At 40.4% G+C, this 57,671-nt stretch carries 47 protein-coding genes and 1 other RNA gene (2 of these 48 cut by a window edge); 19 read left to right on the top strand and 29 right to left on the bottom strand.

Annotation, left to right across the window (positions count from 1 at the left end):
• The 6 genes from I5349_RS10415 to tsf form a co-directional block, all read left to right on the top strand.
• Positions 1 to 1,037, top strand: partial view of a sensor histidine kinase gene (locus tag I5349_RS10415; RefSeq protein WP_226390698.1) — the 3' portion only. The gene continues 52 nt to the left of window position 1, outside the view; only the last 1,037 of its 1,089 coding nucleotides appear in the window; its start codon lies off the left edge, out of view; its stop codon occupies positions 1,035 to 1,037.
• A gap of 56 nt (positions 1,038 to 1,093) precedes the next feature.
• On the top strand, positions 1,094 to 1,804 hold the full coding sequence (locus I5349_RS10420) for an RluA family pseudouridine synthase (RefSeq protein ID WP_226390699.1): 711 nt from the start codon (positions 1,094 to 1,096) through the stop codon (positions 1,802 to 1,804).
• A gap of 409 nt (positions 1,805 to 2,213) precedes the next feature.
• Positions 2,214 to 2,657: a 50S ribosomal protein L13 gene (gene rplM / locus I5349_RS10425; protein ID WP_226390700.1), complete on the top strand. Its 444-nt coding sequence runs from the start codon at positions 2,214 to 2,216 to the stop codon at positions 2,655 to 2,657.
• Between the two features lie 13 nt (positions 2,658 to 2,670).
• On the top strand, positions 2,671 to 3,057 hold the full coding sequence (gene rpsI / locus I5349_RS10430) for a 30S ribosomal protein S9 (RefSeq protein ID WP_226390701.1): 387 nt from the start codon (positions 2,671 to 2,673) through the stop codon (positions 3,055 to 3,057).
• Between the two features lie 36 nt (positions 3,058 to 3,093).
• Positions 3,094 to 3,861: a 30S ribosomal protein S2 gene (rpsB, locus tag I5349_RS10435; protein ID WP_226390702.1), complete on the top strand. Its 768-nt coding sequence runs from the start codon at positions 3,094 to 3,096 to the stop codon at positions 3,859 to 3,861.
• A gap of 105 nt (positions 3,862 to 3,966) precedes the next feature.
• A complete protein-coding gene (gene tsf / locus I5349_RS10440) occupies positions 3,967 to 4,797 on the top strand; it encodes a translation elongation factor Ts (RefSeq protein WP_226390703.1) in 831 nt (276 codons plus the stop codon).
• Between the two features lie 55 nt (positions 4,798 to 4,852).
• On the opposite strand, the gene I5349_RS10445 is transcribed toward tsf, so the two are convergent.
• From I5349_RS10445 to I5349_RS10455, 3 genes are read right to left on the bottom strand one after another with little or no spacing between them, the layout of a single operon-like run.
• Entirely contained in the window at positions 4,853 to 6,142 is a 1,290-nt protein-coding gene (locus I5349_RS10445; RefSeq protein ID WP_226390704.1) for an aminopeptidase P family protein, read from the bottom strand.
• A 21-nt stretch (positions 6,143 to 6,163) separates the two neighbouring features.
• Positions 6,164 to 6,847 (bottom strand): class I SAM-dependent methyltransferase, encoded by a 684-nt coding sequence (locus I5349_RS10450; RefSeq protein ID WP_226390705.1) that lies wholly within the window; start codon positions 6,845 to 6,847, stop codon positions 6,164 to 6,166.
• A gap of 4 nt (positions 6,848 to 6,851) precedes the next feature.
• Complete coding sequence (locus I5349_RS10455; RefSeq protein ID WP_226390706.1) at positions 6,852 to 7,679, bottom strand: glycosyltransferase family 2 protein; 828 nt, start codon at positions 7,677 to 7,679, stop codon at positions 6,852 to 6,854.
• 179 nt (positions 7,680 to 7,858) lie between these two features.
• On the opposite strand from I5349_RS10455, the gene I5349_RS10460 reads away from it, so the two are divergent.
• The 4 genes from I5349_RS10460 to I5349_RS10475 all read left to right on the top strand — a co-directional run bounded on the left by I5349_RS10460 (position 7,859) and on the right by I5349_RS10475 (position 12,793).
• On the top strand, positions 7,859 to 9,094 hold the full coding sequence (locus I5349_RS10460) for a M16 family metallopeptidase (protein ID WP_226390707.1): 1,236 nt from the start codon (positions 7,859 to 7,861) through the stop codon (positions 9,092 to 9,094).
• A gap of 1 nt (position 9,095) precedes the next feature.
• Positions 9,096 to 9,740: an O-methyltransferase gene (locus tag I5349_RS10465; protein ID WP_226390708.1), complete on the top strand. Its 645-nt coding sequence runs from the start codon at positions 9,096 to 9,098 to the stop codon at positions 9,738 to 9,740.
• Positions 9,741 to 9,773: 33 nt separating this feature from the next.
• Complete coding sequence (locus I5349_RS10470) at positions 9,774 to 11,657, top strand: LysM peptidoglycan-binding domain-containing protein (RefSeq protein ID WP_226390709.1); 1,884 nt, start codon at positions 9,774 to 9,776, stop codon at positions 11,655 to 11,657.
• A gap of 80 nt (positions 11,658 to 11,737) precedes the next feature.
• The gene (locus tag I5349_RS10475; protein ID WP_226390710.1) at positions 11,738 to 12,793 is read left to right on the top strand and encodes a DUF3078 domain-containing protein; all 1,056 of its coding nucleotides are present in this window, start codon (positions 11,738 to 11,740) and stop codon (positions 12,791 to 12,793) included.
• 4 nt (positions 12,794 to 12,797) lie between these two features.
• On the opposite strand, the gene I5349_RS10480 is transcribed toward I5349_RS10475, so the two are convergent.
• Positions 12,798 to 13,289: a hypothetical protein gene (locus I5349_RS10480; protein WP_226390711.1), complete on the bottom strand. Its 492-nt coding sequence runs from the start codon at positions 13,287 to 13,289 to the stop codon at positions 12,798 to 12,800.
• A gap of 95 nt (positions 13,290 to 13,384) precedes the next feature.
• A complete protein-coding gene (locus I5349_RS10485) occupies positions 13,385 to 14,524 on the bottom strand; it encodes a DNA polymerase III subunit gamma/tau (protein ID WP_226390712.1) in 1,140 nt (379 codons plus the stop codon).
• A gap of 128 nt (positions 14,525 to 14,652) precedes the next feature.
• On the opposite strand from I5349_RS10485, the gene ssrA reads away from it, so the two are divergent.
• Positions 14,653 to 15,052, top strand: a transfer-messenger RNA (tmRNA) gene (gene ssrA, locus I5349_RS10490).
• 386 nt (positions 15,053 to 15,438) lie between these two features.
• Here ssrA and I5349_RS10495 read toward each other — a convergent pair.
• From I5349_RS10495 to I5349_RS10520, 6 genes are all read right to left on the bottom strand, one after another.
• On the bottom strand, positions 15,439 to 17,067 hold the full coding sequence (locus I5349_RS10495) for an ArnT family glycosyltransferase (RefSeq protein ID WP_226390713.1): 1,629 nt from the start codon (positions 17,065 to 17,067) through the stop codon (positions 15,439 to 15,441).
• A gap of 214 nt (positions 17,068 to 17,281) precedes the next feature.
• Positions 17,282 to 18,406 carry a DNA polymerase III subunit beta gene (dnaN, locus tag I5349_RS10500; protein ID WP_226390714.1) on the bottom strand — a complete coding sequence of 375 codons (1,125 nt, stop codon included), beginning with the start codon at positions 18,404 to 18,406 and terminating at the stop codon, positions 17,282 to 17,284.
• A 126-nt stretch (positions 18,407 to 18,532) separates the two neighbouring features.
• A complete protein-coding gene (gene gldG / locus I5349_RS10505; protein ID WP_226390715.1) occupies positions 18,533 to 20,203 on the bottom strand; it encodes a gliding motility-associated ABC transporter substrate-binding protein GldG in 1,671 nt (556 codons plus the stop codon).
• Positions 20,200 to 20,928: a gliding motility-associated ABC transporter permease subunit GldF gene (gene gldF, locus I5349_RS10510; protein WP_226390716.1), complete on the bottom strand. Its 729-nt coding sequence runs from the start codon at positions 20,926 to 20,928 to the stop codon at positions 20,200 to 20,202. The genes gldG and gldF overlap by 4 nt, the downstream gene beginning before the upstream one ends.
• 1 nt (position 20,929) lies before the next feature.
• Positions 20,930 to 21,841 (bottom strand): gliding motility-associated ABC transporter ATP-binding subunit GldA, encoded by a 912-nt coding sequence (gene gldA, locus I5349_RS10515; protein WP_226390717.1) that lies wholly within the window; start codon positions 21,839 to 21,841, stop codon positions 20,930 to 20,932.
• Between the two features lies 1 nt (position 21,842).
• Complete coding sequence (locus tag I5349_RS10520; RefSeq protein WP_226390718.1) at positions 21,843 to 22,544, bottom strand: SDR family oxidoreductase; 702 nt, start codon at positions 22,542 to 22,544, stop codon at positions 21,843 to 21,845.
• A gap of 140 nt (positions 22,545 to 22,684) precedes the next feature.
• Here I5349_RS10520 and I5349_RS14315 point away from each other — a divergent pair, with 140 nt between their 5' ends.
• Positions 22,685 to 22,987 (top strand): DUF6660 family protein, encoded by a 303-nt coding sequence (locus tag I5349_RS14315; RefSeq protein ID WP_369075570.1) that lies wholly within the window; start codon positions 22,685 to 22,687, stop codon positions 22,985 to 22,987.
• 38 nt (positions 22,988 to 23,025) lie between these two features.
• Positions 23,026 to 25,200, top strand: a complete 2,175-nt coding sequence (locus I5349_RS10525; RefSeq protein WP_226390719.1) for a TonB-dependent receptor — start codon at positions 23,026 to 23,028, stop codon at positions 25,198 to 25,200.
• 46 nt (positions 25,201 to 25,246) lie between these two features.
• On the opposite strand, the gene I5349_RS10530 is transcribed toward I5349_RS10525, so the two are convergent.
• The 14 genes from I5349_RS10530 to mraZ form a co-directional block, all read right to left on the bottom strand.
• Entirely contained in the window at positions 25,247 to 26,071 is an 825-nt protein-coding gene (locus I5349_RS10530; RefSeq protein ID WP_226390720.1) for a purine-nucleoside phosphorylase, read from the bottom strand.
• Between the two features lie 234 nt (positions 26,072 to 26,305).
• Positions 26,306 to 27,805, bottom strand: a complete 1,500-nt coding sequence (gene ftsZ / locus I5349_RS10535; RefSeq protein WP_226390721.1) for a cell division protein FtsZ — start codon at positions 27,803 to 27,805, stop codon at positions 26,306 to 26,308.
• Positions 27,806 to 27,829: 24 nt separating this feature from the next.
• Positions 27,830 to 29,137, bottom strand: a complete 1,308-nt coding sequence (gene ftsA / locus I5349_RS10540) for a cell division protein FtsA (RefSeq protein ID WP_226390722.1) — start codon at positions 29,135 to 29,137, stop codon at positions 27,830 to 27,832.
• A 7-nt stretch (positions 29,138 to 29,144) separates the two neighbouring features.
• Positions 29,145 to 29,909: a cell division protein FtsQ/DivIB gene (locus tag I5349_RS10545; RefSeq protein WP_226390723.1), complete on the bottom strand. Its 765-nt coding sequence runs from the start codon at positions 29,907 to 29,909 to the stop codon at positions 29,145 to 29,147.
• Entirely contained in the window at positions 29,909 to 31,300 is a 1,392-nt protein-coding gene (gene murC / locus I5349_RS10550) for a UDP-N-acetylmuramate--L-alanine ligase (RefSeq protein WP_226390724.1), read from the bottom strand. Before murC ends, I5349_RS10545 begins: the two co-directional genes overlap by 1 nt.
• Positions 31,297 to 32,403, bottom strand: coding sequence for an undecaprenyldiphospho-muramoylpentapeptide beta-N-acetylglucosaminyltransferase (murG, locus tag I5349_RS10555; RefSeq protein ID WP_226390725.1), 1,107 nt, complete (start codon positions 32,401 to 32,403; stop codon positions 31,297 to 31,299). The genes murC and murG overlap by 4 nt, the downstream gene beginning before the upstream one ends.
• A gap of 4 nt (positions 32,404 to 32,407) precedes the next feature.
• Positions 32,408 to 33,568, bottom strand: a complete 1,161-nt coding sequence (locus tag I5349_RS10560) for an FtsW/RodA/SpoVE family cell cycle protein (RefSeq protein WP_226390726.1) — start codon at positions 33,566 to 33,568, stop codon at positions 32,408 to 32,410.
• 3 nt (positions 33,569 to 33,571) lie between these two features.
• On the bottom strand, positions 33,572 to 34,924 hold the full coding sequence (gene murD / locus I5349_RS10565) for a UDP-N-acetylmuramoyl-L-alanine--D-glutamate ligase (protein ID WP_226390727.1): 1,353 nt from the start codon (positions 34,922 to 34,924) through the stop codon (positions 33,572 to 33,574).
• A 6-nt stretch (positions 34,925 to 34,930) separates the two neighbouring features.
• On the bottom strand, positions 34,931 to 36,142 hold the full coding sequence (gene mraY / locus I5349_RS10570) for a phospho-N-acetylmuramoyl-pentapeptide-transferase (protein WP_226390728.1): 1,212 nt from the start codon (positions 36,140 to 36,142) through the stop codon (positions 34,931 to 34,933).
• 29 nt (positions 36,143 to 36,171) lie between these two features.
• Complete coding sequence (locus tag I5349_RS10575; protein WP_226390729.1) at positions 36,172 to 37,635, bottom strand: UDP-N-acetylmuramoyl-L-alanyl-D-glutamate--2,6-diaminopimelate ligase; 1,464 nt, start codon at positions 37,633 to 37,635, stop codon at positions 36,172 to 36,174.
• A complete protein-coding gene (locus I5349_RS10580) occupies positions 37,635 to 39,740 on the bottom strand; it encodes a PASTA domain-containing penicillin-binding protein (protein WP_226390730.1) in 2,106 nt (701 codons plus the stop codon). Before I5349_RS10580 ends, I5349_RS10575 begins: the two co-directional genes overlap by 1 nt.
• Positions 39,741 to 40,115: an FtsL-like putative cell division protein gene (locus I5349_RS10585; RefSeq protein WP_226390731.1), complete on the bottom strand. Its 375-nt coding sequence runs from the start codon at positions 40,113 to 40,115 to the stop codon at positions 39,741 to 39,743.
• Positions 40,105 to 41,025, bottom strand: coding sequence for a 16S rRNA (cytosine(1402)-N(4))-methyltransferase RsmH (gene rsmH, locus I5349_RS10590; protein WP_226390732.1), 921 nt, complete (start codon positions 41,023 to 41,025; stop codon positions 40,105 to 40,107). The genes I5349_RS10585 and rsmH overlap by 11 nt, the downstream gene beginning before the upstream one ends.
• Entirely contained in the window at positions 41,022 to 41,468 is a 447-nt protein-coding gene (gene mraZ / locus I5349_RS10595) for a division/cell wall cluster transcriptional repressor MraZ (protein WP_226390733.1), read from the bottom strand. Before mraZ ends, rsmH begins: the two co-directional genes overlap by 4 nt.
• Before the next feature lie 400 nt (positions 41,469 to 41,868).
• Between mraZ and I5349_RS10600 the strand changes: the two genes are divergently transcribed.
• Positions 41,869 to 43,122 (top strand): peroxiredoxin family protein, encoded by a 1,254-nt coding sequence (locus tag I5349_RS10600; RefSeq protein ID WP_226390734.1) that lies wholly within the window; start codon positions 41,869 to 41,871, stop codon positions 43,120 to 43,122.
• A 52-nt stretch (positions 43,123 to 43,174) separates the two neighbouring features.
• Here I5349_RS10600 and I5349_RS10605 read toward each other — a convergent pair whose 3' ends face one another.
• The 3 genes from I5349_RS10605 to I5349_RS10615 all read right to left on the bottom strand — a co-directional run bounded on the left by I5349_RS10605 (position 43,175) and on the right by I5349_RS10615 (position 46,024).
• Complete coding sequence (locus tag I5349_RS10605) at positions 43,175 to 43,945, bottom strand: lipopolysaccharide kinase InaA family protein (RefSeq protein ID WP_226390735.1); 771 nt, start codon at positions 43,943 to 43,945, stop codon at positions 43,175 to 43,177.
• A gap of 56 nt (positions 43,946 to 44,001) precedes the next feature.
• On the bottom strand, positions 44,002 to 44,976 hold the full coding sequence (locus I5349_RS10610; protein WP_226390736.1) for a polyprenyl synthetase family protein: 975 nt from the start codon (positions 44,974 to 44,976) through the stop codon (positions 44,002 to 44,004).
• A 115-nt stretch (positions 44,977 to 45,091) separates the two neighbouring features.
• Entirely contained in the window at positions 45,092 to 46,024 is a 933-nt protein-coding gene (locus tag I5349_RS10615) for a lipid A-modifier LpxR family protein (protein WP_226390737.1), read from the bottom strand.
• 168 nt (positions 46,025 to 46,192) lie between these two features.
• Here I5349_RS10615 and I5349_RS10620 point away from each other — a divergent pair, with 168 nt between their 5' ends.
• The 3 genes from I5349_RS10620 (at position 46,193) to I5349_RS10630 (ending at position 50,969) form a co-directional block, all read left to right on the top strand.
• Positions 46,193 to 47,881, top strand: coding sequence for a 1-acyl-sn-glycerol-3-phosphate acyltransferase (locus I5349_RS10620; protein ID WP_226390738.1), 1,689 nt, complete (start codon positions 46,193 to 46,195; stop codon positions 47,879 to 47,881).
• Positions 47,859 to 48,911: an NAD(P)H-dependent glycerol-3-phosphate dehydrogenase gene (locus I5349_RS10625; protein WP_226390739.1), complete on the top strand. Its 1,053-nt coding sequence runs from the start codon at positions 47,859 to 47,861 to the stop codon at positions 48,909 to 48,911. Before I5349_RS10620 ends, I5349_RS10625 begins: the two co-directional genes overlap by 23 nt.
• Before the next feature lie 90 nt (positions 48,912 to 49,001).
• Positions 49,002 to 50,969 carry a BamA/TamA family outer membrane protein gene (locus I5349_RS10630; RefSeq protein WP_226390740.1) on the top strand — a complete coding sequence of 656 codons (1,968 nt, stop codon included), beginning with the start codon at positions 49,002 to 49,004 and terminating at the stop codon, positions 50,967 to 50,969.
• On the opposite strand, the gene I5349_RS10635 is transcribed toward I5349_RS10630, so the two are convergent.
• Positions 50,970 to 52,022, bottom strand: a complete 1,053-nt coding sequence (locus tag I5349_RS10635) for a PorP/SprF family type IX secretion system membrane protein (protein ID WP_262895384.1) — start codon at positions 52,020 to 52,022, stop codon at positions 50,970 to 50,972.
• Between the two features lie 221 nt (positions 52,023 to 52,243).
• Between I5349_RS10635 and I5349_RS10640 the strand changes: the two genes are divergently transcribed.
• Both I5349_RS10640 and yaaA read left to right on the top strand, forming a co-directional pair.
• Positions 52,244 to 57,550, top strand: a complete 5,307-nt coding sequence (locus tag I5349_RS10640) for a T9SS type B sorting domain-containing protein (protein ID WP_226390741.1) — start codon at positions 52,244 to 52,246, stop codon at positions 57,548 to 57,550.
• A 2-nt stretch (positions 57,551 to 57,552) separates the two neighbouring features.
• A protein-coding gene (gene yaaA, locus I5349_RS10645; protein ID WP_226390742.1) for a peroxide stress protein YaaA crosses the window boundary here: on the top strand, positions 57,553 to 57,671 show its beginning. It continues 637 nt past the right edge of the window; the window shows 119 of its 756 coding nt (coding positions 1-119); its start codon is at positions 57,553 to 57,555; its stop codon lies beyond the right edge, outside the window.

Below are 57,671 nucleotides of genomic sequence, written 5' to 3' on the forward strand. Positions count from 1 at the left end.
GACTTTCAGTAGCTTTTCTCTCGCTCGTAGAGGGCGTGACAGGATTTCAACTTTTCGTAGGAGCTGTCATCCCATTTTCTGTTTCCTATCTTCTGATTTACATCACTTTTGAATTTCTCATCTTTAGAGAGATCAATAAGCTTTACAATGTCTTTGAAAAGCTCCAAAAAAAAGATTTGACTTTTTTGGATAAAAAGCCTAGCAAGGGATCTTTTCACCCACTGAAAAGGATCAACGATGAAATCTACATCTATGCTACTGACCGACAGCGAGAAATCGATGAACTACAGAAGCTAGCTGCTTTTAGGAGAGAATTTATCGCAGATATCTCTCACGAACTCAAAACACCGATATTTTCTGCCCAGGGATACGTCCATACTTTACTAGACGGAGCCATAGATGACAAGGCCGTGAGAATGAAGTTTCTCAAGCGCGCTGCCAAAAGTTTGAACGCTTTGGACAAGCTCGTACATGACCTGCTCACCCTGTCTCAAATGGAAAATGGATCTATAAGATTCCATTACGAGGACTTTGACCTCCTAGAGATCATTCCTGAGGTATTTGAGCAATTGGAACACAAAGCAGAAAGAAGGGAAATCAGCCTTCAGCTTATCAAAAAATCAGATAAACCTTATATGGTTCATGCTGACAAAGACAAGATTTTCAGGGTCATCCAAAATCTAATTTCTAACTCTATCAAATACAATAAAGATGGAGGAATCGTAGAACTTCAACTGGATAGAAATAAGTCGGACATCACGATCTCCGTCCGAGACAATGGCAAAGGGATCCCTGCTGATGATATCAAGCGGATCTTTGAGAGATTTTATCGAGTGGATAAAAGCCGTAGCAAGGAAAAAGGCGGCACTGGCTTAGGACTAGCAATCGTCAAGCATATCTTAGAAGCTCACCAAACCAAAATCACCGTGACCTCATCTGTAGGTAAAGGTTCTGTATTTAGCTTCAAATTACAGAAAGCTGTCAATCCTGTGGCCACAATAGAAGAGCCTACCGAGAAAATCAACTCCATGGATTAGTTGCTTGTTGCTTCAGGGATGTTTGAGTACTTTTGCATCCTCTTAAAAAGCGCATCATGAAACCAATAGTATTTAAGGATCTGATCATACACGAAGATGAGGACTTTATCGTCATCAATAAGCCTCCCTATATCTCTACCTTAGACGATAGAAATGATCCGAGAAATATCCTAGCGCTTGCCAAAGACTATTGCGAATCAGCACAAGTATGCCATCGACTTGACAAAGAAACCTCTGGCTGTCTAGTTATTGCTAAAAATCAAGAGGCCTACAGACACATTGCTATGCAGTTTGAAGATCGATCTGTTAAGAAAATCTATCATGCTGTCGTAGAAGGCATACATGATTTTAAAAAGACAAGAGTGGACCGTAATCTTTCAACTACTAATAAAGGAATAGCAAAAATCAATAAGGATGGCAAGCCTGCATTGACCTATTTTGACACCATCAAAAGTTACAAGGCACACACACTAGTAGAGTGCCAACCAGTCACTGGAAGGCTACACCAGATCAGGGCCCACATATCTTTTATGAATGCGCCTATCTGTGGAGACGAACTTTATGGAGGCAAGCCACTTTTTCTTTCTCAGATTAAAAGAAAATTCAACCTTAAAAAGGAAGAGGAGGAACGTCCCCTCATGCAACGTGTAGCTCTTCATGCCTATGCCATTCATTTTGAAAATCTTTCAGGAAAAAAACTTGACGTAGTATCTCCGTATCCAAAAGACATGGCTGTGCTGATCAAGCAACTAGACCTGAATAGTTGAGGAAAGCTCAAAAGGTGAAAAATAAACAAATTGCTGACTTAAAATATCAAAGATACTTTCTTTCAGAAATATTTTTCTTTACTTTTGCGCCCTTATTCAGTCAGTATTTATAGTCTATATTTGAATCTCTGACCTTCAGTTTAGTGTCAATTGCCCCGCATTAATTTAGTAGAGACCTTAGACCTCTGCTAGATGACCTAGACCAAAAGTGCAGAGAACTGCTCACCCGATCGAGTCGGTTTTTTGAATAGATAGCTTCCTAAATCACTGAATAATACGTATTCGCAGCACACTATAATTTCGGTTATAAATATTTGAGTCTATTGCATTTCAAATATTTAGCACCTATCTTTGTGTCCCTTTTAGGGCGAATACCTTCAAGTAAGAGCTAAAAATAAAAATTTTAACAGTGGATACTTTAAGTTACAAAACTATTTCGGCAAACAAGGCTACTGTAGAGAAGAACTGGGTAGTGATCGATGCGAACGCTAAAGTCTTAGGTAGACTAGCTAGTGAAGTAGCAAAAATCATCAGAGGTAAAAACAAGCCTAGCTATACTCCTCACGTAGACTGTGGTGATAACGTGATTATCATCAATGCTGACAAAGTAAGAATGACCGGTAAGAAGTGGGATGATAGAGTATATCTATCTTACACAGGTTACCCAGGAGGTCAGAGAGAAATCACTCCTAGACAGTTGAAAGCTAAGTCGTCTAGACTATTGGTAGAAAGAGCTGTGAGAGGTATGCTTCCTAAGAACAGATTGGGAAGACAGTTATTCGGTAACCTTTATGTGTATGAAGGTACAGAGCATCCGCACGAAGCGCAGCAACCAAAAGAAGTAAAACTATAATTCGGACGAATAGATGGAAATTATCAATACAATAGGTAGAAGAAAAACATCTGTAGCCAGAATCTACATGAAGCCTGGCAAAGGTGAAATCACGATCAACAACAGATCGCTTGAAAACTTCTTTCCATTCGAATTGCTTCAAATCATCGTAAAGCAGCCATTGAAGCTTTCTTCTGTGGATGGTCAGTACGATGTCAAGATCAATGTAGATGGTGGTGGTCCAAAAGGACAAGCAGAAGCTATCAGATTAGCGATTTCTAGAGCTCTTTGCGAGTTTGATCCTGAGCACAGAGGCGCTTTGAAAAAAGAAGGCTTCTTGACAAGAGATCCTAGAATGGTAGAGCGTAAGAAATACGGTCGTGCTAAGGCTAGAAAGAGATTCCAATTCTCTAAGCGTTAATATCGACTCTTTTATATTTATACAACTATATATTTAATGGCAAAAATAGAATATAAAGACTTACTAGATGCTGGTGTTCACTTTGGACACTTGACGAGAAAGTGGGATCCTAGAATGGCGCCTTACATCTTCATGGAGAAGAATGGTATCCATATCATAGACCTAAATAAAACGCTTGTTTGCCTCGAAGAAGCATCTAACGCAATCAAGCAGATCGTAAGATCAGGAAAGAAAATCATGTTTGTCGCTACTAAAAAGCAAGCCAAAGACTTGGTAGCTGAGGAAGCGCGCAAACTAAACATGCCTTATGTCACTGAAAGATGGCTAGGTGGTATGTTGACTAACTTTGCTACAATCAGAAAATCTTTGAAGAAAATGTCTTCTATCGACAAGATGATGAAGGAAGATTCTTACAAAGTACTAGCAAAGAAAGAAAGGTTGATGATCACTCGTCAAAGAGAGAAACTAGAAGAAGTACTTGGTGGTATCGCTGATCTTACAAGATTACCATCTGCACTTTTTGTAGTAGACATCAAGAGAGAGCACATCGCCATCAAAGAAGCTCAAAAACTAGGTATCCCTGTATTTGCATTAGTTGATACTAACTCTAATCCTGGTGAGGTAGATTTCCCAATCCCTGCCAATGATGATGCATATAAGTCTATCGCTCTATTGATGAAAGCTATCGGTGAAGCCATCGAAGAAGGTCTTTCTGAGAGAAAAAGAGATAAGGACGATGCTAAATCTACTGAGGAAGAGGAAGCAAAAAAAGCACTTGACACTGCTAAAGCAGAAAAAGAGTAAGCTTACAACAAATGATTATACTATAAAAATTGAACATATGGCCTTTCAGCCTTTGTTCAATTTTTTTGTTATTAGCAATTCACACAACATAAAAAATAAATCGACATGGCTATCACAGCGCAAGACGTTAACAAACTAAGACAAATGACCGGTGCCGGTATGATGGACTGTAAGAAGGCCCTAACTGAAGCAAATGGTGATTTCGATGCTGCTATCGATATCTTGAGAAAAAAAGGTCAGAAAGTATCTGCCTCTAGATCAGATAGAGAGACTAAAGAAGGTGTAGTACTTTCTCAAGTAAATGATGCTCAGACTGAAGGCTTGATTCTTTCATTCACTTGTGAGACTGACTTCGTAGCTAAAAATGAAGGTTTCGTAGAATTAGCTTCTAGCATCCTTGATATCGCAGTGAAAAACAACATCACTGATATCGATGCTCTAAAAGCAGCTAAATTCGAAAACTTGACAGTAGGTGAGAAAATCATCGAAATGACAGGTAAAATTGGTGAAAAACTTGAAATCTCTGCACTAGATGCTATCAAAGGTGAAGTAGTCGTTCCTTACATCCACTCAACAGGCAAACTAGGTGTACTCGTAGCCCTAGCAAATGTAAATGGTAGTGATGTAGTAGAAGCTGGAAAAGACGTGGCTATGCAAATCGCTGCTATGAACCCTGTAGCTCTTGACAAAGATGGTGTAGATGCATCATTAGTAGAAAGAGAAATCGAAGTAGGTAAAGAGCAAGCTAGAGCAGAAGGTAAGCCAGAAGATATGCTTGAGAAAATCGCCTTGGGTAAACTCAACAAGTTCTACAAAGAGAACACGCTTTTGAGCCAAGCTTTTGTAAAAGATAACAGCAAGTCTATCGCTCAGTACCTAGACGGTGTAAGCAAAGGATTGACTGTCTCTGCTTTCAAAAGAGTATCTATTGGATAATTAGCACAGCTAAATATATCATGCAAAAGACCAATCTCACGATTGGTCTTTTTGTTTATCTATTCATCAACTCCTCTATCTCTTCTACTTCTATCGGTATATCTCTCATCAGATCGAAGTAACCATTTTCTTGAATCACAATATTGTTTTCAAGTCTGATTCCCATGGATTCTTCCCTGATATATATCCCAGGCTCCACTGTGAAAACCATCCCTGGTTTGATTTTCTGATAAATATTTCCCACATCATGTACATCCAAGCCGAGATGATGAGAAGTCCCATGCATAAAATATTTTTTGTAAAGAGGGCTTTCTGGGTTTTGATTTTTGACATCCGTTTTATCTAAAAGTCCAAGTCCAATTAATTCTGACTCCATGATTTTTCCCACCTCTTTATGATACTCAGGTATAGTCGTACCTGGACGTAATATATCCATAGATGCGCGTTGCACACGCAAGACAGCATTGTAGACATCCTTTTGTCTTTGTGTATACTTTCCGTTCACGGGGATAGTCCTGCTCATATCTGCATTGTAGTTGGCATACTCTGCCCCTACATCAAATAGTATCAAATCCCCATCCCTGCAAGGTTGATTATTCTCGATGTAGTGTAGCACACAGGCATTATATCCAGAAGCGATGATCGGTGTATAGGCAAAGCCTTTAGATCTATTTCTGATAAATTCATGGATAAATTCTGCCTCTATCTCATATTCTGTCACCCCTGGTTTTACAAACTCCAATATCCTTCTAAAACCTTTATTGGTAATATCACAGGCTTGTTGTAACTGTTTGATCTCTATTGGATGCTTTATAGCTCTTAGATCATGCATCAGTGGTGCTACTTTCTTATAAGTATGTAGCGGATAATGCTCTTTACACCACTTCACAAAGCGTGCATCACGCGTCTCTACCTCTACTACTGCTCTGATGTGCTCATTGCTATTAAGATAGACCGTTTCTGCTTCTGCCATTAGTGTGTTGAATACATTTTCAAACTGCGAAAGCCAATAGACAGACCTGATCCCTGATGTTTCGTAAGCTTCTTCTTTGGTGTACTTATGACCTTCCCAAATCGCAATATGCTCATTGGTCTCCTTTAAAAATAAAATCTCACGCTGATGTTCGTGATGAAAATCAGGGAAAAGGACTAAGATAGACTCCTCTTGATCAATTCCCGTAAGATAAAAAAGGTCATTATTCTGTCTAAAAGGCATTGTCCCATCTGCGTTAGTGGGCATGATGTCATTAGAATTAAAGACAGCGATAGATCTAGCAGGCAAATGTTTTATAAGATTCGCTCTGTTTTCTATAAATAGCTTTTGGTCTATTGGTAAGTATTTCATAGCATCTGTATCTAGTATTTACTAAAACTTAAAAGCCAAGGCTAATTTAGTATGCCTTCTCCAAAGCTCTTGATGATAGGCAACATCCAAAACTTCCTCTATAGGCGTAGCTTTGGATCCGATCCACATTCCTCCATGACTCTTACGATGATCCGTGATGAACACTCCATATTTGAAGAGGTCTTGATACTTATGATAATGTGGTCTATTGCAATCATGAAAGATGATAATCGCATCATCATTGACTATATCAAAGGCTTTTTTGAGACAATCTATCCTCGCTCTGCCATCTATCATAACAAAATCAAAAGGCGCAAACTGCTCAGGATATTCTACATAGCTTTTGAACTCTTCATAAGTACCGTCTTTTTTGTAGTCTTCTTTATTATTCCAGCCCGGAATTTCACTCGCTACATAATCTATTCGTACCTTATCATCAGTATTCTTGCTTTGAATTAATTTAGCCCAATCCTCTTCATGCTCCAGCGCAAGCCAAAGATCTCTCTTTTCGATTAGGCTTGGAAACCACAAAGTGCTAAAACCACTTCCCCACTCTAGAGATCTTTTCGGTTGCTTCTTAGTGATCACCTCGAGAATGATGTCGAGCTCTTTATTTTTCATAAAAGGTCGCTCAAGCTTGTTGATCTTCTTTAGAAACTTATCTCTATAGTCTCTTCCTAATTGGTTGAAAAGTTTACCCCACATTTGGTTATTGATTAGTTAAATATTTATCTATTCCATTAGCCGCCTTCACCAATCCTTTCTGAATGACAGCTTTTCTGGTTTCCTTATTTTTCTTGATTGCATCATTGGTCTTGTATGCACGGTGATGCTCTAGATGAACGCAAACAGCTGAATACCTGATCTGCTTGGATTTCAATCCAAGGTTAAACATGCGCTCACCAAACTCACGATCTTGACCTCCATAATGAAGGTCCTCATTGAAGCCATTGACTGCTATGATATCCGACTTCCAACCACTAGCATTACCCCCATTCCATGTACTTTTAGCAGGAGTGATTTTATTCAAAATATTAGCCAGTGTAGGTGACTGTGTTAGCTTCAAATTTTTAAAGAACTTCTTAGGAAGTCCATTTGTCTCTAACCAATTTTTGTCAAAACACCGCTGAGCAATAATGTCCTCCTTAGAGATCAATTGACTTAATGACATAGGCATCCTGATAGCTCCTCCAGATAGGAAGTAGCCTTTCTCAGCCAAACCAACATGAGTCTGAGCAAAGTCTCTTCTTGGGATACAATCTCCGTCTGAAAATAAGATATAGTCTGTGGAAGTTTTCGCGATAGCCTTATTTAGAATAGTACACTTTTGATAGCCTTGATCTTCATGCCATATATGCTTGATTGGGAAAAAAGTCTTGTTTATGTACTTTTCGACTACTGTTTTTGTACGCTCATTAGAGCCATCATCTGCTATCAAAAGTTCAAAATCCTTGAATGACTGCTGCTCATATCCCCATATCACTTTCTCTAACCACTCTGGCTCGTTATAAGTACTGATGATGATCGATAATTGCATATAGACTATTCAAGTTTGCTTTAAAATAAGGGCGAAAGCTACACAAAATACGATAATTTAAGAAATCCGAGTACCTCAAAATCAAAACAGCGTAACTTTAACAGCTATCTTACACTTGTCTTAGACAAAGCATCAAGTTAGGCTTTATATTTCCTTATAATTCGGTATTTTTGAGATCAATGAAGGAATACGAATTGCACACCTTGCCTAATGGCATCAGGCTGATACACAAAGAAGTAAATCATACTAAAATCGTTCATTGCGGTTTTATTTTAGATATAGGTAGTAGGGATGAAGATCCAGGCAAAGAAGGTCTTGCTCACTTTTGGGAACATATGGCATTCAAAGGCACTCAAAAGCGTAAAGCTTTTCATATACTCAATCGACTCGATTCGGTAGGCGGAGAACTCAATGCTTATACTACTAAAGAAAAGATTTGCTTTTATGCCTCCATTCTCAACCAGCATTTTGCCAAAGCATTTGAGCTACTAGCTGATATCACTTTTCATTCTACATTTCCTGAAAAACAAATAGAGAAGGAGCGACAAGTGATCTTGGAAGAGATGTCCATGTACTTTGACTCTCCAGATGATGCCATCCAAGATGAATTTGATGAGCTACTTTATGGGGAACACCCAATGGGCAAAAATATCCTCGGCACAGTAGATTCTGTCAATAGTTTTGACCAAAACAGCTTCAAAGACTTCGTAGCAGAAAGAATAGATACTCACCGACTCGTCTTCTCAAGCGTAGGTAATATCCCATTTAAAAAAGTCATCAAACTTGCAGAGCGCTATCTAAAAGATATCCCTGCTACCAGTAGGATTCATCAGAGAGCTCCATTCATTACTTATCAGCCGAGTATCAGAACTATAGAGCGAGAAATCACCCAAGCTCAATGTGCTATTGGGTCTACAGCCTACAGTTTAAAGGATAAAAACCGTATACCCTTCTTTTTACTGAATAATATCTTAGGAGGTCCTAGTATGACTTCTAGGCTAAATCTCGAGCTTCGAGAGAAGTATGGCTTCGTCTACAGTATAGAGTCTTCTTATCAGCCATATACTGACAGTGGTGCGTTTACTATATTTTATGGAACAGAGCCTAAACAGGTTGATAAAGCAGGACGAGCAGTCTGGCGCACACTCAAGAAACTCAGAGAGCAAAAACTAGGGACACTACAACTCCACATGGCTAAAGAACAAGCCATAGGACAGATAGCCATGGCGGAAGAAAACAACTCTGGCATCATGATCATGCTCGGCAGATCTATTCTAGACTTAGAAAAAATAGAGCCCATAGATGAGCTATTTGATGAGATCAATAGTATCACAGCTGAAAAACTACAAGATTTAGCCAATGAGGTTTTTCAAATGGATAATCTGAGTCAGCTAACTTACTTACCAAAAAATTGAGATGGATTTTATACCAGAAGATATCTTAAAATATTGTGAAGACCACTCTGATAAAGAGCATCCACTACTCTTGAAAATAACAAGAGAGACGCATGCCAAAGTGCTCATGCCTAGAATGCTCTCTGGTCACCTCCAAGGGCGCATACTATCAATGATGAGCCATATGATTCGTCCTAAAAGGATATTGGAGATCGGTACATATACTGGCTACTCTGGCATATGTCTCGCAGAAGGACTCACTCCTGACGGCATCATGTATACGATAGATATCAATGATGAACTGGCGCCTATGGTGAATCGCTTCTTTGAAGAAGCTGGACTGTCTGATCGTATTAAGTATCTGTTGGGGAATGCCCTAGAGATCATCCCAACTTTAGAAGAGACTTTTGATCTGGTCTTCGTTGATGCAGATAAGATCAATTATGCAAAATATTATGACTTAGTGATAGACAAAGTTAGACCTGGGGGATATATCATCTCTGACAATGTCCTTTGGTCAGGAAAGGTTATCGTAGAAGCTGGTCAAAAAATAGATAAAGACACGCGAGCTATTTTGGACTTCAATACTAAAGTTCAAAATGATCCAAGGGTAGAAAATGTACTCATGCCCATACGAGATGGCCTACTAGTTGCTAGAAAGAAGTAATGAATAAAACACTAACCACTACAGGGTGAACCTATGACAAATCTGAAAAGCCTACTACTCACTTTTCTCTTATTGATTTCCTTCCTATCCAAGGCTCAAGAGCTGACCGTTCCTGAGAAAATAAGATTTGCAGACCTAGAGCTAACCTTGAATAATCAAGCAAGAAAAGAAATTCAAGCTGATGTAGATGCCCTTACAAGAAGTGAAAAATATTTTCAAATCAAATTGGATCGTGTCAATTTGTATATGCCTCTCATAGAAAAAATCATCGCTGAGGAAGGCTTGCCAAATGATTTTAAATACTTAGTCATCCAAGAAAGTGCCCTCATATCTGATGCGGTTTCTACCTCAAATGCTGTAGGGTTTTGGCAGTTCAAAGAAGCCACTGCAGTGGAAGTTGGGATGAGGGTAGACCGTACCATAGATGATCGCAAAAACATAGAAAAGTCAACTCGAGGTGCCGCTACTTATTTGAAAAAAAACAATCAATATTTTAATAATTGGTTTTGTGCACTCATCTCCTATCAAGCGGGACTCGGAGGAGCCAAAGGCATCCTTGGTGACCGATATAATGGAAAAAAAGAAGTCGCTATAGATCAAAACACTTATTGGTATTTTAAGAAATTCTTGGCTCATAAAATCGCTTTTGAAGCACATATCGGAAAACCTACTTCTGATAATACCCAACTCGCTATACATAAGCCAGCTGCTAACCAAAGGATATCAGAGATCGCCAACGACATCAAAGTAGACGAAAATACACTTAAAGAATATAATAAGTGGCTTCAAACAGATGTCTTCCCAGCAGGAGATTATGCTATTTATTACCCTACACAGAACCATTCATTGGCAGAAAATATTACACCTGAAGTTACTACTCAAAATATTACTACGACACCAGCAAGCAAGCCGATCAGAAGTAATACCAATACTAGAAAATCAACACCTGCCACAACGACTGAAGCTACCATCGAGCTAACTCAGGATACAGACGCCTCTGGAAACGTCTATACACTCATGGAAGTGATCGATCAGTCCATAGAGTTCCCTAGAATCTCTGGAGACACACTAGCCTCACGTAAAGCTGGCTGGATCACTGTCAATGGACTACAAGGCATCATGGCTGCCAGAGGAGGCACAGTGTTCTCTATGGCAACAGATGCTCGCATGCCAGAAGCTAAGTTTAGAAAGCTCAATGACATGACACGTAATCAAAGACAAGAAGTAGGAAAGTACTATTACACAGAGAAAAAGCGTAGAGAAGGGCTAGTACCTTATCACATCGTAAAGCCTGGTGATAAGCTCTGGGAAATCTCCCAAAAATATGGAATCACACTCAGTGCATTGAAGTCTAAAAACAGAATCTACAATGACAATAACTTACAAGTAGGTATGATCCTCTACTTGCAGCGTACAAGGTCTCCAAGAGAAGCCATCGCTTATGATGCCTACTGGCTAGAAAGGAGTGGTAAAAAACTCACTAAATCAACAGTAGCTGAGACTTCAGAGACTCCAAAAGCAACAATAAGTATACAATCAAACAGTCAAGAAGCTGAAAAGGTCATCATAGAAAGTGAACCTGCTTCAGCACCACTTTCAGCTGTCAGAATGGTAGAGCATAAAGTAGTAGTTGGAGAAACACTCTTTGCATTGGCTAAAAAATATGGTGTCTCTGTGGCTGACATTCAAAAAGCCAATAATTTTACAGCGCAGAGTACGCTTTCGATTGGACAAGTGATCCAGATACCGACTACTGGAGAATATTTGTATCATAAAGTAGCTGCAGGAGAGAGCATATTTGACATTGCTCGCAAGTATACAGTGACTGTCAGCGACCTAAAGGCTTGGAATCTCAAGTCTGAGAATGATCTGCAACAAGGGGAAATTTTAAAAATAAGAGCTAATCGAATAAAATAATATCGATTAGCAAACGTATCAAAGCCAAGAGGTTTTGGTCTGGGGATTTAGAGAACAGTAAATTGCGTATTAATCTAAAAATGTACGTTTTAGCCATCCTATTATTAGGATGCTCTGCGACTGCTTTTGCTCAAGTGGTAAGACAGTCCAGTAGGGATATGCTACGCCCTTCTAGACCACTTCGCATAGAAGAAGTCATCCTAAAAATCAATAGAAGACTCGATGCTATCAAAAATTACCAAGGGAAAGTCATCTATGATAGTTCATTTTTGGCCCCTTATATCCCTGACTTAGATACTGTCAAAATCAAAGAGCGCAACTGGAAAATCAGAGGCAATTACAGTGTCAATATGCAGCAAGTTAGCTTGGTCAATTGGGCAGCAGGTGGCAACAGTTCCTTTGCACTCAACTCGACCATTAACATCTTTCTGGATTATAAAAAAGATGAAAATATATGGAATACCAGATTGACGATCAATGGTGGTTTTAATAGACAGTCTGATAGAGACTATCCTTTGAGAAAAACGAATGATGCTGTTAATTTTAGCACAAAATATGGTAGACAGATCAATCAAAATCTCTATCTATCCTCCCTATTAGAACTAAGAACTCAGCTACTCCCTGGCTTTAGGTATTTCACTCCTAGTGGCGCCACATCCGAAAGCAAGATACTAGCTTCATCCATTTTAGCACCAGGCTACATTCAGTCCTCAACAGGTCTCAACTATACTGTCAACGGTAAGTTCTCATTGATTGCTTCTCCTTTTACAGGGAGATTTACAGTGGTGAGATTAGACTCACTGGCCAATGAAGGCGCATTTGGTGTGGAGCGAGGACAAAACCTGAGATCAGAGGCAGGTGCTTCTATCAATGCCACTACTAGTCTCAAAGTCATGGAAAATATCCAATGGGATGCAAATATCAACTTGTTCTCGAATTACGAGACATTTGGAAATATGGTAGTCAACCTTGAGAGTATCCTAAGGATGAAAGTGAACAAATATATCAGTACGCAGATAGAGACCAATCTCATCTATGACGAGCGAGTATTGATACGACAAGAAGATGGATCTGAAAAGCGAGGATTGCTTCAAGTACAAAACCTGATTAACTTAGGAGTCGTTTTAGAGTTTTAGCAAATTAAAAATCAGTTTCTAAACCAAATCTTTGTTGCATTTCAGTAAGTATAGCAGACTTCTTTTTTAGGTAATTAAATTTTTCTGTAGAAGTATAAAGCTTAGGTCTCGTATCCGCTTCCTTTACCATCATTGAAGTGATCTCTAGCTGATTAACCTTTAATAAGTTTTTGAGCAACCCTTTGAGTTCGGGTTTCATCTTCTGAAAGCGCTCATCTTGCATTTCACCTAAAAGCTTAAACGCTATGGTGCGATCTGTCAATACAAATTCATTCTTTAGGATAGTGCTCTCAATGCTTCTTGCGTCAGCTTTGAATTGCTCGATGACCTTATCAAGTGCTTCTTTGACCTCCTCTGTAGTTAGAGATTTGTCATCTTTGTCACTTGCCATAATAGGCTTATCATCATTATCCTGATTTTCTGCAGCTGCTTCTTTCTCGCTTATGATATCAGCCCTTTCTGTCACTTTAGACTTGAGCTGTGTGAGGGATGGCAATTTGGCTGTCGGTCTGACTGAAGTTTCAGAGACAGTCTTTGAAATTGTTTTTTTTAATTCTCCAGCTGGCTTGATTTCAGAGTGATCCGTCTGACTCAGTCTTTTTTTTTTAATTCCTCAGCCAAATGGCCTAGACTCAAGGCAGACTTGATTTTAGCTAACTTCATCAAGGTAAGCTCGATATGCAGTCTTTGATTTTTACTAGCCTTATACTGAATATCTGCTTGATTGCATATGTTTAAGGCAGTGAGTAAAAATGCCTCTGAGCACCTAGATGATTGTGATTTATAACGATCAGCTACACCTTCTGATACCTGAAGTAGCTTAATCGTATTTGTATCTTTACACACTAAAAGATCTCTAAAATGCTCACTCAAACCCAAGATAAAATTATGACCATCAAAGCCCTTTTTTAAGATTTCGTCAAAAGTCAAAAGTGCATCTGAAAGCTTCTCTTCCAAGAGAAAATCTGTCATTTTGAAATAATAATCATAATCCAATATGTGAAGATTCTCAATGGTATTCTGATAAGTGACTTTACTACCTGCTGAGTATGTCACGATAAGATCAAAAATAGATAAAGCATCTCTCAAAGCCCCATCTGCCTTAGTGGAGATCAACCTAAGTGCTTCTGCTTCTGCTTCAATCTGCTCTTTCTCTGCTATATATTGAAGATGAGATGTGATGTCATTAACCTGAATTCTATTGAAATCAAATATCTGACAACGAGAGAGTATAGTAGGGATGATCTTATGCTTCTCTGTGGTGGCAAGTATAAAAATAGCATACTTTGGAGGCTCTTCTAGCGTTTTCAAGAAGGCATTAAATGCTTGATTTGAAAGCATATGTACCTCATCTATGATATAGATTTTTTTTCCTGACTGAGGCGCATAGCGAACTTGCTCTACTAGGTTTCTAATATCATCTACTGAGTTATTAGAAGCGGCATCAAGCTCATGGATATTAAAGGAACCACTATTATTAAAGCTCTTGCAAGAGTCACACTCATTACATGCTTCAAAATCGGTAGTGATATTTTGACAGTTGATTGTCTTGGCTAATATACGCGCACAGGTAGTTTTTCCTACGCCTCTAGGTCCACAAAATAGAAATGCCTGAGCTAGGTGATTATTCTTGATAGCATTCTTGAGCGTAGTGGTGATATGCGACTGACCTACTACACTTGCAAAATCACTTGGGCGATACTTTCTAGCAGAGACTACAAAATTTTCCATTGATGCAATTTATAAAAATAGCGCGTTTGTCAGACATCACTGAGATAAAAAATCTTCCCTCAATGAATATGTATAGAACTAAGATAGAGAGAACTTTTTTTGTGCTACTTTTGTCTTTTATGAAAATCGGGGTCGACCGGTTTTGACAGTAAGTGTTTACGTGTACCTGTCATGTAGGGTGTGGAGTGTACATCCTTAAGCAATTCGCTCGAACCATATTTGGCGAATCTAATTACGCCATGGCTGCCTAATCTACGGTTAATTCCTAGATAGGGCTAATCGGTTGAGTCCAAGAGGATTCCCGGGCCACATCTCGCAGCATTTCGTTTTGTCGGTGCTGAGTTGAGGTGTCGATCAGACTTAACTAGTTGCTATGACGCTACTAAATGGCAATGAAACTCTAGTGGCTAAGCGGAAAGTAGGTAGTTGCCGACCAGCTGAAGTCGAAAACCTAAAGTGCAACTAAACATGTAGAGGGTGCATAGTCTCCTTATCTGGACGAGGGTTCGAATCCCTCCGACTCCACAAACACTTTCAATATCCCTGTAAGTATTTTATTTACAGGGATTTATATTTTTTACTATTTTGATAGGCGGCTCGCTTGGTTAAAAACACTTTAAAAAAATAATAGCGCCCATCGAGCGCTATCATTTCATCATTCTTAAACCATAAATCAAATGAAGCATCAGTTGAGGAAGTTTATGTACCTAAAAAGGCACAAACTCATTAACTAATACTTTATTATGTACGTAAAGATATAATAATTTGTTTTAATTCAAGAATAAAACATATTAAACATTGTTAAAAAATTTTAAAACAATAGATTTTACTAGAATATTGCGAACTTTTATCATAAAAAAAATCCGCCATTACTAGCAGATTTACAGGCAGTTACCTTTAATTAAGGTTAAGTACTACCACTCAAACAGTACAAGCTTTACTCCAAACTCATCCATGAAGTATTCACTTAATATTTTTGCTCCTGAAGGTAATTCGTGCGCGTGACAGAGATATTGCTTTCCTTTTGTAAGCTTATCTGTAAGCGTTAGTGGTTGTTTGAATTTCTGATAATAGTAATAGCTAAATGCGAATGGAGGCCATTGATAATGCTTCTGAGCTACAATCAGATTGGTCATTGGAACTTGTTGTTCTATCAACTGACCTATCGTGTAAAAGTCCAAATCATGACTGATCCCTAAAGCTTGAATAGCTTCCTTTGGCTCATTATTCTTAGTAGAAATCTCTCTTTGAGGCAAAACATAGATGTCAAATGCTATCCTAATAATAATAATGGAAAGTAGTAATAATTGTAACTCTGAGGATTCTCGCCTCTTATAAAAGTAAGCAATCAAAAAAAGTGATCCTGGACAAAGGATTGCCCAAACTATATCCACAGGATAAAGTCTCACCTCAGGAAACCACGGAACTATGGATAGTCCAACCCCTCCTATCAATAAAATTCCCCAGAAGAATTTAGCCCAATACCTTCTATAAGTTTCCCACAAACCCAACTCTCCAGCTATATTCCACACACCAACTGATAGCCACAAGAAAAATGGAATAAACATGAATAAATACCTCGTCTTCGTACCTGGAGATATGGCATAAATCAATAGATTACTTACTATGAAAATTCCTGCAAACAGCAATAGCTTATTTTCAAAAACTCTATTTCTGATCTGCTTACTCCAAAGTGGTAAAAGCATAAAAGTCCAAGGACCTGTAATCAATACTAACTCAAGCGGAAAAATCAAAGGGTAAGCCAAAGTTTGAAAAATAGAAGCACTAATAGCCGTTCGTTGAGTAGACTCAGTTAGTAATCTAATTAGAAATTCTGTAGGATCATTGTGATAACTGTAAGCAAAGAAATAAACCCCTAAACCAGTTAAAAGGACGAAAATACCTACTATATGAGCCAAAGAAAATAGTTTTTTAAACTGTTTCTGATAGATGAACCACGTTAGTAGTGTAATTGCTTGAAAAGCCAATGAAGGTAAACCTTTGGTCATCAAGCCCACAAATGTCAACAAATAACTGAGCGTGAAAAGTAGCCAAAACTGCCTTTTTTCAAACAATAAAAATATTAAGCAGACTTGCCAAAAAACAATCAAGCTGTAGAAAATGTCGATCTCTCCTATCACAGTAAACTGTAATAGTAATTGAAAGACGGTCATGAACATCAGTGCGCTGGTGATGGCCTGAGTCTTACTTAAGTATCGACTTCCAACCAAATATATAGACCAGCCAAAGATAAAAAACGCTACTAAACTGGCTAATCTGACTACTATCTCAGAGGTACCAAAAAGAAGGAAAAAACCTCCTAAATACCAATTATAAAGTGGGGGTTTGTTGTAATAAAATGCACCATTGATCTGTGGCGCTATCCAATTACCAGTCTCTATCATCTCTATCGCTACGATCGCTCTTCTTGGCTCCTCAAACTTCAGTGGCGGTTGATGCAATCTGTACAGGCAAGCAAACAAAAGCAAACTAAAAAATATCGCTAGGTACAAAGAGCTGTATTTTTTTGGTAGATCTAGCATTAGATGATGGTTATTGAAAAACTTAAGTGTGTACTATGCTTCAAAATAATCTTAAAAGTAGTTTAAGTACTATTGAATACTTAAAGATAAAAAGCTACTTATATTTTATAGAAATCATTGACTCTTTTTATTTATCCAATCACTTCAATAAAAAGACGAAAAAAAACCTTGACCTGTAACAGCCAAGGCTTATATAAAATTGATTTTTTAGTACTTAGACATAATTATTAAGCATCACTGGCATCACTAGCATGAGGATATCCTCATTATCATCCTTATCCTTTGGCACGATAAGTCCTGCTCTGTTAGGTGCCGAAAACATCAATGTGACTTCTCTAGACACGAGATTGGCAAGCATCTCTATGAGGAACTTAGCATTGAAGCCGATCTCTATGTCTTCCCCATTGTGCTCACAAGAAAGTCTTTCGTTGGCTTCATTAGAAAAGTCAAGATCCTCAGCAGAGATCAATAGTTCACTACCTGTCAGCTTCAATCTTACTTGATGAGTTGTTTTATTGGCATAGATGGCAATTCGCTTAAGTGAACTCACCAAATCCATGCGATCAATCGTCATCAAGTTTGAATTATCGGCTGGGATTACGTTTTCATAATCAGGAAAACGTTCATCTATCAAGCGACAGATCATCTTGATATTATTGAATTTAAAATAGGCGTTTGAGGCATTGAATTCTACTGTCACCGAAGTGTTTTCAGATGGCAAAGTTGACTTCAATAAGTTGAGTGCTTTGCGCGGGATGATGATCGCACTACCATCTTCAGAGGCTACATCTACCCTTCTATATCTGATAAGTCTATGGCCATCTGTCGCTACAAAAGTCGTATTTGTCTCACTTAGATTGACATAAACGCCTGTCATCGCTGGTCTCAACTCATCATTGCTCGTAGCAAAGATAGTATTAGCTATAGCGCTGCTAAGTACTTCTGTAGACATCTCCACTGTAGTTGCATTAGAGACTGTAGGAATTTTAGGGAAGTCTGTGGCATTTTCACCCGCTAGCTTGTATCTACCATTGTCACTGCTGATCTCTACACTGTAGCTGTCATTGTCTATCGTAAAAGTGACAGGCTGCTCTGGCAGATTCTTCAATGTCTCCATCAAAATCTTGGCAGGAACAGCTATCTGACCGTCTTCTTTGGCTTCTACATCTATCACTGTCATCATGGAGGTCTGTAGATCTGAGGCGGTGACAGTCAATTTCCCTTCTTTGATTTCAAAAAGAAAATTTTCCAAAATGGGCACTACCGGATTGGTAGTCACTACGCCATTGATGCTCGATAGATGCTTCAATAAAGCGGATGAAGAAACAATAAATTTCATATCGTGAATGCGGTTTTTACTATGTAGAATTACAATTCGGTAAATTTAAAAATAAAATCATAATTGCATGAGTCTTTCTCGCTTTTTAGCCAAAAACTATGCAAACCTATTCATTATACAGCTTTGCTATTTGAGGGATGTATAGCTTCTTTTTCTCCAAGCATACCTAAGCACTCCAAAGACAATAATACAAATTACAGGTAATGCCACATTGAGGAGCTGCCAATAGGTCTTTTCACGTAGTATTTTCGGTCTATCGAGCGGCCTGATTTTGATTTGTTTGTTTCTAGCGAGTATGATACCTTGCTCATCGAGCATGTAAGCTAGCGTATTTTGGATAAAGTCTGCATTGGCAAAACTTCCAGAAAATGGATCTTCTCCTAATGGAAAAGGTGTTTTGTCTTCTAGGCTGATGTCATTTCGTAAAAAATCGCCATCAGAAACGACTAATGCTTTACCTACACCTTTATCTCTCCTATCATTAGTATTGGCTCCATCTGGCAAAAATCGATTGTTGAAAAGTGATGTAAACTCGCCTTCAAGTAAATAGGCCAAAGGAAGATATTCTCTTCCAAAAGTAGCGAAGTCAGGCTCTTCGATATAGTCATTAAAAGCTACTCGCGCAGGAGTAGGAAGTACTCTCGAGTAGTTAGATGTAAAAACTAGAGGGGTTTTCAAAACGCCCTCAGCCTTGACAGTGTCCATCGAACTCACAAACCTAAAGTAAACTGCATCTAAATTCTTGGTGATTGGATGCTGCTCCAAGTTATTGGCTATCACATAAAATGGCCAAGGCAATCGGCTAATCTGAGGCTGATCCCCATAGTCTCCTGCAACTACAGGATAATATCCACTCCTCAGGTCTTGTACAAAATCACGGTTTATCCTGACACCATATTTGAAGAGCATGTCATCCAAATTTACTTCAAAAGGCAAACCTATAGCACCTTCTGGAGCTCCAGCCTCTGCCATGTCTACACGCATCACGTCTAGAAAAAATAATACATTGCCTCCACTTAAAAGATACTGATCAAGCTTAAACTTTTCAAGCTCCGAAAACTCACTTTTTGGCTTATTGATGATGATAGCATCAAATACGCTCAGGTCTTGAAGTTTGCTCAAGTCAAATTTGAAAACATCATATTTAGTCAGCAAAACATCAGTCAGACCCAAGACATCTAGTGAGTCCAGTTCTCCATGACCTATAGAAAGCCCTATACGAGGCCGTTCTTCACCTACAAGTACTTTTAGTGAAGAGGCTATCTGATATTCTATGTTTTCTATTGACTGATTGAGTATCTCTTCAGGACTAGCTGGGGAGTTTCCTTGATTTTTGAGTAGCTGTACTCCTACCATTTGGTCACCCATTTTAATCCCTAAGCCCGGGAAAATTAATTTACTCGATCTTTTCCCATCCTCATTGATCATCAAATTGGTAGGCCTCACTCCCATCTGAGCTAGCTCTCTCATAAACTCTATCTTATAGTCTTCATCCACTATAGTGACTGGATCTACAAAGTAGTAAGAGACTCGAACATTGGCATAAGCCTTAAATTGCTCGAGCATCTCGATAGTAGATTGCTGTAGTCGCTTCATACCTGAAGGTAAATCTCCTGCTAGGTAGATTTCAAATTCTATCTCCTCTGGAATACTCCTAGCTAAACTAATCGCTGCATCACTGATGCTATAGCGCTTTTCTTCTGTCAAATCCCATCGATAAAAATAACTCGCAGAAAAGAAGTTTATCGCAATGATCCCAACAAGCAGCAACAGAAGATTAAGTGATCTAGCTTTCATGACTTACTCCTTTCTAGTATATGAGTAGTTGAATAAATCGACAGTATGATCAAACTGACTAAGTAGATAACATCTCGCGAATCTATCAAACCCCTACTCAATGAATCATAGTGATAGGACAAACTCAAAAACTCTATGAATAATGATAAATCACTCCAGACATTGATATTGGCTATAGAAGACAAACCAGTATGAAAGAAGAAACTAAAAAATACTGCGAGTATGAATGCTACGATTTGGTTGTCTGTAAATGATGAAGTCAAAACTCCAAAACCAGTAAATACCGCTCCAAGCAGTAACAAACCTATGTAAGAACCTATCACTCTCGCGGTGTCGATATTACCGATCGGATCTCCTAACTGATAGATAGAGTAATAATAAATAATGGTAGGAAGAATCGTCAGCGCCATCAATGTGAATCCTGCTAAGTACTTGCCTATAACAATATCTGTCACCTTCAATGGACTGGTGTAGAGTAACTCTAGCGTACCTGCTTTTTGTTCCTCTGCAAACATCCGCATATTGATCGCAGGCACCATAAACATCAAAATGTAGGGTGCATAATAAAAGAAAGCAGACATCTCCGCATAGCCATATGTAAGGACATTGGATTCAGGGAAAACCCAGACGATCAAGCCCATACTGACTAGAAAAATGGCCATCACAATGTAGGCCACTAGACTATTGAAAAAACTATTGATTTCTTTGATATAGATATGCCACATATCAGCGAGTCAATTGGTGAAAAATAGTTTCTAAAGAATCCGATTGCTGTCTCAAGCCTTCAACCGATAATCCTCGCTGACTCAACTCTCCAACGATTTTACTTTTGACTTGAGCGGATTTTTCGCATTTAAGCAAATATTCTCGCGATTTGACCTGTTCGACTGATATCACACCTTTGATACTCATAAGTATCTCTACAGACACTTCAGTACTCAACTCTATGTATAGTAGGTCTTCTTCACTAGTGCTTTGCGTTAGGTTGTCTAGTCGATCATTTGCTACGATCTTTCCTTTGTTGATGATGACTACCTGGTCACAAAGCGCTTGGACTTCCTGCATGATGTGAGTAGAAAATATCACCGTCTTATCCTTGCTCAAAGATTTGATCAAACTTCTAATCTCGACTAGTTGATTAGGATCTAGACCTGTAGTTGGCTCATCCAAAATCAAAACTTTCGGTTGATGGATCAAGGCCTTGGCTAATCCTACCCTTTGACGATATCCTTTGGATAGCTGCCCTATTTTTTTGTGTTGTTCCAAAGTCAAACCACACTTTTCTATCATCTCATGTACGCTGTCTTTCCTTTGAGACCTTGGCACATCAAAAAGTGCTGCCGTGAATGACAAATACTCTTTTACATACATATCAAGGTATAATGGATTGTGCTCAGGAAGGTAGCCAATCATTCGCTTGGCAGCTATTGGATCTTTAGCGACATCTATGCCGCAGATAGTCACCTCTCCTGTATCAGCTGAGAGGTAACCTGTGGCAATTTTCATAGTAGTAGATTTCCCAGCTCCATTTGGCCCCAAAAAACCTAAGATTTGACCTTCTTTAGCTTCAAAGGAAATTTCATCCAATGCCTTTTGCAACCCAAAAAACTTACTAACTCCTACTACTTTGATAGACATATTACTTTTGTTTTCCTCTTGGTCTAAGTGGTCTCAGCTCGATATCTGCCACGAAATAGTTTGGATGTGTCTCGAGCGTTTGCACTATAGTGGTGGCAACGTCCTCAGGCCTCATCATATTATCATTAGCGTTCATTCCTTCTATATCATCAAAAAAATTAGTCTTGACAGATCCAGGATATACCGTACTCACTTTGATGCCAAAGTCACGAAGCTCCATGTACATAGAATGAGAGATTCCTCTTACAGCATGCTTAGTCCCTACATATCCAGCGAAGTTTAGCACGCCATTGAGACCAGCGATAGATGCGATATTGATGATATGCCCCTCATCTTGAACTTTCATATTAGGCACGATCAATCTGCTGACATAAAAGATCCCATGGACATTGGTATCAAACATCGCTTTCCAGTCCTCCACTTTCATCTCGTCTATAGGAGCTGCCACACCAAAGCCTGCATTATTAATCAGGATTCTGATATCATTACCTAGTTTTTGAGTAGTGTCGGCATATGCCTTTTCTACACTCGATTGAGAGGCTACATCGCAAGTGAAAAAGTGGAAATTTATATGATTGAGAGAGGGTTTACTTCTCCCCCATCCAGCTACGATACATCCTTTATCTAATAGTTGCTTGACAGTTTCTAAACCTATCCCTTTACTGACCCCTGTTACTACTGCTACTTTACCCTTTAAGTCCATATTTCAAAATTATAAATTAATCTGTGTTTAAAATGATTTTGTGATTTATTTCAGCTTAGTCAACACCACTAAAAAGGATTTGGTTTGTATATCAAACATTCATGCAACAGTGTGTACAAAATCTATTGCTACATTTATGCATGCATTGGCTCAAGACACTTTTTACTATTTACTTATTTGTGCTATCAGCATATCCATGTCAAGATCTCACTCAGACTTGTAGTGGTGAATCGATAGATATTTGTCAAACAGACACAGAAAAATCTAATGAAACTGAAAGCTGCTCTCCGCTCTGTAGCTGTGAATGTTGTCAAACTGTTTTGAGTATCAATCAGAGTCTTCACCTAGGTTTTTCAAAAAATCCTAATAGCTCAGAGATGGCATTTTTTGGTTCCTATCAGCCTTTCAATAAAGAATTGAAGGATCCTCCCCCGATTTGTTAGCTGACTCAATAAATCATTCAGCTAATTAAAATCATCTTATGAAAAATTATATCCTTATGGTACTGCTCTGTATTAGTAGCAGCATCGCTTATAGTCAATCTATCTCATTCAAAACTATCGATGAAGCAGGCCAAATTCTCATCGGAGTCAGTGTTCAAATTAAGGAAACTAAGACAGGCAAAGTATCTGATAATAATGGACTAGTGTCATTTACAGATTTATCTGCTGGAAGCTACACTTTTGTATTTAAATATCTCGGATATGAATCTGTCACTATCAAACAACAGCTTCCTATACAGATCGAGATGCCAATCATCGTATCGCTAGAAGAGTCTCATGAGCATGAGATGGAGGCTATCACTGTCAAAGCTACGCGTACGAGTAGGCTCATAGATAATACTCCTACAAGAGTGGAAGTGATCGCTGGAGAAGAGTTGGAAGAAAAAGGTAATATGAATGCCGCTAATATCTCTATGATCTTGAGAGAGAGCACGGGTATTCAGGTTCAGCAGACATCTGCTACTTCTGCCAATGCTACCTTTAGAATTCAAGGGCTTGATGGCCGATATACTCAACTCCTCAGAGACGGCATACCTCTGTACAATGGATTTGCAGGAGGACTAAGTATCATGCAGATACCACCTCTAGACTTACAACAAGTCGAAATTATCAAAGGCAGTTCGTCTACACTGTATGGAGGTGGTGCCATTGCTGGACTTATTAACTTAGTCCCTATCAAACCTACTGATGAACGAAGACTTAACTTGATGACAAATTTCACCTCTGCGGGCGGACAAGATTATAATGTCTTCTATGCAGAAAAATTTGGTAAAATAGGCACCTCTGTATATGGAACATTAAACAAGCAAGCGTTCTACGATCCAGATGGAGATCGCTTTACCAATATCCCTGAGATCTCAAGATGGAATCTTAACCCTAGTATATTCTTCTATGGAGAGAACGATGCTGTACTAGAAATAGGCGGTATTTTCTCTGAAGAATCTAGAAATGGTGGTGACATCAGAGCACTCAATGAAACTCCTGGATTCAGCTATGTAGAGCGGACTAAAACAAATAGAAATGCAGCTGTCATTCAATATCAGCGATCGCTTAATGCTAGTACAAACTTGCAGATAAAAGGGAATTATAACTACTATGACAGAGAAACTCGACTTGCTAATTTCCAGTTTTCCGGAATCCAAAAATCTAGCTTTTCTGAGATCAATTTGACTAAAAAAGCTAAAGAAAATGATGAATGGATCGGAGGATTAAACCTATGGACCGATCAATTCGATGATAGGTCTATTCCCACTTCTATCAATCTAGGTTATCAGCTTACCACAGTGGGTGCATTTCTCCAAAGAACCACTAATATCAATGACAAAAACACACTTGAAAGTGGGTTAAGGATAGATCACACGACTGATTACGGGACTTTTGTATTGCCGAGAGTTTCATGGCTTCACCGCTTCAATAGCAGACTGAGCACTCGACTTGGAGGTGGATTAGGATATAAAAATCCGACTGTATTTACTGAAAAGTCAGAGGAAATCAACTTTAGGTATGTACTACCCACTTCTCCAGAAGATAATGCCGCAGAGCGTTCGGTCGGAGCAAATTTAGATGTCAACTATTTGATCCCCATTGGAGATGAGGCTTCATTATCTATCAACCAGCTATTTTTCTACACTCAGATCAATGATCCCTTGATCCTACAGCCCGAACCTGACATGGTTTTTCTGAAATACAATAATGTATCTGGAGATGTCCATACCGCAGGCTTCGAAACTAACATCAAAGCCAATTACAAAGACTTCAAGCTATTTGCTGGCTATACTTTTATCAATGCTCGTAACCACTATGAAGGTATGAATATGCCCATACCACTCACGCCTAGATCTCAAGTGGGTGTAGTATTGATGTATGAAATAGAGGGAAAACTTAGAGCAGGCTTTGAAAGCTACTTTACAGGTAGGCAATATCTGATGAACGAAAGCTACTCACCTAGTTATTGGAGATTTGGGTTTATGGGAGAAAAGATCTGGGAACGATTTTCTATTTTCATCAACTTTGAAAACTTTACAGATACTCGACAGGATAAGTTTTCGCCAATCGTAGGTGGAAGTCCTAATGAACCTACCTTTACTCAGATATGGGCTCCTACTGATGGTTTTATAGTCAATGGAGGGTTTAAGATCTTTTTGGGAGAATAAAAAATACCGAGGGAAATGATTCTCTCGGTATTTTCTTTACTTGACTTTAATCTATGCTAGCAATCAACTCACTGATCACTTTAGCCATCCCAGGTTCTGCTTTCATAGCAGCAGCGATCACTTCTGCTACTGTTACTTTTTTGATATTACCTGGAGTACACAAGTCCGTGATAGCAGATATCGCAAATACGGGTAAGTCCATATGTCTCGCTACGATGACTTCAGGTATAGTAGACATCCCTACGGCATCTCCACCGATGACCCTTAGGTAGTGATACTCAGCCTTGGTCTCCAAGTTTGGCCCTTGTACTCCTGTATAAACGCCAGTATGGACTCTAATACCATGTTTTTTAGCAATAGCCAATGCTTGGTCGATCATACCTTGATCATAAGGCTCACTCATATCAGGAAATCTTACACCAAAGTCATCAAGATTTTTTCCTCTCAATGGATTCTCTGGAAATAGGTCCACATGGTCTTTGATAATCATCAAATCACTGATCTTAAAATCAGGGTTCAACCCACCAGCTGCATTACTCACAAAAAGTCTCTTAATTCCGAGTGCTTTCAATACGCGGACTGGGAAAGTAACTTCTTGCATACTGTAACCTTCGTAGTAGTGAAACCTACCCTTCATCGCTACGACTGTCTTCTGACCTATTTTACCAAAAATCAACTTACCAGAATGGCTCTCCACTGTAGAAATGGGAAAATGAGGAATATCTTCGTAGTTGATCTCGTGCTGAATATCTATATGATCAATGAGCTGACCTAAACCGGTTCCGAGGATGATGCCAAAATCAGGAGTAATATCAAATTGCTTTTTGATGTAGTCCCTTGCACTTTTTATTTTTTTACTATAAGTCTGCATATTTCTTTCTTTTGTCTACAATTATAATCAAATCTCTACTGACATGTTTGACAAGATAGCCATAGTGATGGACAAAAATAAGTCCCACAGACGGCTGTCATATGGGACTATGGATGGAAATGCAAATCCCAGCCCTCCCTATTAGCTTCACAGCAAAGAGGAGGATTTGTCAGAAAAACTTCACTGTTAGTCTTTCGGGCAGGGCAGAATTACATACTTATATCCAGCTGTCTATTAGTCTACATTATCGTAGAGAAAACGATTATTCCCTAAGATCTCATTGTCATCTGTGAGATTAAACCTAGAGATGTTCTCCTCATTAGATGGCTGCACATTATTGAGCTTTACGTTCTTGCGAAGATAAGCTGGCTTTTCTAGCTTCTCTTTGAAGTCTTCAGAAGAGATCTGAGTAGGTCTCATCTCTTTGAGTTTGTCATATCGCTCCATAGCTCTTTCCATAGCGAGCTTTTTACGCTCCTCATAGTATGAAAGCTGCTCTACTGGAGAATCTGCTGGCTTTTGCTTAATCTCAAAAGTAAACTGCTCGTCTTCTTCCATATCAAAAGCATCCGACTCTTCAGACTGCTTGGATTCATTGACTTGATTGCTCACTGTAGTGGGTTTTGGAAAGTCAAATGAAAAGGCAGTACCAGGCTTAAGACCCTCAGTAGACTGCTCAGGTGCTTCATCGAAAAGCTTTGTTTGCTTTCCCGACTCTAGATCAATCACCTTTTTTGAACTAGAGCGAGCTGTCAGGGGGTTACTCTCAAAGCCGGTAGCGATGACTGTTACCCTGATACCTCTGCCTAGCTCAGGATCTACACCATGACCAAAGATCATATCTGCTTCATCACCAGCCTTCTCTTGGATATATTCAGTGATAGCCGATAGCTCGTCCATTTGAAGCTCTTCTTCCTCACCAGAAAGGATAGAAAGAAGTATTTTCTGAGCACCATTGATGTCTACATTATTAAGTAGTGGTGAAGTGATCGCTTCTTCGGCAGCTCTAAGGGCTCTATTTTCACCCTCTACCTCAGAAGATCCCATCACGGCAGCACCTGCACCATACATGACAGTTTTCACATCTTCAAAATCGACATTGACATCTCCATGCACAGTGATGATTTCCGCGATAGACTTAGCAGCAGTGGTGAGAATATTATCTGCTTTAGCAAAAGCCGATCTGATGCCTAAGTTGCCATATACTTCTCTCAACTTATCATTGAGGATGACAAGCACTGTATCACAGTTTTCACGTAGTTCGCGAATACCATTTTCCGCTTGCGCCATTTTACGTTTACCTTCAAATCCAAACGGAGCAGTAACGATACCTACCGTCAGGATATCCAGTTCTTTAGCCACCTTAGCGATGACTGGGGCAGCTCCAGTGCCTGTACCACCGCCCATACCTGCTGTGATAAATACCATTTTGGTATTGTCACTGAGCAAGTCTCTGATTTCTTCTTTGCTCTCAAGTGCTGCATTTCTTCCTTTTTCAGGATTGGCTCCAGCTCCAAGACCTTCTGTTAGGTTAGCTCCTATCTGAAGCTTCAGTGGCACTGGGCTGCTCTTGAGTGCCTGTGCATCCGTATTGCAGATGACAAATTCTACATCCTTGATGCCTTGATTATACATGTGGTTTACGGCATTTGAGCCACCACCTCCCACGCCTATCACCTTGATGATAGACTTGTGATTTTTTGGGATTTCGAAACGATAAGCGTTTTCTGACATGATTTCCTCCTCCTTTTATGTTTATTAATAATCTGAATCGTTATAATCGTCTGTTAAGAATGTCTTGGTCTTTTGGATAAACTTAGACAAGAAAGCACCACTAGACTTCTCTTCTTTAGTCTCGGGTTTAGCATCCTTTACATCTTTCAATTTACTTCTGTATTGATTTTCTCTTTCGTCCAAAGCTTTAAATCCAGCTAGTACTAGACCGACTGAAGTGGCATACATCGGGCTTTTCACAGCATCCACTTTGGTTCTGCCAAGGTGCTCATTTGGATGACCGATACGTGCATCTAGACCAGTCATGTATTCAAATAGTTGCTTGACATACTGCAGCTGCGACCCACCACCTGTGATGACAATACCGCCAGCCAGCTTTTTGTAATAGCCTGAGGCGATGATCTCCGCTTGAACCATCTCGATGATCTCAACCATACGAGATTCAATGATGTATGCGAGATTTTTGATCGATATCTCCTTTGGTGCTCTATTTCTCAGACCAGGGATAGATACGATCTCGTTTGGACTGGCTTCCTCTGCTATGGCTTTGCCAAATTTGATTTTCAATAGCTCTGCTTGGTTTTGCATGACCATACACCCTTCTTTGATATCAGAAGTGATGATATTACCACCAAATGGAATCACAGCAGTGTGGCGAATAATGTTGTCATGGAATATAGCTACATCTGTCGTACCACCACCGATATCTACTAAGCAGACACCAGCTTCTTTTTCTTCTTCGCTAAGTACAGCCAAACTACTCGCTAGAGGTTCAAGGATCAGATCCCTAGAGTTAAGATTGGCTCTTTTTACGCATTTATTGATATTGTTAATAGCATTGGTTTGTGCAGTGATGATATGGAAGTCCGCCTCTAAGCGCACACCTGACATCCCTACTGGATCTTTGATACCATCTTCATAGTCTACGATATAGTCTTGTGGCATCACATGGATGATCGTATTGCCTGGAGGCATCACGATATTTTCCATATCATGTGCGAGTCTCTTCACATCCTCTATGGTGATCTCATCATCCTTAGACGGTCTGATGATACTTCCATGATGAATAGAGCTCCTTATATGCTGTCCAGCGATCCCGATGATGACTTCACCGATATTGACTTCCGCCATTTCTTCAGCTTCTGCGACTGCCTTTTGGATAGCCGCTACAGTCTTGTCGATATTGGTGACTATACCCCTGATCACTCCATCAGAGACAGCCTTACCCATACCCATGACTTCTAGCTTTCCAAATTCATTTTTGCGCCCTACGATGGCACAGATTTTTGTGGTTCCTATGTCGAGTCCGACAATGATTTGATCCTTTTCCATAGCTATTTTATTCACAAACGATTTGATCCTTATATTTTAAATTCACTCTGCTGTAGTAGTTCCAGCCTTTAGCTGGCAGTATTTCATCATAGAAGATTTTCAGCTTCTCAAATTTCTCTTCGATCTGCTCAGGTTTACCAAACTCTATCAGCTGCTTGCCTACCTGCTGGTAAATAGTGATCTGCCCCTTACTATCTATATCTAAGGAAGCTACCTGTGCTTTCCAAAACTTGTCCCTTTCTATAAAATCCAATAAATCCATTAGCGATTGATGCGCTTCAGTCAAGTCTTGCGCCTTAATCAGTTGCTCTCCAAAAGCTCCCTCGATAAGGGTAACTCTTGCTGTAAATTTCTTAGAAGTAGGCAATATCAAACCTTCCTCACTGATGTAAGCATCCGCTGCATTGACGCGAACTATCCTTGCCAATGGCTTATATTGATCGATCACTACTCGAAGGTTACCTTTAAGGTCTACAAAAGCTTCAGCCCTTTTTACAAATGGATGCCCTGCTGCTTTACTTTCTATAGCACGCATATTTAAACCTGAGATAGGGTCACCTGCCTGTACGATACCATCTTCTGGATTGGTGATCATATTCAAGATGTCTGCTTCTTCTACAAAAGACACTCCGCTGATCCCCTCTACATAGATCGATATACTTTGGACAGTCTTCTGACTATTTTTCTTTTCGACCAAAGCAATAGACGCAATCATCAGCAGCGAAATCGCCACTAAGAGTATAGTCTTCTTTATCTTGTTTTGCTTTGACATCATTTATTTTCTAACCAATTTTTAATAGGCAATACCAATGTATCAATATCCCCTGCACCTATGGTGACTAGGACTTCTATTTCATTTTTCTTTAGATCTTCCAAAAGGTTACTTTTGCTACTCATTTGATGAGGCACTGTGATCGCTTCAAGCAGCATCTCTGAAGTCACACCAGTGATAGGAAGCTCTCTAGCAGGATAAATATCCAAGAGCACCACTTCATCCGCCAAACTAAGACTCTCTGAAAATCCAGCTGCAAAATCTCTAGTTCGCGTAAAGAGGTGAGGCTGAAACACTGCTGTTACTTTTTTATTTGGGTACATCGCTTTGACTGATTTGAGGAACGCGTCAATCTCCGCAGGATGGTGTGCATAGTCATCTATGTAGATCGTTTGATTATTTTTGACCACATATTCAAACCTTCTTTTCACTCCTTTGAAGGTGCTAATACCCTCTTTTATGGCAGAATCACTCACTCCTAGACTTAGCGCCACGCTGATGGCTGCTAGTGCGTTTTCCACATTGTGATAGCCTGGCATCAAAAGCTCTAAACCACTAATCTGATGCAAATCTGATGTATAGTCAAAGTGAAAAACTCCATCGACAATCTGAATATTTTTAGCTTGAATGTCGCCTTTATCTATACCATATGTCTTAATACTTACTTCTCCTAGCTTAGCCTTATCTAGTCTGCTTACTGCATTGGCTGATATGAATAGCTCACCTCCAGCACTAGTGAGTTGCGCATAATCATTAAATGACGCCACGATATGTGCATCATCACCATAGATATCTAGGTGATCTGGATCTACTGCTGTGATGACAGAGATATTTGGGTGTAAGTGTAGGAAAGAACGATCAAACTCATCTGCTTCTATCACCGCTACTGCTTCTTCTAACCCTTCTTCATGGATGAGTAGATTGCTATGATAATTCTGTGTGATCCCTCCTAGAAAAGCGGAAACATTGACTCCACCAACTTTTAGTAAGTGTGCCACCATAGAAGAAGTAGTCGTCTTGCCGTGAGTACCCGCTACGCCTACAGCAAATAAACTCTGTGTGATCAGCCCGAGCACTTCTGCTCTCTTTTTGATCACATAGCCATGTTCTCTAAAGAAAGCCCACTCTTGATGATCCTTTGGTATAGCAGGCGTGTATATCACTAGTACAGATTCCTTGTCTGATGACTTGACATCCTCTGCTATCAAAGACACTTGATCATCAAAGTGAATCTTCATACCTTCTGAGATCAGTTGATCAGTGAGTTTAGTAGGCGTCTTATCATAGCCATATACCGCCATGCCTCGGTGCATAAACCAGCGAGCAAGTGCACTCATACCGATACCACCGATACCTAAGAAATAGACGCTATGTAACTGTTCTAACCTCATTTAGCTAATCTCAATATTTCATCTGCTATATCACTTGCTGCATTTGGCTTAGCAAATACCTTGATATTATTGATCAATTGTTCTTGCAGTACTTTGTCATTCACTAAACTTAATACCTGAGGGATCAAGTCCTCTGAAGCTTTGGCGTCCGCCACCATCAGTGCCGCCTCTTTGCTGACCAAAGCCATGGCATTTTTGGTCTGATGATCTTCTGCCACATTAGGTGATGGCACAAAGATCGTAGGCTTGGCTACTACACTAATCTCTGAGATCGATAGTGCTCCCGCCCTAGAAATCACCACATCAGCAGCGGCATAAGCTAGATCCATCTCTTTGATGAATTCAAAAAGATGAATGCCTTTAGCCAACTTTGCTGCCAACTCAGTTCTCAAGTTTTGATAGTAAAACTTCCCACACTGCCAGAGCACTTGTACTCTAGCTGATGCTAGTGTCTCTACTTGGTTGATCAGCACTTGATTAATCGTGTGAGCTCCTAAGCTACCTCCGATCACTAAGATCACAGGCTGATCAGCATTTAAGCCGAAATGAGACAGCGCTTTAGCTTTCTTGTCTGATATATCTAATATGTCTTTGCGAACAGGATTGCCTGTCCACTTGATCGCTTTCGCTGGAAAGAACTGATCCATCTGATCATAAGCCACACAGATGGCCTTTGCTTTACCTGCCAAAAGTTTATTGGTCAAACCAGCATAACTATTTTGCTCCTGAATGACTGTTGGAATTCCTTTTTGCTGTGCCTTGTAGAGCAGTGGTCCACTTGCATATCCACCTACTCCTATGACCACATCTGGTTTGAAGTTTCTAATCAACTTAGAGGATTTGGTCAAACTCGCGATCACTTTAAAAGGAAAACTAAGGTTATCCCAAGTCAACTTACGCTGCAAACCACTGATCCAAAGTCCTTCGATAGGAAACCCTGCCTCAGGTACTTTTTGCATTTCCATTTTCCCTTCAGCACCCACAAATAAGATCTCTGCATCAGGTTGCTTTTCCCTGATAGCATGCGCAATAGCGATAGCAGGATAGATATGCCCTCCTGTACCTCCACCACTGATCATATATTTGTTTGCGTGCTTTTCCATATCATCAAGCAGCCGCAGCTGTCATTTTTCTATTACTTGTTTGTTCACTTTCCAGTGCTTCTTCTTGCTCTCCTCTGCTAATACTCAAGATCGCTCCTAGTGCTATGCCTGTGAAAAGCAAAGACGTACCTCCCATACTTAATAGTGGAAGTGGCAGTCCAGTGATCGGTCCTAAACCTACGGCTACTCCCATATTGACCATGGCCTGCAGTACCAGCGCAAAACTGAGTCCCGCAGAGAGCAGTCCTCCGTACGGCCGATTAGAATTAGCTACTGTTCGCATCCCTCGATAGAGTAGCGCTAAGTAGAGAAATAAGATAAATAGTCCACCTACTAAACCGTACTCTTCTAAGATAATCGCAAAGATGAAATCCGAATACGGATGTGGTAGAAAGTTACGCTGATCACTATTTCCAGGGCCTTTGCCTACGACTCCTCCTGTAGCTATCGCGATATATGACTGCTCTGCCTGATAAGGCACCTCTGTCTCCACCCAGAAATTTTCTATACGGGAGAAAAAGGTGTTACCACGCTGACCTGCAAAAATCGCTATCGTACCTGCCAATGCACCGATGACGGCCAGCATCATCAAGTTTTTAAATGGTACACGGCCGATAAACATGAGCAACATACAAGTTGCAAACAACAAGATGGCGGTAGACATATTAGCCAATGCAATCAGTCCACAAATAGCTCCACACCAGATTAGAATCGGCAAAAGTGATTCTTTGAAGCTTTCAATATTCTTCTGACGCTTGGCCAACATTGAAGCCAAAGCAGAAATCAATGCCAACTTAGCCAAATCTGACGGCTGAAAGGCTTGATTGATGATCGGAATAGTGAGCCATCTAGAAGCTTCATTTTTATTCACACCATAGAGAAAAGTAAAGAGCAAAAGTGGCACAGAAACCCAAAGTCCTAATAGCGCAATCTTAGCAAAATACTTGTAATCAATACGGTGCACCACCCACATGACGAATAAGCTCAAGAATACCAACATGGCATGCTTGATCAGATAGGCTTCTGTATTGCCGCCCATGCGCTTATATGCCAGAGTACCTGTAGCGCTATACACTACTAAGATGCTGATCACCGAGAGAGTAAATACAATCCCCCAAATGACCGAGTCTCCTTTTAAATTATTTGTTGCCCAAGCCTTTATCATAATTTAGCTTTTAGCTTCTTTTATTTTGTTCAAGACCGCATTTCTAAACTGTGCTCCACGATCTTCATAATTCTTAAATAAATCAAAACTTGAACAGGCTGGAGAGAGTAAGACAACATCTCCCGCAGTCGCCCAAGAAACCGATGTCTCGATGACTTCTTCTACACTTTGCGTCTCATGAAACTTCTCTACCACGTCTGCATATGCCGCCTTGATTTTGCTATTATCAACTCCCAGACAGATGATTCCCTTAACATACTGCTTGACGATTGGCATGAGTGTCTCATAGTCATTTCCTTTATCAATACCCCCAAGCACCCATATCATTGGCTGTTTAAAGCTATCAAGTGCATAAAATGCAGCATCTACATTGGTCGCCTTGGAATCATTAAAAAAGCTCACGCCATTCAGCTCACCTACTAGCTCTAACCTATGTGGTGCATTTTTAAATGTCATCAGAGAGGGTAAAATTTGCTCTCTACTTAGTCCAGCACTTGTTGCTGCTAGTACTGCGTGCATGGTATTGAGCATATTATGCTTTCCTCTTAGAGCAACGTCCGAAGCGTCTATTTCAAAATGTTTGTCTTCAAAGCTGAAGTACATGATCTCTCCATCAAACCAAGCACCTTGAGCTACTTTTTGGCTAACGGACACTTGGTACTTACTAACCTTTGGTTTGCGCTCATCAAGTCCTTTCCAGATATATTGATCATCTAGGTAGTAGATAAAATGATCCTCTGGCTGCATATTATTGACTAAATTGAGCTTGGCTTGGATGTAATTTTCCAACCTATACTCATACCTATCCAAATGATCTGGAGTGATATTAGTAATCATCCCGATAAATGGTCTAAAAGCCTTCATACCATCTATCTGAAAGCTACTCACCTCTAATACCCACCAAGCATGATCTCCAGTGACTAACTGAGCAGCCATACTTTTACCAACATTCCCCCCGAGTGCTACATCATATCCAGCTTCTTTGAGCAAGTGATAAGTCAGCAGCGTGGTAGTCGTTTTTCCATTGGTTCCAGTGATCGCGATTACTTTTCCTTTAGTATATCTGAAAGCAAACTCTAATTCATCGATGACTAAGATGCCTTTTTGCTTCAAAGCAATCACTATCTCAGCTTTATCAGGAATCCCTGGACTTTTGATTACCTCATCTGCATTTAAGATTTTGTCAGCAGTATGCTGAAGCTCTTCATATGAGATGTTAGCCTGATCAAGTTGTACCTTTCTCCCTTCCGCTATGCTTCCAGCATCAGACACAAAGACGTCATATCCCTTTGCCTTAGCTAGCAAAGCGGCTCCAACTCCACTCTCTCCACCTCCGAGTATGACCAGTCTTTTCATTTTTCCTTATCTCAATTTTAGTGTTGCCAATGTCAAAATCGCTAATAAGATCCCTAGAATCCAGAATCTAGTGACGATCTTAGGCTCTGCCATGCCTGATTTCTGATAGTGATGGTGTAGCGGGGACATCTTAAATATCCTTCTACCTTCACCGTATTTTTTCTTGGTGTATTTGAAATAGCTTACTTGCAATATCACGGATAGATTTTCGATCAAAAAGATCCCGCAGAGCACTGGGATAAGCAGTTCTTTGCGCAAGACAAGTGACAACACTGCTATACTTCCTCCTAAAGAAAGACTTCCAGTATCTCCCATAAAAACTTGAGCTGGGTAAGCATTGTACCACAAAAATCCAACACAAGCGCCTACAAAAGCCGAGCAAAAGATCACGAGCTCTCCAGAGTTAGGGATGAACATCACATTGAGGTATTGAGAGAAAATGGCATTACCACTGATGTAGGCAAAAATGGCAATTGTTAAACCTATGATAGCGGATGTTCCCGCAGCCAAACCATCTATCCCATCAGTGATATTAGCCCCATTAGATACTGCTGTGATGATGAAAGTCACCAAAAGTACATAGAGGATTGGTGTCATACTATCGCCCAAAAAGCCCAAGACTTCTTCATAGTTGAGTTCATTGTTTTTCATAAAAGGAATGGTCGTCTTAGCGCTTTTCACATCCTTAAATGCTGGAGTCTCCACCACGCCTTCTTCTATAGAGACACTTGTCTGAAACTCTCTCACTACAACATCTTCATGATAATAAAGCGTCAGCCCTACGATCACTCCGATGGCTACTTGACCTACGATCTTGAATCTACCAGCAAGCCCCTCTTTGTTCTTTTTAAATACCTTGATATAGTCATCCAAGAACCCGATCGCTCCAAGACCTACTGTAGTGATAATCAAAAGGATGATATAAATATTGAATACTTGAGCAAAGAGCAGCGTAGGAAAAATAATCGCTGCAATGATGATCAAGCCACCCATCGTAGGTGTTCCTTTTTTCTCCATTTGACCCTCTAATCCAAGGTCTCTGATGCTTTCTCCTACTTGTTTTCTTTGAAGTAGACTAATGAGATATTTACCAAAAGTGATAGTAATGAGCAAAGACACCACTGCCGCCATACCTGCTCTAAAGGATATGTACCTAAAGACCCCTGCCCCTGGGAAGTTTACTGCTTGGTCTAAATAGTCAAAAAGGTAGTATAACATTTGTCTTGGTGGTTTTAGCTCTTTTTATCTTATGAATGAATCATTTTTAGAAATTCACTCGCTACTTCTTTATCATCAAAGTGGTGTTTGACTCCTTTGATCTCCTGATAGTCTTCATGTCCTTTGCCTGCTATCAAGATGATATCTCCAGGTGCTGCCATGACACAGGCAGTCTTGATCGCTTCCCTCCGATCTACTATAGAGAGCGCTTTTCTCATCTGTGATATGGGGATGCCCTGCTGCATCTCCTGAATGATCATAGCAGGATCTTCATCCCTTGGATTGTCCGAAGTCAAGATCACTTGATCGCTCAGTTTAGCGGCTATCTCGGCCATGACTGGTCGCTTTGTAGTATCTCTATTACCTCCACAGCCCACCACAGTGATCACTTTTTCATTACCAGCTCTGACACCTTGTATCGTTTTGAGCACATTTTCAAGTGCATCTGGTGTATGCGCATAGTCAATGATTGCAGTGATTTTATTAGCCGTCTGGATTTGTTCAAATCTTCCTTTGGCTCCTGCTAGACTTGAAAGCTGCATCAATACTTCCTCCTCTGACTCCTCTAGGAGTACTGCAGTACCTAAAACTGCCAATAGATTATAAGCATTGAAATCTCCAATGAGCTTAAACCAAACTTGCCTGTTATTAATATCTAGCTCCAACCCTTGAAGTGTATTGGATAATATCTTCCCTTTGAAGTCCGCCAGACCTTTCAGACCATAAGTATACTTTGCTGCTTTGGTATTTTGAAGCATGACCATACCTCTCTTATCATCGACATTGGTCAGTGCAAAAGCAGCACTTGGCAGTTGATCAAAAAGCATCTTTTTGGCTTTGATATACTCATCGAAGGTCTTATGATAGTCTAAGTGATCATGTGATATATTACTAAATATCGCTCCTGCAAACTGCAATCCTGCTATACGCTGCTGTACTATGGCATGTGAACTAGCCTCCATGAAGCAATGCGTACAGCCAGCTTTGACCATCTGTGCTAAGAGTGCATTGAGCTGGATGGCATCAGGTGTAGTATGCGTAGCTGGAATTACTTTTCCTGCGATCTCATTTTGAACTGTAGAAAGTAGGCCAGAGGTGTAACCCATGGCCCCAAAAAGTTGATAAAGTAGTGTAGCAATAGTGGTTTTTCCGTTGGTACCTGTCACAGCTACTAGCTTGAGTTTAGCAGAAGGATTTCCATAGAAATTGGCTCCTAGAATACCCAATGCTTTAGCTGCATCAGCTACTTGTATGTAAGTGATATCACTTTTTAGTACTTGTGGCAATTCCTCACAAACGACCGCCTGAGCACCTTTTTCGATAGCCATGTCTATGAAGTCATGACCATCTACATGTGTACCTCTAGTGGCTACGAAAAGACTACCCTCAGTGACTTTGCGAGAATCAAATACAATCTCACTGATAGACACCTCCATGTCACCACTAGTAGCTAGCAGTGATATTTTGTACAATATGTCTTTTAATATGATCATTAGTTGAGTGTCAGGTATACGTTTGTTCCTTTTTGAATTTTAGCACCATAGGCAAGCGACTGGCTTTTGACCCTTCCTTTTCCTTGATGATGCACGGTGATGCCTTTATTTTCTAAGACATAGAGCGCGTCTCTAAGTGTCATCCCTAGCACATCAGGCATGATGGGAGATTCTACTTGATTAGCTTTCCATTCTATGGCATTATTGACTACCCTAGATTTTACCCAAGGCTCAGCACCATTGTAGTGATTTGAAATACCCAACAGATTGCAGATCATATTTAAGTCTTCAAAATGACCTGCTTGGATCACTGGAAACTCTGTAGGGTCTGGTTTATAATCATTTTTGGTGAAATAAATCTCGTTGAGATTCAAATCCTGTGAGTAGATTTTATCTGCAATTTCTTTGAAAACTGGTGCAGATACATCAGAACCATATACAGCCCAGCCTTTTGGACTGTCTATCACGACTATAGCACTATACTTAGGATTCTCTGCTGGAAAGTATCCTGCAAATGAAGTATAATACTTTTGCACATACCTCCCGTTTTCAAGCTTTCGAGCAGTGCCAGTTTTTCCAGCTATTTTGTAGTTAGCATTTCTTACATTTTTAGCCGTACCGTTTTCTACCACACCTTCAAGCAGTGTTTTTACTTTGTCGAGTGTTTCAGTTGAAGCTATCTTAGGGTTGAGGACTTCCGTATCAAATGTCTCGATTACTTTTTGAGCCTTACTAATTTGCTTGACGATGATCGGCTTAACCATTTTTCCCTCATTTGCTATAGCATTGTAAAGGGTAAGCGTCTGAAGTGGTGTCATTTGAACCTCGTAGCCTATAGACATCCAAGGCAAGGTAGTTCCATACCAGTTTTTAGCTCCTGGGGTTTTTACATAAGGCTTTCCTTCACCAGTCAACTGGAAATTAAGTGGCTCACCCATTTTCATCTTGTGGATGTAGTCTACATATTTCTGAGGTTTTGCTCCGAAATTTTCATCTACTAGGCGAGAAATCGCTACGTTAGAAGATAGCTCAAAAGCCTCTTTAACAGTAATTTTACCATATCCACCTTCTTTAGAATCTCGCATGATTCTGTCGTAAAATCTGTAGTTACCATCCCCAGTGTCGATCGTATCTGAAAGAGAGATGCTTGTCTCCTCTAGCAGAGCTATCATAGAAAGCAGCTTGAAAGTAGATCCTGGCTCAGTCAGTCCTTGCTGTCCTACTGCATAATTATAGTTTTCATAATAGTCATTCGTATCTCCTCTTCTGCTTAGGTTAGACATGGCTTTGATATGACCAGTTGCCACTTCCATGACTACTACCGTACCATAGGCCGCATTGGTCCTTTGGAGAGTTTTGAGGAGAGCTGACTCTGCTACGTCTTGAATATTGATATCAATCGTAGTCTCTATGTCAAATCCATCTTCTGGTCTGATATCAGAAGCATCTTGTACAGGCTTCCATGCTCCACCAGCTATCTTTTGAAAGAGTGCTTCACCATTTTTACCAGAAAGTATATCATTGAAGCTATATTCTAGACCAGCCCCATAGTTGTCTGCATTGAGATAGCCAACTGTACGAGAAGCAAGTGCTTTAAATGGCTTGTAGCGTACATCCACTTTTTCGAAGATCACTCCACCACCCATTCTACCTTCTCTGAAGATAGGCCAATCTTGCATTTTCTTCTTCTCTTGATAGTCTATACGCTCATTATTCAAGACTACATAACGTTTTTTAGCTATTCTAGCATCATTGATTTTACGCTTGTAGTAGGTAGCAGGTCTATCATTGAAATGTCTGGATAATAACATGGCTAATGAATCTATCCCCGCCTTGTAGACATCACTTTTAGCAATGGTAGGATCGAGCGCTATTTTATAAAAAGGCAACGAAGTAGCTAAGAGACTTTTGTCTCCAGCATAGATATTTCCTCTGGTCGCTTTGACAGTGCGGTACTGCATACCTATATCTTCTGCGCGCTGCTTCCAGCGATCACCCTCTACGAATTGTATATGGCCAATCTTCCACACGATCAAGCATCCTCCTAGCACTACTGCTAGGAAAGCCAGCCTCACTCTGATCAATATGGATCTTTTTATATTCATTTAGTCTTCTACCAGTATTTTGAATGGTGGTTCGTCATTTTCTACGATGCCCAAGTTTCTTACCTTTTTGGACACCTCTGATTGTTTACTGCTATACATGTACTCTGCCTCAAGTGTCGTGACATCAGCTCTGAGATCTTCTACCTCTTGCTGAAGTCTCTCTATATTTCGGACGGTTTTATCCGCCTGATGATTGCTCCAGATATAGATCAGCACCAGTAGGGCTGCAAACAAAAATGGAGGAACTAGTTTGACCGGTACACCTTGTCCGAATAAGCCCTCCATCTTCAACTTGCTTTCTATCAAGCTAAAGATGCTTTTGCCTCTTGACTGAGGCTGCTTTATTTTCGGAGCTTTTGGAGTATTACTTGCCATAGTTTTCTACTTTTTCTGCTATCCTAAGTTTTGCACTTCTTGCTCTCGAGTTTTGCGCTAGTTCATCTGCACTTGCTAGGACTGGTTTCCTCGTGATCGCATTGAAGGGCTTCAGCTGATTACCATAAAAATCCTTCTCAACCTCTCCGAAGACTTTACCTTTGTTGATAAAATTCTTCACCATCCTATCTTCTAGCGAGTGGTATGACATCACTACGAGTCTCCCTCCTGGCTTGAGCACTTCTATAGATTGGGACAGCATCTCTTCAAGCGCACCCATCTCATCATTGACTTCGATACGTATTGCTTGGAAGACCTGAGCGAAATACTTGTTTTCTTTACCTCTTGGTGCAAACTTCTGAAGCACCGCCTTAAAATCCGCAATCGTCTCTATCGGTTTATTGACTCTAGCCGAGCAAATGGCTGCAGCGAGTGTCTTAGCATTTTTCACTTCTCCGTAGATACCAAGTATCTTGTGCAACTCAGATTCACTATATGAAGCAATGACTTCCTGAGCTGACTTGCCTGCTTGCCTATCCATACGCATATCTAGTGCAGCATCAAATCTAGTAGAGAATCCTCTAGACGCTTCGTCTATTTGATGAGAAGAAATCCCAAGATCTGCTAAGATTCCATCCACTTCCTTAACGCCATAAAAGCGCAAATAACGCTTCAAATCACGAAAATTAGCCTGTACAAAGGTAAACTGCTTATGATCAGGCGCATTAGCTAGCGCATCTTCATCTTGGTCAAACCCAAATAACCTCCCTGTAGTCAACTTTTCTAAAATAGCGCGAGAATGACCTCCTCCACCAAAAGTAACATCTACATAAATGCCATCAGGCTTGATATCCAAGCCCTCGATGCATTCACGTAGCATGACCGGTATGTGATAAGCGGTTGTCATCATTCTTCACTTAATATTTTTTCAGCCATCTTAGAGAAAGCTGATTGATCTTTGATCAAATACTCTTCGTACAAGTCTGGCGACCAGATCTCTACCCTGTTTCCCATACCCACTACGATCGCTTCTTTATCCAGCTGTGCATATTTCATCATCAGCTTAGGGATGAGAAATCTCCCCATATTGTCCAACTCTACTTCTGTATTTCCTCTGAAGAAGTTTCGCTGAAAGTTTCTATACTCCTCATTAAACTCGCTCAGACCTGCTACTTTCGCATAGATCTTTTTGTACTCAACCATCGGGTAGAGCACCAAGCATGGCTCAAATCCTCTGCGCAATACAAGCTCCGTCCCAGAAGTCTCTGGTAGACTCGCCTTGATCTTAGCTGGTAGCACCAGCCTTCCCTTGGCATCTAGCTTACATTCGTATTCGCTTGTGAAAAAAGCCATTTCGTTTTATGTATAATTTCTTGACTTACAAAAATAGTAAAAGAGGCTTCACAATCCACCACTTTCTACCACTTTCTACCACATTTTTCATAAACTTATCGAGAATGCAAGAATTTTACAATAGAAAGCGAGATTTTTTCTTGGAAAAAGCTGAAAACTTTACCGTCCTAAATCGCTTAATGTTAGCATTTTAGATATGAGATGGCTCTCATAGGTTAGAAAGTGGGAAATAAAGGGGCAGTATACTCTATCTGCTGTGTTGTAAAGCAAATTTTAGATGGAAAAAATAATTACCCTATCGATTTTGTGGAATTATAATTTGACCGAAAATGTTAAATTTGATCTCGAAAAAAATATTAATTTCCATTTTCATTAATCAACTGATAGTCAAATTGAACTTATGAACACTCAAAAATCATTTTCCGCGATTTTCACCTTGTTATTATCTTCTCTCCTACTTTTTAGTTGTGGTGGCGGAACAGAAAATACTAACCAAACACTCAGTACTGGCACGTGGCGCGCAGTCATCCAAACCCAAGGTGTAGAGGTTCCTTTTAACTTTGAAGTATCCCCTGTAGAAAATGGTAAATACGCTATCACTTTGATCAATGGTGAAGAAAGACTTTTGGCAGATGAAGTAGCTCCTAAAGGAGACAGCCTTTATATCCAAATGCACATCTTCGATGCTTCCATCAGAGCAAAAATCACCTCAGAAGGACTTACGGGTACATGGAGTAAAGATTATGTAGAAGATTACATTTTGCCTTTTTCCGCTACGCCAAATAATGAGACGAGATTTGAAGTAGCTGCAGAGACTTCTCCAGAGGATTTTTCTGGTGAGTGGGCCATCACCATCACCAAGGATGACGGTAAGTCCTACCCTGCACTTGGGATCTTCGAGCAAAATGGTCAAGAGATCAGCGGAACAGTGATGACCAATACCGGTGACTATCGCTACCTAGTAGGAAATGTATCTGGAAAATCACTTTACTTAAGCACCTTCGATGGAGAGCATGCTTATCTATTCAAAGCAACAAAAAATGATGACGAAACGCTAAAAGGTGAGTTCTTTTTGGGCAAAACTGGCTACAGAACTTGGGAAGCAAAGAGAGACTCAACTTTCTCACTGAGTGATTCTTACACACTGACCTACTTGAAGGAAGGTTATGATAAGTTTGATTTTACTTTCAAAAATATGACTGGAGAAGATGTCTCACTCTCTGATCCTAAATATCAAGGTAAAGTCGTCCTCGTACAGATCTTCGGCACATGGTGTCCTAACTGTATGGATGAGACTAAATACCTCGCAAAGTGGTATGAAGAAAACAAAGACAGAGGTGTCGAAATCATTGCACTTTCCTTTGAACAGAAAAATGACTACGACTATGCCAAGTCTAGAATATCGCGTATCCAAGAGCGAATCGGAGCTAAATATGAGTTCTTGTTTGCGGGATCATCAGACAATGAAGAAGCTGCCAAATCACTCCCAATGCTCAATGCAGTGGTCTCCTTTCCTACGCTGATCTATGTAGATAAAAAGGGTGAGGTAGCCAAGATTCACACAGGATTTAGCGGGCCTGGTACGGGATCCTACTATGACAAATGGGTGAAGGAACACAATGAGCTAGTAGATGGACTGCTAGGACAAGAATAATCGCTAGCAAGACAGAATCTAAATCCTCATTGAGCTCAGCCTTAGTGAGGATTTATTTTTTCACCTCAGCATAAGGCTTTCTCCAAAGCCTCTTAACCTTTCGCCAAAGTCCATCTTTATTTAAAAAATCTCTTCTATACTTTTCAAAAAGTGGCCAAAGTACCGCTTCATCACCTTTATTGATTTTGATATATTCCTTGACCATCTTCTCTAAAAGAGGCGCTGGAAAATGCAGCCTTGAGAAGTTTTTCACACCCAGTGTAAGTGGCATTTTCGTTCTGACCATCCGATTATTATCAATCAGTGAAAATATAAATTTGCCATTTTTATACTTGAAAAGTACGTTTTCAATATTGAAGTCTACATGATAGATATCATGCTTGTGTAACTTAGTAGCAAAAACCGCTATGTCACGTACAAACTCATCCTGCTGCTCCTGTGAGAGATATATTACCTCACTGATAGGCTCGAACTTGGTGTATTTAGCGATAAAATAACTATTAACCAACAGCCCAAATCTAAAGCACTCTACATAGGCTACAGGCTTAGGAGTATTGATTCCTAAACTTAAAAAAAGCATGGCATTGTCATAAGCTCGCTTCGCCTTTGAATCCCTCAGCCATGAGTATGCAAACTTATTGATGAGTACTATCCTACCAAAAGACTTGACGACAAGCTTACGTTTATTTGTCTTCATCTTCTTGACGAGGTTTCTCTTATTATGGAGGATCTTTCCTTTCTTTTTCCTCATGCGCTTGTCTACATGCTCGACAAACTCACGTAAATCTTCGAATTCAGGATTGATGACTACCTTCTTTTTCATTTGATGCTTTTGACCCGTAAAAAATATTTGTGCTAAGGTAGAAAAATCTCTTAGATCTATTTTTTTCTAGAGATGGTAAATTCCACCAAGTCTGTCAGGGCTTGCTTATAGACAGAGTCTGGAAAATCAGCTAAAATAGCCAGTGCTTCTTGATGATAAGCATTCATTTTCTCAGTAGCATACTCCAGTCCACCAGAGTTTTTTACAAATGAGATTACTTCGTCTACCTTACTTCGCTTGTTTCCTTGATTTTTGACGATGTAGATGATACGTTTCTTATCTAACCAAGAGGCTTTTTGCAAAGCATAGATCAGCGGAAGCGTCATTTTTTTCTCTTTGATATCGATACCCAGCGGCTTTCCTATCTCAGAAGTTCCATAGTCAAAGAGGTCATCCTTTATCTGAAAAGCCATCCCAATCTTTTCACCAAAGCTTCTCATTTTTTCGATGGTCTCTTTGTCTTGACCAGCAGTAGCGGCTCCCACAGCACAGCATGAGGCGATCAGTGAGGCTGTCTTTTGCTTGATGATCTGATAGTAAACTTCCTCTGTGATATCCAGATTTCTTGCTTTAGCCATTTGAAGAAGCTCTCCTTCGCTCATTTCTCTCACGGCATTTGAGACGATCTTAAGCAAGTCAAAGTCTCCATTATCTACACTGAGCAGCAGTCCTCTAGACAGCAAGTAATCTCCTACTAAGACAGCTATTTTGTTTTTCCAGAGGGCATTGATAGAAAAAAATCCACGTCTGTAGTCTGCATCATCTACAACATCGTCATGTACAAGCGTAGCTGTATGTAATAGCTCGATCAAAGCCGCGCCTCTAAAAGTCTCTTCTTTGATACCACCATTGACTCCAGCCGTCAAAAAAACGAACATGGGACGCATCTGCTTTCCTTTTCGCTTGACGATGTAGCCCATGATCTGGTCTAAAAGCAGGACGTTACTTTTCATAAAAGAGCGGAATTTCTTTTCGAATTCCTGCATCTCAGAAGCGATGGGTGCCTGTATATCTTTTAGTTGGAGTGCCATGTAGGATTAGATGCTGCAATAATAAATACTTTGCCCCCTATCACAAAATAAATGGAGGCATTTGTCTGGCTTTGTAACGGCTTGTTAGGCTAATTTGATTCCAAAAATGAGGAATTTAATATCCCCATGAGATTTTAAGTGAGACATAGCTGTGCCCAAGTGACCTGGTCGTCTCTGGGCTATTGCGATGAAAGACGACTTGATAGATCGCTACCTCTCCACCTAAATTAACCCCCAGATGCCATGATGTCACAAAACTACTGGGAGTCGCTTGTATAAAGGTGTCTGGATTCGCGACTCCTCCGGTGATCAGCGAATTTCGAAGGACTGCTTTGACTTCATATCCTCCAAAGAAAAAAAGCTCTGGCGCTGTGTAGTTATCCGCAACTCTAGCTCCTATAAATTTACTATCCTTGAGCACATTGTATTTACCTCCCCTGAAGCTAAAGCCTGTGGCTAGATCATTGTACACGGTTCCAGCGCGACCCTTTCCATACCCAAATAGATCAAAACCCTCCCACTCGTAGATCCGCTGCATGTAACGCGCCTCTACATTGAAGAGGAGCATATTAGTCAACTCTGTATCCCACCCTATAGGCTGAGGAAACTTCAGTATTCGATGATAAAGTCGCTGCAAACCTCCTCCGCCAGAGGCCGGACCTACTACGCCTATCATCAAGTCTGTCTCTAAAACACTCTTTTCTTTAACTTTCAAAAAACCAGGTTTGACATAGAGCATCCCTGCATAAGGCCTAGTCTTGAAAGTAGTATCCAAAAAGATAAACTCTGGTGTGTAAATCTGCTGTGAAAAAGATAGCTTGAAAATGATTTTATCCCGATTACGAATAGTATCTTCTGGCTGTATCAATCCGTAGTAGTTGAGAAAAAGCCCATTGCTATAATATCGATCTTTGTTGACAAAGACATATGCATCATTATCACTTACGATTTCTATTTCATTGTATCTCAAAAATGTCTTTTGGGCAACAGCTTGAGAAGTAAGCACAACTAATCCCAGGATGAGTAGGTAGAAGAATTTATTATACACAGACCTATCTTTTGTATTTTTTCCAAAGTAAATGAAATGTCTCAATAACACAATCTACTATCTAATGATAAGTTTACATGACAGGATAAAATCTCGCTTAAGTGATTCACAGAGATAATCTGTGAGCTATTCAATTTTGCTTATATTTGACCTTCTAAACACAGTAACATGGAGCCTCAGGCTATAGCATATACAAAGAAAAAATACAGCCCTATCCTACCTACTCACCAAGAGTGGCCAGTGATGAAACTAGCCAAAAATAGGAAGGAATTCATCCTAGAGGTGATAGATGCAAGCAAAAAAAGGATTCAAGACCTCACTGGAGAAGGTAGCCTGCTCAAAGAAGAGCTAGAGCTGACCATGTACCGTGAAAAACTCCGTCTTAAAGAAAATCCTTGGCTGGTAGATCCTGATGATGAGGGGCCATTTTGGAATAAAATTAGGTCTCGACTTGTCACTTTAGCAAATGAGAAGTCTACTACTGAGAAAGACTACAAAGAACTGTTAGAAGAAATCACTTCTCGCTACACCAACGAGATCGCCAGTAATTTCAAGCCTAATCATTATAAATTCACTAGAAGGCTAGTCACTTTTGGCTTCTCTAGATTGCTCAATGCTTCAAGAGTAAAAGGCTTCAAGTCCTTTTGGAGCAATCAATACTCCCTCCAAGACAAGATCCATATCACAGGCGAAACAGAACACATCAGGAAGCTTGCTGCGAAGGGTACTATCGTGATGGTTCCTACCCACTTTAGCAACATTGATTCTATTTTGATCGGCTGGGTGATCAGTACGCTTGGACTACCACCATTTATTTACGGGGCAGGTCTAAACTTATTTAATATCCAGCTATTTGCTTACTTCATGAATAGTCTGGGTGCTTACAAAGTCGATAGACGAAAGAAAAATCTCGTCTACATAGAAACGCTGAAAGCTTATTCATCTCAAGCCATCCAAGCGGGATGTCACAGCTTGTTTTTCCCTGGAGGTACACGCTCACGCTCGGGCAAGATCGAAAGTAAAGTAAAACTTGGTCTACTAAGTACCGCTGTAGAAGCGCAAAGAGCCAACTATCAAAAGCATGGAGATAAGGCGCAAAGAGTGTTTATAGTACCAGTGACATTAAACTATCACTTCGTACTGGAAGCCCCTGGTATGATCAAAGAATACCTCAAACAAAGTGGTCAGGAGCGATTCTATGTGGAAAATGATGAATACTCTAACTCTTACAAAATCGTCAAATTCTTAATCAAATTTTTCACTAAAGGCTCAGATATATCGGTCTCTATTGGGAAGCCTCTGGATGTTTTGGGCAACTATGTAGATGAAGAAGGAAATAGCTTAGATAAAAAAGGTAGAGTAATCGATACAAAAGATTACTTCATATCAGAAGGTGAGGTCAATGTAGACAAACAGCGAGAGGAAGAATATACAGCCCGACTTGGAGATATTTTAGTGAAGGAATATCATCGTATCAATCGAGTTTTCTCTAGCCACATCGCTGCTTTTACAGCATTTCAGTTGATTAAGAAAAAGAATAAAAAGCTAGACCTTTACAACTTACTCAGGCTTCCAGAGGAAGATTTGATCATACCTGCTGATGAGTACCTTGAGATGTTTGATAAGGTCAGAGAAGAAGTATTCAAGTTACACAAGTATGGTAAAGTAGGCATCGCACCACACCTCACGCGATCACTAGAAGAAGTGATGGATCATGGATTTGCCAATGTGGGCATGTACCACGCCAAACGCACTTTGACTAGAAATACACAAGGAGATGTCATCACAGAAGATTTGACTTTACTTTATTTTTATCACAACAGACTAGACGGATATGGACTTGAGAAACTCTTCTGAGAAAAAAGTAGGTGTCATAGGAGCGGGGAGTTTTGGCACAGTCATCGCCAACATGCTGGCCGAAAAAAACAAAGTCATCTTATTTGCCCGTAAACCAGAAATCGTCAAAGAGATCAATGAAAAAGGCACTGTAGAAGGCCGGCAGATGCATGCCAACATAGAAGCTACAGGCGATCAAGAGTATCTAGCGAGTCAGTGTCAGGTGATCTTCCCTATCGTCTCCTCCACGGGTTTTAGAGAGGTGATTAGGTCTTTTTCACCGTTTTTACATCCTTATCATATACTCATCCACGGTACTAAAGGTCTAGATCTAGCCCATCATCTAGAAGAGGAAGGACAGCCCATTCGCGTCACCAGAGAAGATATCAAGACGATGAGTGAAGTGATCTTGGAAGAAACTGTAGTCGTGAGAGTAGGTTGCTTAGCGGGGCCCAATCTCGCCAAAGAGATGGCTATGAAACAACCCGCTGCCACAGTCATTGCTAGTAAATACAATGAAGTCATACTCGAGGGACAACGTCTCCTAAGATCTGATCGATTTCAGGTATATGGCAATAAAGATCTCATCGGTGTAGAACTTAGTGGTGTATTGAAAAATATCATTGCGATAGCAGCTGGCGCACTTAGTGGCATGGGACTGGGTGAAAATGCTCGCGCATTACTCATCTCTAGAGGTATGGTGGAGACGATCTATCTCGGCAATGCACTGGGCGGAAGCACCAAATCGTTTATAGGGCTTGCCGGCATCGGAGACCTCGTGGCTACTTGTTCTTCTAATCTGAGTAGAAACTTCACGGTAGGATTTAGACTTGCCAAAGGAGAAAGCCTCTCAGATATTACAGCTACTATGGAAGAAACGGCCGAAGGGATCAACACAATTCGGATCATGAAGCAATTGATAGAAAATAGCAACGTGAGAGCGCCTATCACGGAGAATTTGTATAAAGTACTTTTTGAGGGCATGAAAGTGGAAGAAGCCCTACAGTATTTGATGAAATATCCTTTCAATGTAGATGTAGACTTTCTATAAAATCAGTCGCATAAAATTTGCAGTGAAATAGTAGACTCTTGATTGAGATAAGCGTTTCTTTGCTATCTTGAGTTGAAACTTCTCTGAAAATTGCAAAAAAATATACTATATAGTCTGCTTATTGGATTGCTCCTTTGGGGATCTAGTCTTTGTGCGCATGCGCAGGAAACTAAGCGGGTCTACAAGTATGATACGGTTCGAGTAGAAAAAGGCTCCTATATCATGTTAGGAGATAGCGTAGTGAGATTTAAAAAAGACACTACGCTGATTCTCATTGACTCTCTCAACTATCGACTAAAAGGCAAACCTGGAGAGGATTTTTATAAAAGGTTAAAAGATAGAGCCTATCGCACAAAACTCACTAAAGAACTTTTTGATCTCCTCATCACCAGCCCTAGAGAAGAGATATTACCATCGGATACTACTAGTTTGTTTGAAATAGAAAATCCCTTCAGCCGCTATCAAGGCAATATCATCGATAGTATCCGCATAAAACAGCTGGAAATCTTTGGTCCCAAATTCAGTGATACTACAAGGCAAGCAAAAGTCATATTTGAAAAAATAGCCAATAAGCTCCATATCAATACTAGAGAGCGTATCATTCGCAATAATCTGACAATCAGACAAGGGGAGACTTTAGATCCTCAGCAAATGCAAGACGCTGAGCGTGTCATCAGAGAACTCCCCTTCATACAAGATGCTAGAATAGTGCCTATGCGAGCAGACAGCAGCAACACTGATTTTTTACTAATGACCAAAGATGTATTTGCCTTTTCATTTGGAGGAAGTATCAATAATCGAGGGGGAAGTCTAGAGCTAGATCATAAAAATCTCTTCGGCATAGGGCATGAATTGAGAAATAACTTCATTTGGGACAATCGATTTGAACAAGAGTTTGGCTATGAAATCGCCTACATCATGCCTAATATCAGGAGATCTTTCATCACCGCTGAAATAGGCTACTATGACACCTACTTCCAGCAATATCAAGGCGTTCGACTATCAAGAAACTTTGTGACGCCTCAGATCAAATATGCGGGAGGAGTTCATATCAATCAGCAAACGCTACGAGAGCCATTTTTTTTATTAAGTGAAAACAGGATAGACACCGTCCTCAGTCGTTTCAATGAACAGGATATTTGGTTAGCCCGAGCTTTTAAGCTTAACTTTCTTGAAAAGGAAGCATCAGACAGGACAAGACTCATCATCGCTGCCAGACACCTTAGATATGACTACAGTGAGCGGCCACCTGTGACGGAAGACTTCAATCAGTTTTTTCAAAATAGAAGCCTAAACCTATTCTCAGTAGGAATCTCTACGAGAAGGTACTATAGAGATCAACTCATTTTTGGTTTTGGTCGATCAGAGGATATTCCATATGGTCATCGAGTCAACTTCATCTATGGGTATGAAAATAATGAGTTTAACAATCGATATTTTGCGAGTGCACAAGTAGCCAAAGGAGGCTTCATTTCCAACTTCGGATATCTATATGCAGATTTTACAGCAGAGGGATTTTATAGAAAAGGTGAACAGATAGAGCAAGGCTTAGTCAGAGGTAATGCGCTTTACTTTACCAACCTTTTCAAAGTAGGCAGCTACAGGATGAGGCAGTTTGTCTCGGTCAACTATACCCAAGGCATCAATCGCTTTGGCAATGAATTTCTCACTATCAATAATGGTGTGGATGAAGGCATCCGTGGATTTAGAAGCAGAGACCTAAGGGGTACTAGACGCTTCTCTGCACAGTTGGAGACAGTTGCTTTCTCACCATCAGACCTACTTGGATTCAGGATTGCACCTTATGCATTTATTGACATTGGTGTCTTGGCTGAGCGCAATCAACCTATCCTTCAAGGCAATGCTTATCAAGGAATTGGATTAGGCTTCAGGATCAGAAATGATAACCTCACCTTCAACACATTTGAGCTAAGACTTAGCTTCTACCCTGATGCTCCACTTGATGTCAATTTCTTTGATTTCAATGTGAGTGGAAATTCTGTGAGGAGATTTAGAGACTTTGATATCATCGCACCAAGTCCCTCGGTATTTAGATGATCAAAACTTAGGGCAAGGCAGTATAGTAGATCTGGGGTCTATTTTGCCGTTATTTCTACTTGGAAGGGTGAAGGAAAGAGAAATCTCATGTGCCCCGCCACTGGCAATCCCTAGTCTAGACACAGTATAATCAAAACTATAGCCGATATTTAAACCTTCTTTGGTGGTCATCCCTATTAGCAGCACGATCGATTCGTTATTTAACTGACTATCCACGGGCTTGAAAGGTACACCTCTGTACCATACGCCCAATACGAGCGGTTCAGCGTAAAAGTACGTACCCAAGTCCAACTGTGTAAAAGGACCTTGTTGTCTATAATGAAAAGTGGGCGTGATGCTTCTTTCTTTAAAGCTGTAAGATAAGTCATTTTTGAGCGGACCATCTGCCAGCTTAATCTTGTACCCTCCATGCACAGAGATCTTAATAGGCAGTCTACTATCTCCATCCAGCAGTGACTGGTTGGGCCTATTGAGATGAAAAGCTGATACACCTAAGAAAAGGTCTTTGGTATACATCAGTCCTCCTACTGACAAGCTAAAAACATTGGCAGCTAAGCCCTCTCCATTTTCTGAAGGTGGTGCGATAGGACCAAACGGATCAGTGGGATCAATCTGATTGGCAAATATCAAATTCTCATAAAAACCAATGTCTCTTCGCATGTAAGATGCCTGAAAGCCCGGTCTGACTACGAGGTCATCATTGATCTGAAGCTCATAGCTGTACTGTCCTGCAATAGTAGTAGAGCGCAAACCAGCAGCCCCTTCTCTATCAGTCATCACATAGACACCTATACCACTTCGTTTTTCTAAATAATAGTTATCGTAGAATGCAGAAAAAGTAGTAAAGTTTGAATTCAAAGTAGGCCACTGTGAGCGGTAATTGATACCGATGCGAGGGGCATAAGCAGAGCCTGCAAAAGCAGGATTGAGATAAAGTGGAGCGGCATAATACTGAGAATACTGAGGATCCTGTGCATAGGCACTGGACATGATCACCCCTTGGAGCAAACAGACAGTCACGAAGACGAGGGCGATCTGATAAATTTTATTCAAACTCAGTAATTTTTTGCTCACAAGTTAGTTTTTATCTTAGAATATTGAAACTTTACGTTTGTCACTAATAAAAATAATTTTCTGTCTTAGAAAACACACGTCAACCCAGTACTCTGAGGCCAATTTTCTACCAAACTAAAATTACGTATATCTTTTCTTATAAAGATTAGACAAATCATTCGTTTGATAGTTTTATATTCATGTAAAAAAACGCAGGAAGCTTGAAAAAGATATATACATACTGTCGCTTAATTTTCAGTTTGAGTTTACTACTCAGCTTTCAGCAGACATTTGCTCAGGATTACACACGGTTCAACTGGATTTTTGGAGGAGATACTACTGTCAGTGATAAAAAACCATGGCTCCAATTTGACAAAGGGGATACCGTACCAGAAAGGGTGATTTCGAATAGGAATCAGTCACAGCCTTACGCTCCATTTAATTCAGCAGTAGCAACAGATCCGATCACAGGTGATCTTCTTTTTTATACAGATGGCGTACTTCTCTACAATAGATATGGAGAAGCATTTGCTAACCTTCCGCTAGGTGGTCAATCTAATAGAAAACAAAGCATAGCGCTCGCTCAAGTACCTGGATCTACAAGTCAATACTATATCATTTTTCGTGAGTCAAGTGGACAGGTAAGCTACAGAAGAGTGGATATATCTTTACCTGGTCAGTCTTTAGGTGGTATCAATGCTGGGGAACTGATTGACGCCACACCACAGCCCATAGCAGGTGTCACAGGAAGTCGTACTGATCCTTTGATCACTACTCGAGGACAAATATCTGATGAGGTTTTTCTGGTTTATTTTCAAGGTGGTGAAGTAAGGTCTAGACTCATCACGCCTACTCTAGCGACTTCTACGGAAGCATCTAGTATTTCGATCAATTTCACCCCACATTATTTCGCTCATAACACAGTGACCAATCAGCTTGCCGTAGTTCCTTTTGAGAGTGCAAGAAATATTTTAATCCTCAATATAGACCCTACCACAGGCGCTCTAACTGAGGAAAAAAGATTGCTCAACTCAGGTGCTGCCAGTGGAAATATCTATAGTGCTGCTTGGAGCAATAACTGGCTTTATTACACTAGAGGTCAAGAAGTATTCAGATACGAAACAGACTCCACTGAGCTACCAGAACTAGCGCAAAGCGTAGGCTTCAATGTATTTGACATCAAGCAAGGTCCTGACAATCAAATATACCATATCTACGAAGAAGGTACTGAGTTTAAATTGGGTCGATTTACCCAGCCTGATAGTTTAGCTGGCAATCTCGGTTATGAAATCGCTCTACTCAATGGAACAGATTTCCAAGGCAGACTATTGCCCGTTTTTGTCAATGCAGAAAAGGTCATCCCAACAGTAACCGTCCCTGATGTAGATGGCTGTACGAATTCACCTGTGTTCTTTAATGCTGAAATAGATCCAGAAAATTTGGTACCTGAGAGATTTGTTTGGGAAATCGGAGAGACTGTTTCTGATGCGCGAAATCCATACTTGACTTTTGAAGAAAATCCTGGAGTGGGAAGACTTACTGTTTTCTTTGCAGGACATCCAGACTCTGTAGTTGTAGACTTCAATGTCAATCTCACCCAAAATGATGCTACAGTAAGTATCACCACAGACCCTGAGCAAGATGAAGACACTTACTGTCCAGAAGATCTGCCGATAACACTTACCGCTGAGGTCCAAGATGAATCTGGAGGCGGAGGTGCTGGAGGTGGTGGTGCACAAGCCACTAGCTATTTTTGGTCCACAGGAGAGTCTGGAGAATCTATCACTGTAGATGGCCCTGGCACTTACTGGGTCGTAGCTGAGGTCAATGGCTGCACGGTATACGCCAGCAAAGAAATCCGCATCTACGGCTGGCAAAACTCAACTGCCAATATTTGGTACTTTGGCAATAATGCTGGAATAGACTTCAATCCAGAAGACCCAGAAAATGATCCAGTAGCACCTAAGCCTATACAAAATGATCATGCGATGCGAGATGCCAATGAAGCTCCTGAAGGGGTGACTACGATCTCTGATATCAATGGTGAAGTCATTTTCTACAGTGATGGTAATACCATCTACAACAAAGACAACGTAGTGATGGCCAATGGAGATAATATTGGTGGTGACATAGGTTCTACTCAATCTGTATTGGCCATTCCTATCCCAGATGATGAGACGATCTACTATGTCTTCACTACACAGGCAGTAGAAAACAATCAGCATATCCTCAAATACAGTATACTAGACATCAAGCTAGACTCTGCGAAAGGAGAAGTCATCTCAAAAGACAACTATCTCCATGCTAGATCTACAGAGAGGCTGGCTGCACTTGGCCAGGAGTCTCCGACATGGCTTATGACGCATGACTATGGAAATAATACCTTCAGAGCATTCCCCATTAGACAAGACGGTCTAGGCTCGCCTGTCCTCTCCTCTGCTGGATCTCCACATGAATTCTCCAATGGAAATATGGCCATTGGGCAAATGAAATTCTCAGAAGATGGTACCAAGCTAGGGGTAGTATTCAATGATGGCCAAAATAATAGGCTAGAAATCTTCAACTTTGATGATAGTTTAGGTACGCTGGAAGAGTATGTACTTTTAGATTTAAGTAATGAAGGTCAAGCTTACGGCTTAGAATTTTCTCGAGGAGGCACGAAGGCTTTTGTGTCGTTTTTGGGATCTAACTCTAGAGTGGAAGAATTCAGGATAGATACTACCAATGTAGATGTAATAAATGATTCAAGAGTAACTATCTCTACAGAATCTGGTGGTCCTTATGGCGCTATGCAGCGTGGTCCTGATGGACAAATCTATGTAGCTAGAGAAAATGCAAATAATGTAGCTGCAATCAATGATGACGATATCACAGAGGCTGACCCAGAAAATGATGTAGAATTTGCCTTCAACCAATCTTCATTTAATGAGAATGGAGTCCCTGATGGTATCAGAGGAACCTCTCTGATCGGACTCCCAAACTTCGTCAGAATGAACATGACTTCTGAAATGGAGCCTGCCATCTCTATCTCAGAACCAGGATGTATAGGATCGGAAGTCGCCTTTGGCGCAGCTGGATCTTCTGACATAGATGAGTTTTTCTGGACTATCAGAAATGAGTTGGGCGCGGTAGTCTCTAGTTTTAGCAATCAAGACACAACCATCATCTTCGATGAGCCAGGCCTATTTGATGTAGCATTGGATGTATTCAATCGCTGTGGATTTGATACCACTTTAGTGCAGCAGTTTAGAATCTTCCCTACCCCTCCTGAGCCTACGATGCCAGACGCTATTTCACTTTGTGGAACTGGAGGAACGGTCATTGATGCTTATGCCAACTTTGGAGGTGCTGCTAGTGAGTTGGCAGGACTATCTTATCTCTGGAATACCGGTGACACCACGCGCACTATCACAGTCAATAGTGAGGGGATCTTCTCTGTAACTGTAACCAATGAAGGTGGCTGTAGCAATGAGGGACAAGTATTCGTAGGTCCACCATTTGATGTAGACCTAGGAGCCGATAGAGTGCTTTGTGATGATGAACAGATCACACTTGATGCTAATGTCACCGCTCCAAGCTATCAATGGAGCTATAGTCTGGATGGCACAAACTTCACCAATCTAGGTACAGCAAGAACTCAAAACATCAGTGCAGCACTACTTGCTGGAAGTGGAGACTATACTATCCGAGTAGCTGTAGAAGATCCGATCCAGCCAGGATGTGAAGTAGTCGATGAAGTCAGAGTTTTAATCAATGAAACACCAGAAATTACCGTCAGCAGTTCTCTAGCTAACTGTGGTGCAGATGATGCTTCTCTTACAGTAGTGCTTCAGTCAGCCAATCCTGTGGATTTCATAGTGACCGATAGTCAAGGTATACAAGTAGGTCAAGGCTCACTAGCTACTCCAAGTAATGCCGGCCAAACAATTAATAATCTTGGTGCAGGAGCGTATACAGTAGTGGCCACTGATCAAGCTTCAGGCTGTGAGATAACTTCTACTCATGTGATTGAGCAAGTAGTAGGAACTTTTGAGATTTCAAGTGTTACTCCAAGTCCTGCTGATTGTGATGATCAAAATGGTAGCATCAGTGTACTACTAGACTCGCCTATCACTGGAACCTACAGACTTACGGGAAATGGAGTTAATATTTCAGACAATGTAGTTGCTCAAAACTTTACAATTCCTAATCTGGCATCAGGGACCTACAATCTAGAAGTCACTTCAAACGGTGGTTGTGTAGATACAGAAATCAATATCTTAGTAGAAAGGGCTCAAGAAGCCGAGTTTGAGCTATTACCAACGGCTAATGAATGTAGTGCAAGCTATAATGTACAGAATGCTATAACAGAGATCTCTCCAGGCCTGAGTTTTACTCTATTTGATGCAACTGATCCAAGCGATACTGGAACATCAAACTTAGAAGTAACTAGCTCTGGCAGATACCGTGTAGTGGGTGAAGGCACTGGCTTGTGTCCTCTAGAAAGAGAAATCCTAGTCACGCTCACCGCACGCCCTGTAGCAGTCATCACTGAGCAGCCGAGCGAGGCATGTGATACTTCCAAAGTTCTCATTGCTACTAATGCCAATGCAGAAGCTGGTCAGACATATATCTTTGATTGGTTTAGCGGTACAGATACTAATGGAACGCTACTAGGTAGAGGGCCTCAGATCACCGCTAGAGAAAGTGGTGCCTATACAGTCAGGATCAGGAATAATGCGAACCCTAGCTGTGTTGATATAGAGACTATTAATATTACGGTAAACACTCCTCCGAACTTCAGGCTTGAGCGTAATCCTGCTTGTGAAGGCGAAGAAGTCATCGTAGAAGTAGTAGGTGATGACCTAGCAGGCATTACATTTACATGGGCGTTTATCCCTAGAGCAGGAGGTGCTGAGCAAAATCTCTCAAACACTGGTACAAGCATAACTGCAAACGAAGATGGTATCTATATCGCTAGAGGTAATAGAAATGGTTGTGAAATTGAAAGGACGATAGAAGTCCGCAGAAGTCCTGTAGGTGAAATTGTTTTGCCAGAGCGATTCCAGTATTGCCCAGATGATCCTGTCGCACCGCAACTAGATGCTGGAGCTGGATTTGCGACTTATGAGTGGTATGTAGGAAATACATTAGTAAGTACGCTTCGCACGGTCAATGTAGACAGAGTAGGCACTTATCGAGTAGTGGCCACTACCTCTGCTGGCTGTCAGACAGAGGCCTCAACGGATGTATTTGAAAGTTGCGGTCCGAGAGTACGCGCTCCAAATGCTATAGAACCAAATTCGAACGATCCGGGTAAAAGATTGTTTTACGTATATACCAATGACTTCGTAGATGAGTTTGAAGTACTCATCTATAACAGATGGGGAGAACTTATCTTCTATTCTACAGATAAGGAGTTTCAGTGGGATGCTACTTACAAAGGTAAAGAAGTGCCTCTAGGTACATATCCTGTAGTATTTATCCTTAGAAACAATGCCAGCGGTGACGAAGTTACTTTAAGAACAAGTGTTACAGTAATCAAATAATTATGTTAATTCTCATTTCTCCAGCCAAAACCTTAGATTTTTCTACCTCAGACCTTCGTGACTACTCAGAGCCAGAGATGCTCAAGTATTCTAAAGAATTGATAAATGAGCTGAAAAACAA

The sequence above is a fragment of the Penaeicola halotolerans genome, from assembly GCF_016464625.1.
In the GTDB taxonomy this organism is placed as follows: domain Bacteria; phylum Bacteroidota; class Bacteroidia; order Cytophagales; family Cyclobacteriaceae; genus Penaeicola; species Penaeicola halotolerans.

What these genes read in the sequence shown, in the direction of transcription:
- I5349_RS10495 (WP_226390713.1), bottom strand. Translation starts at nt 17,067, where the DNA reads ATGCTAGATCTACCAAAAAAATACAGCTCTTTGTACCTAGCGATATTT.
- murC (WP_226390724.1), bottom strand. Translation starts at nt 31,300, where the DNA reads ATGAGGTTAGAACAGTTACATAGCGTCTATTTCTTAGGTATCGGTGGT.
- I5349_RS10475 (WP_226390710.1), top strand. Translation starts at nt 11,738, where the DNA reads ATGTACGTTTTAGCCATCCTATTATTAGGATGCTCTGCGACTGCTTTT.
- I5349_RS10545 (WP_226390723.1), bottom strand. Translation starts at nt 29,909, where the DNA reads ATGTCAAAGCAAAACAAGATAAAGAAGACTATACTCTTAGTGGCGATT.
- ftsZ (WP_226390721.1), bottom strand. Translation starts at nt 27,805, where the DNA reads ATGTCAGAAAACGCTTATCGTTTCGAAATCCCAAAAAATCACAAGTCT.
- I5349_RS10485 (WP_226390712.1), bottom strand. Translation starts at nt 14,524, where the DNA reads ATGGAAAATTTTGTAGTCTCTGCTAGAAAGTATCGCCCAAGTGATTTT.
- I5349_RS10605 (WP_226390735.1), bottom strand. Translation starts at nt 43,945, where the DNA reads ATGAAAAAGAAGGTAGTCATCAATCCTGAATTCGAAGATTTACGTGAG.
- I5349_RS14315 (WP_369075570.1), top strand. Translation starts at nt 22,685, where the DNA reads ATGCATTGGCTCAAGACACTTTTTACTATTTACTTATTTGTGCTATCA.
- dnaN (WP_226390714.1), bottom strand. Translation starts at nt 18,406, where the DNA reads ATGAAATTTATTGTTTCTTCATCCGCTTTATTGAAGCATCTATCGAGC.
- gldG (WP_226390715.1), bottom strand. Translation starts at nt 20,203, where the DNA reads ATGAAAGCTAGATCACTTAATCTTCTGTTGCTGCTTGTTGGGATCATT.
- I5349_RS10560 (WP_226390726.1), bottom strand. Translation starts at nt 33,568, where the DNA reads ATGATAAAGGCTTGGGCAACAAATAATTTAAAAGGAGACTCGGTCATT.
- I5349_RS10600 (WP_226390734.1), top strand. Translation starts at nt 41,869, where the DNA reads ATGAACACTCAAAAATCATTTTCCGCGATTTTCACCTTGTTATTATCT.
- I5349_RS10585 (WP_226390731.1), bottom strand. Translation starts at nt 40,115, where the DNA reads ATGGCAAGTAATACTCCAAAAGCTCCGAAAATAAAGCAGCCTCAGTCA.
- I5349_RS10625 (WP_226390739.1), top strand. Translation starts at nt 47,859, where the DNA reads ATGGACTTGAGAAACTCTTCTGAGAAAAAAGTAGGTGTCATAGGAGCG.
- murG (WP_226390725.1), bottom strand. Translation starts at nt 32,403, where the DNA reads ATGGAAAAGCACGCAAACAAATATATGATCAGTGGTGGAGGTACAGGA.
- mraY (WP_226390728.1), bottom strand. Translation starts at nt 36,142, where the DNA reads ATGTTATACTACCTTTTTGACTATTTAGACCAAGCAGTAAACTTCCCA.
- I5349_RS10445 (WP_226390704.1), bottom strand. Translation starts at nt 6,142, where the DNA reads ATGAAATACTTACCAATAGACCAAAAGCTATTTATAGAAAACAGAGCG.
- I5349_RS10455 (WP_226390706.1), bottom strand. Translation starts at nt 7,679, where the DNA reads ATGCAATTATCGATCATCATCAGTACTTATAACGAGCCAGAGTGGTTA.
- I5349_RS10460 (WP_226390707.1), top strand. Translation starts at nt 7,859, where the DNA reads ATGAAGGAATACGAATTGCACACCTTGCCTAATGGCATCAGGCTGATA.
- tsf (WP_226390703.1), top strand. Translation starts at nt 3,967, where the DNA reads ATGGCTATCACAGCGCAAGACGTTAACAAACTAAGACAAATGACCGGT.
- rpsB (WP_226390702.1), top strand. Translation starts at nt 3,094, where the DNA reads ATGGCAAAAATAGAATATAAAGACTTACTAGATGCTGGTGTTCACTTT.
- I5349_RS10465 (WP_226390708.1), top strand. Translation starts at nt 9,096, where the DNA reads ATGGATTTTATACCAGAAGATATCTTAAAATATTGTGAAGACCACTCT.
- I5349_RS10450 (WP_226390705.1), bottom strand. Translation starts at nt 6,847, where the DNA reads ATGTGGGGTAAACTTTTCAACCAATTAGGAAGAGACTATAGAGATAAG.
- I5349_RS10580 (WP_226390730.1), bottom strand. Translation starts at nt 39,740, where the DNA reads ATGAATATAAAAAGATCCATATTGATCAGAGTGAGGCTGGCTTTCCTA.
- I5349_RS10610 (WP_226390736.1), bottom strand. Translation starts at nt 44,976, where the DNA reads ATGGCACTCCAACTAAAAGATATACAGGCACCCATCGCTTCTGAGATG.
- I5349_RS10575 (WP_226390729.1), bottom strand. Translation starts at nt 37,635, where the DNA reads ATGATCATATTAAAAGACATATTGTACAAAATATCACTGCTAGCTACT.
- gldF (WP_226390716.1), bottom strand. Translation starts at nt 20,928, where the DNA reads ATGTGGCATATCTATATCAAAGAAATCAATAGTTTTTTCAATAGTCTA.
- I5349_RS10525 (WP_226390719.1), top strand. Translation starts at nt 23,026, where the DNA reads ATGAAAAATTATATCCTTATGGTACTGCTCTGTATTAGTAGCAGCATC.
- I5349_RS10420 (WP_226390699.1), top strand. Translation starts at nt 1,094, where the DNA reads ATGAAACCAATAGTATTTAAGGATCTGATCATACACGAAGATGAGGAC.
- I5349_RS10520 (WP_226390718.1), bottom strand. Translation starts at nt 22,544, where the DNA reads ATGGACTTAAAGGGTAAAGTAGCAGTAGTAACAGGGGTCAGTAAAGGG.
- gldA (WP_226390717.1), bottom strand. Translation starts at nt 21,841, where the DNA reads ATGTCTATCAAAGTAGTAGGAGTTAGTAAGTTTTTTGGGTTGCAAAAG.
- rsmH (WP_226390732.1), bottom strand. Translation starts at nt 41,025, where the DNA reads ATGATGACAACCGCTTATCACATACCGGTCATGCTACGTGAATGCATC.
- ftsA (WP_226390722.1), bottom strand. Translation starts at nt 29,137, where the DNA reads ATGGAAAAGGATCAAATCATTGTCGGACTCGACATAGGAACCACAAAA.
- mraZ (WP_226390733.1), bottom strand. Translation starts at nt 41,468, where the DNA reads ATGGCTTTTTTCACAAGCGAATACGAATGTAAGCTAGATGCCAAGGGA.
- I5349_RS10620 (WP_226390738.1), top strand. Translation starts at nt 46,193, where the DNA reads ATGGAGCCTCAGGCTATAGCATATACAAAGAAAAAATACAGCCCTATC.
- rpsI (WP_226390701.1), top strand. Translation starts at nt 2,671, where the DNA reads ATGGAAATTATCAATACAATAGGTAGAAGAAAAACATCTGTAGCCAGA.
- murD (WP_226390727.1), bottom strand. Translation starts at nt 34,924, where the DNA reads ATGAAAAGACTGGTCATACTCGGAGGTGGAGAGAGTGGAGTTGGAGCC.
- I5349_RS10530 (WP_226390720.1), bottom strand. Translation starts at nt 26,071, where the DNA reads ATGCAGACTTATAGTAAAAAAATAAAAAGTGCAAGGGACTACATCAAA.
- I5349_RS10470 (WP_226390709.1), top strand. Translation starts at nt 9,774, where the DNA reads ATGACAAATCTGAAAAGCCTACTACTCACTTTTCTCTTATTGATTTCC.